This is a genomic window from Microbacterium sp. 5K110 (assembly GCF_005774735.1).
Lineage (GTDB): Bacteria > Actinomycetota > Actinomycetes > Actinomycetales > Microbacteriaceae > Microbacterium.
The window spans coordinates 1-55,301 of sequence record NZ_VBUM01000004.1 but is presented as its reverse complement, the minus strand read 5'-3'; the positions used below and the strand labels follow the sequence as shown (position 1 = coordinate 55,301).

The window sequence follows — 55,301 nt, the reverse complement described above, 5'->3', positions numbered from 1 at the left end:
TGCCCGGCGCGTACACCCCGACCGTCAGACCCGATGCCGGCGCGGCCTCTGCGGGATCTCGCTCGGTCTTGAACGTGGCCGGGTTCTCCTCCGGCTTCGCGTGCTCGACGACCGCGGCGCGAGTCGTCGCGAACGCGGCGAGCTTGCTCTGCCACTCGGGCGGGTCAGCCAGCGGCCAGGGGCTCGACAGGGTGCCCACGTTCACCACCTGCACGAACGCGGTGAAGATCGACAGGACAGCGGTCGTCACCGTTGCGATCTGCGCGGCCGTGTCGTCGCCCCACGCCGTGAAGGCCACCCCGACCGCGCCGACGGCGAGCGCGAGCGCGTACACCGCGCCCCGGCCGTGCTCGTTCAGCCACGTGTACGCGTCCGACCGGCGCAGCAGCGACAGGCCGATGACGCCCTGCACGAGCAGCAGAGCCGACGCGGACAGGTCGAGCAGCGCCGACGACTGCGCCTGTGTCGTGACACCCAGCATCGTGAACAGCGCCACGAGCGACGCAATCGACGCCTGCACCGCCTGACGACGCGAATCCGTGAACCAGCGCGCAACGCGCGCCCAGAACTCTTTCATCCGAACCCCCTTCGGGTCGTAGTCGTGAATCACCGCGGGAGCCCCTCGGGCCAATCCGGCAGTGGGATACCGTGCTGCGCCATGTGGTCGCGCTGCACGCCGATGAACGCGCGGTAACCGCGGTTCTCCGCCTCGAGACGATCCAGACGCGCGTCTGTCGCCTTTCGGTAACGAGCCAGCTCCTCTTGAAGCTGGTCGATCATTCGGTCAGCCGCAGTCGACTGCGCCGCGTCATGGGCGACGCGGGTCGCCTCCTGCTGCGCCGCGGCCGTCTGCGCCGCCGTGTCGGCCTGGAGGCGCGCCGTGCGACGCGCCGTGGACGCACCGAGGAGGTGGCCCAGGATCGCGGCGAGCGCCGTCGCGAACACACCAGCGAACGCGATCCAGGCGAGCATCACCGGATCAGCCATGAGACACCCCCCTCGTTTCTACGTTGATCAGTCAGGAAGGCGCGCCGATGATGCACAGCGCCGCGACGCCGCCCAGCACGAGCCCGCAGGCCACGCCGAGAAGGCACGCGACACGATGAACCTCGCGGCGCGCCGCGTGCCGGGTTGAACCCCGTGCCACCAGTTGCTCGAACGTCGGCGTCTTCACGATCGCCGGCCCAGGACACCCTTGAGCCACTCGAATATCTCCTGGAGCTTCGAGCGGGGCACCTCGACGACGTCACCCTTGCCCGGCTCAGGAGCGGCCGGGGTGTAGCGCCCGAGGAGAATCTGACGCGCTCGCACGAGCAGCGCGTCAACCCGGGACTGCCACCACTCGCCCGGGCATTCGGTGCCCGGGAGCATCTCGCGGTGCGTGATCGTGGTGTTTTCCCGCTGCCGCAGGTTGTACATCACCAGCACCCCGTCGAGCGTCTTGCCCTCGTAGGACGCGAGCCAGGCCATGACGTCGGCGACACGCTCGAACTGCTCGGCGGTGCCGTCGCCGTCGCCCTGGATCTCGACACCGTAGCCGCGCCAATTCCAGTCGGGACCGGTGAGCGCCGGCTTCATGCTCGGACGGATAAACTCCCGGGTTCGCCCGTTCCCGAGAACGTGAAGGTGCGGGCAGGAGCTGCGGTCGTTGTCCTTGCTGAACCACGCGCCGTCATCCCCCGACGAGCCGGTGCGGTGAATGTGGAACTGGTCGATGATGACCGGCGCCGGGACGGCCGGCTTTCCCTTCGTGCCGCGGGGCGAGTTGCCGAGCGGGGCGTCTAGGCCGATCACGGCATCCGGGTAGAACGGCGTATGCGTCGGCAGGCCGAGCGGGTTGTCCCCGGTCGGCGTGGCCGTGGGCGGCGGGGCGGTGGGCGTAGCGATCTGCTCGAGCCCGTCGGTGCTCTGCGACGTAAAGCCGCCCGACCAGAACCAGTTGCCCGCGAGCGCGCCCCGGAACCAGACATCGATGCCCTCGACCGTCTCACCGCGCGTCCAGCCGTTGAACGTGCCGACCGTGCCTGCCGGAAGGCTCTGCGCCACGGTGTAGTTGCGACCGGGGCCGGTGCGGCCGTTCGCGCCTCCCGCGCCGACGACACGCTCGTTGCTCGCCGAAGGCGTCGGAGCGGCCGGGTTCAGGTCAGCGAGGTTGTCGACGTTGCTCGGCTCGAGGTAGGCGAGCGAGAACCAGTCCCCCGAGTGTGCGCCGCGAACCCACCGGTTCTCCGTACCGACGGCGTCGCCGTACTTCCAGCCGTCGAAGTCGCCGACGGCGCCGGCCGGGAGCGTCTGCTTCAGCGTCGCGTTCACGCGGGCGTCCGCGCGGCCGTTCAGCTCGGTCGTCGTGCGACGCTGCTGCCCACCGAGCGACGCCGCGGGGGTCAGGTCCGGAAGGTTCGCGGTGTTCGCGCCACCCTCGAACGCACCAGACCAGAACCAGCGGCCCGACGTGCCCTTGAACCAGACATCGTTGCCCTCGACGCTTTCACCGCGGGCGAAGCCGACGAAGTCGCCCACCGTCGCGTCCTGGAGCGGGTCGCCGACGAGCGCGGACTGCGACGACGCCTCGGCGCGGCCGTTCGCGACGGCACGCGTGCGACGCTGCTGACCGCCGACGGATGCCGTCGACCCGCCGCGGCTGAGACGCGCCGCGATGAACGCGAGAGGGTCGACCTGACCGTAGTTGCCGAAGTGCAGCTCGCCGGGCGTGATCTCGAGGTGCTGGTGCACGCCCTGCGCGCTACCGGACTGCCCCATGATCCCGATGCCGACCGGGTCGCCTTCGTTGACCCACTGACCGTCCGAGACGAGCGAACGTGCCTGGTGGAGACTCTTCGAGAAGAATCCGTCGTGCTGAATCCAGACCTGATCGCCGCCGTTCTCCCAGCCGCGCGGTGCGCTGCCCGAGCACTTGACGACACCCGCGGCGACCGCCCGGATGATTGAGAAACCGATGAGGTCAGCGCCGCGGTGGTAACTGGACGCACCGCCCGACGCCTGGCGCGGACCGAACCCGCTCGTGACGGTGGGGCGCTCCGTAGAACCGTTCGGGTAAAGCATCATGCTCTCCTCTCGCGTTCGAGCGGAGCGGGGCGGAGGCATACGCCCACCGCCCCGCTCCTCCGGTCATCACGCCGGGTCCGCGCCGCGCATTGTCAGAGCATCCGCGGTTGCTCCCCCGCACCATGCGGGACATGGCACACCGAACCGTCCGCGCCCCCATGCGGCGCCCGCATGAATGCGCGGCGGCTCGACGACAAAGGGGGGAGGCGAAACGGTGCGGTGCGCCGATCTCGAGCCGGGGCACCAGCCGAGAGACGATGCGCGTTTAACGACGAGAGCCCCCGCCGCGGGGCGAGGGCTCTCGGTTACAAGACTTGCGCAAGCTCAGCTTACGAGGGGGTGCGGCCATTACGGTGGGCCGCCAAACTGGACCCAGCTAATCAGCCGACGAGACACCCGAGGTACGAATGAGTTTCTTGACATCCATGCGCCGACTCGGCGGCACCAAGAAGGTCGCGATTACCCCCGGCCCGGAGAAGCCGGGCCGGGCACCGTTCGAGGCGGAAGCATTGGTGCAACCCGAATCGATATTCTTCGAGGTCGACGTACCTATCTACAACGGCGACCGCATGGAATGGGACGACCCCCGAGGCGGTCGCGAATCGGCATACGCGAGTCAGGTCGACGTGCGCGATCAGGGATCAAGCCGCATACGCCATATCGAGGTCAAGTATTCGGCGGCCCCGCCCGCGCCTGAGCCACCCGCGCCCCAGGGAGGGCACGTCATCGTCGTGAACGGGAGCCACGTCAATATCGCCGTGGATGGAAGCACCGTGACCCAGCAGCTCCCAGTGGCAGCAGGCTACGAGCACCTGGCGGATGCTGTCGGACGTGCGCTAGCGCTGATCGAAAAAACAATGGGGATCGACCCTGAGGAGGTCGATGTCGCCAGGGAGTACGCGACGTTGATCGTCGCCGAGACTGCCAAGCCGAACCCGGATCAGAAGGTGCTCAAGCGGCTGATCCCGGCACTAAAGGGCGTGCTCGCGTCAGCCGCGAACGCAGGAGCGGGAGCGGCAGCCTCGGGGCTCATCGGGCAACTGTTCGTCGGCTCCTGAACAGGGTTCCGCACGCATTCTCCTCACTCGACACCTGCATTCATGCATCTTGACGATGTATGATTAAGCTACAACAACAGAGAGGAGGTGAGATGTCCGAGATAGTGGACAACGTGGTCAAGCTCATCACCGCCACCGCAGCCCTCATCACAGCCCTAGCACTGTGGAGGAAGGCCGGAGAACGGAAGAAGGACTAGACCACGAGGGGCCGGAGGTAGAGAAAGTACCTCCGGCCCCGCCGTCCATCATCGGACCCCCACCATGACGAAAGCAATCGAATACGCCGCGATCGTCGTCGCGCTCATCGCCGCGACGCTCGCGTTCATCGCCGAAGCCGTGTGGGCCGGCTCTCTCGCCGTGCTCGCCGCCGCCCTTACCGGGTACGCGACGATCAGCCGAGAGAGCACCCGCAAATGATCCGGTATCTATCGCGTAGCGAGGTCGCCAACCGAATCGGCGTCGCAGCGAGCACTCTCAGCCGGTACAAGATGCCCGAGCCCGACGCGCAGATCGGCGACGTGCGCGGCTGGACGCCCGACACGATCGACGAATGGAACGCGGCCCGCCCCGGAAAGGGAGCCGGAGCGGGCCGCAAACCTCGCACCGTGACCGACCGAGCTACCGATCGGTCGGAACCCGAGCGTTCCAACCCTCGGACGCAGGCCTCCCCTCGTTCACCGACCCGAAACCCCACAGCCGCCGAGCGGCCCTAGCCTGCCGGCATGAACGCGGGCCACTTGCTCATGCTCCTCGGCATCGGAGTCATCTTCGCGGGCGTGGCGATTTTCATTTACCGCATCACGCGCATTCCGGAGCAGATCATCGAACACGCTCAAGCGCAGCACGAGCAGGCCGAATCACAAGCCGCCGCCACGCAGGACCGGGGATCTGCGCTCCGCGAGGTCGCGCTCCATCGCATGAAGACCGGCTACATCCCCGATCCCGACACCGCCTTCGAGCGACAGATCGCAATCGACGGCATGGCGATCGCCCTTCAAGCCGCCGGCCTCACGATGCCCGATTCGCTCCGCCAGCTACTCGACTACCTCACGCTCGACGAACTCCGAGATGCCCTAGCGGACTAAGCCACACGACCGGGCGCACCGCTTGGACCGGCTCGCCCACGAGGCCGTCGGCTGCTACGCGGTCGAGCCGGTCGTGTCGGATGCCTTCAGGTCTTCCTCGATCGCCTGCAACCGCACGACCCCGTCCATAACGCGTTCAGTGTCGTCCTCGCTCCACACCTCGAATCGGCCCGACTGCTCGGCCCACGCGATCATCGCGTACGACCAATCGCTGTTCAGCTCGATTTCCGCGGCTTCCTCATTCAGGTAGAAGACGAGATCGCAGCCCGGCCCCGCGACAGTGGTCGTGAGACGCATCGACCCATCGGGCAGCGAGCCCTTCCCCGTCACAGCAAACCGCCTCCCATCAATCAGCAGGTCGATGAGCGCCTCTCGCACATGGAGAGCGGTCCGATCATCTTCGATCTCGATCTGCACGCCATTCACGGTCACAAGATTCACTGCGTCGCCCCCTCGGTGAGTGTGTCCTAGTACCATATGCCGCGGCCCCATCTCCCTGGGACGCAAACCGCCCACTCTCGTCCCTCTGCCCGGCGCCCCTGTTGGCGCCGATCCGATCCCGCACCGCGAGCACTGTCGATCGACGGAACATCGGTCGCCGCGCACCGTCGATCACGGCGTACGTCTCCGGTCGCAGCTCGCCCTTCGCGACCCATCGCCGCAGCGTGCGATCCGAGCCCGCCTCTTGCGCGGCCTGCTGCCGCGTCAGGAGCCCGTCCCCACCGTTTCCCCATTCCGCGATCGGCGCCGACAGCTCCCGGCCGTTTGCCGCGAGCAGCAGCAGCGGCTCCGGCCTGAGCGCGCGCGACGGCTCAAGCGCCAGCTCGAGGAACTCTCGACGTTCTGCCCCCCACCGCGACAGGGCATCCGCGGCCGACCACCCCGACCTCAGCCCGTCCTCGTCCGCGACGTGGCGAGTCCACAGCACGTCGTGCAGCGTCGACATGCGGAACTCGTCCGCGAGGTGCCAGGACTCGAGAGCGCGGAGGATCACCTTCGCGTGCACCTTCGCGTCCTCAGCTGCGCCCTCGGAGTCCGACCGGGGTCGGTGCCCCTGTGCGCCCGCGAGACGCCAGAGGCCCATCTGAACGGCCGTGCACGCATCCGCCAGGTCCGAGGGCAGCGGAGCCCGTGTCGCGCCGCGGCCCGACCCGCCGCCCCGCTGCACGAGATCCTCGTAGCACGTCGCCGACGTCGGGTCCGCGACCGACCGCAACCGGCCCACCAGATCCGACACCTCGTGCAGCATCCACCGGAACCGACGGCGACACCGGTCGCACACCACCATGCCGGCGAGCGCCTCCGTCGGCATGCACCCCCTGCACGGGTTGACGTGATCGACCCCGTCGTAAACGGAACAGTCGGCGAAGTGACGACCCGTCTCCGTACAACCCAGAGCACACGGCGTCATCGACCTACCCCCAACCCTCGAATGAACCGACGTCGCATGTCCGTCTCCTCGTCGTACCGACGCTCACGCTGTAGCGCCGCGTCCCACGGTGTCGGCCGCGCCTCAGCGAGCACCGCGACCCGACGTCGACCAGCACGGGACACCGACCTCAGGAACTCGTCGAACGCGTCGTCGGCGGCCGTGCGGCGCTCCGCGAGCGGAACGCACGCGTCACCACGGCTTCGCATCGTCTGCATCGCTCTCCTCCTCCCACCGCGTGAGCTGCTCCGTGTACCGCTGCTGCGCCACCCACCGGTCGTGCTGACGGCGAGCCGTGCCGCAGGGTCCGCAGTCCGCCCGCCGACCGTTCGGGTGATCCACGCAGCCGATCGGCGGGGCGTCCAGCAGCAGCGGCCGACGCGGCGGCGCGGAGCGCTCGCCCCGCTCCCGCCACGCTGCCCACTCGCCCTCCCGCTCGGCCTGCTCGGCACGCACCCGCGCCTCCGCCCGCTCCCGCGCGCTCACCCGCTCCCCCTCCATAGCCACGGGATTCCGAGGAACCCCCCGCGGAGGCGGCGGCGGGTAGTCCGACACCGCCCCGCGCTTGTCGGCCCGCAGCGGATGCAGCAGCGCTAGCAGCTCGTCGCCCTCGTGCTCGTACCGCAGGAGAAACCCCGACTCCTCGAGCATCAACACGTGCCGTACCACCAACGCCGCGGCGGCCTCGCCCGGGTAGATCGCCGCGGCGATCAGCTCCGGCACCAGCAGGCACCGGCCCGCTACGTCCGTCGCTTTCGTCCACAGCCCGATCGCCGTCGGCTTCGCCTCGTGCGGCGCCCGTAGATACCCGACGAAGTCGAGATCGGCCGCGCTGATCCTCCGCTGAACGCTCCTCGTTGACACCCGTCTCGTTCCCTCTCGCAAAGCCCTCGAAACACAGATCCACCGCCAACGGCAGGTAGTCCTCGGGGACGGTGAAACACTCGGTCCAGCCGCGGCCGTACGGCATGAGCGACCACGCGTCCAGCTCGGATCGGAACGCGCCTGGGAACCACCGGGCCAGCACCCGCAGCGCCTCCCGCTCCCACGTGGCATCCGTCCCCCGAGCCAGCACCAGCACGTGCCCCCCGGTCGACGTCATCGCCTCGATACGGGACCACTGCGACGTGCGCCCCACCTTCAGCACTGCCCGCTCGGGCCAGTAGATGACATAGGTCATCGCGAACCGCGGCATCATTCGGCACGTCCCGAGAACGCGGCGCGCGCCAGCGCTGCGGCATCCCGAGCTTGGGTGTGCATCACGGCGCGCACGAGCGCGGCGGTGTGCATCATGTCGAGCGGCTCGGGCTTCAGCCGCGGCGCGCGCACCACAGTGCGCAACGACTTGCCGTGCTTCACCATCAGCCCCCACCCGTCGGGTAGTTCGCCGTCGCGCACGATCGCCGCATCCGACACGACCAGATACCAGCCGTGGCAGTAGCGCTTCCACGCTTCTGCCTTCTCCGGATCGCGTAGCTCAGCCAGCCAGTCCGACCGTGACACCTTGACCTCGTGCCCGATCAGGGTCGGCGTCTTGTCTCGCCAGTACTGGACCCCCTCGCGTGCCAGCCTCGAGCGCTCGGCCGTCGATAGGTGCTCGTATCCGTGGCTCAGGAACATGCGCACGGCGAGGAAGTCCGCGATGCGCGAGCGCTCGAACCCGAGTCCGACCGGCACGTGCTCGGCGCGCGCGAACTCGCGGCCGACGTACTCGCCGTTCTTGTACGTGCGGCCGTACCGGACGCACAGGCGATCGAGCATTGTCCGCTCAGTCTCAGCAGTCATGCGGCACGTCCCGAGAACACGGCCCATGCTCGGGCGACGCCGCCCGAGCCGGCGAACAGGTCGGTGAAGTCGTCCTGCGGTTCCGCGCCGAGGAGATCGAATACCCACCGGCAGAACGCGGCCGGCTTGGCGCCGACCACGCGGGCGGGCTCGGTGGTGCGGGCACCCGGACGATAGGCGAGCACGTCGACACGTCGCGCGGATCCGAGCGACGCGTCGACCGCGGCCACCAGCGAACCGCTCGCGGCCGCGCGGCGCGACGCGTCGTGACCGCCGGCCGGCGCGACGGGTCGCGGCGCGCCGGTGTCACGCGACGCGTCGGGCAGGTCCTCCGCGACGCGTCCACCTGGTGGGCGCGACGCCTTCTCGCCCGCCATGGTGGAACGCGACGCGTCCCGCCTGCCACCCCAATAGATGACCGGTTCCCATGCGTTCAGCGGGCCCGCGCTACGGGTCGGCCGCTCGCCCCGGACCCACACGGCGACACGCGACCCAGCCGGGCACATCGCGAGCACCGACTGCAACGCCTCCGCTGACGTCGACAACGCCCACCCGTCGTATCCGTCGCTGAGCTGCTCGATGAGACGCGTGTGATCCACCTCGCCCGCGTAGTCGGGGTGGCTGCCGTAGTAGCGGCGTGACTTCCCCGGGTAGGGCGGGTCGGCGTATGCCAGGCGCAAGACGTCGTCGCCGACGTCGGTCGCGACGCCTACCCCGGAATTGAACCGGTGCCGAGCCTGCCGGCACCGCACGGAGCAGCACACGGCGTCTCGGCGCGCGGCGGCGGGGATCAGCCCACGGCACCAGGCGCACGTGCGATCGCTCATCGCCGACCCCCTCGACCCGCGGGGACCGGAGACAACCCCAGCCGCGCCCGGTACGTGCGGTGCGATTCGGTCACCTTCGAGCACAGCCCGGCCGCGTCGAGCGCGAGCGCCGACTGACCGCATCCCTTGCACTTCGGGTAGTCGGCCTGCATCCGGTCGATGCGCGCGGACGTCGCCGCCCACTCCCGCCGCAGGTGCTCCGCCCGGCGATCGTCGATCACCCACCCCTTGTCGGTGTTCTTCCACCCGCCGTCGGGGAGCGCCGCGACCTCCGCCGTGCAGCACCCGTACTGGCATCCGCTCACGATGCCCACCGCTCCGCCTCCCGCGCCGCAACCCACTGCCGCTCGAACTCGGCGTACGTCACCCGAGGGTGCTCCTCCCAATGCTCGAGCAGCTCCGGCGACGCGTACGCGAGCGCCCGCACCTGCGGCCCGTAGAAGATCGACCGAGGCTTCACCCGTGCTTCGCGCCCTCGCGCGTTCAGCAGCGCGCCGTTCGTCGCCTCCTCCGCGCGCGAATACGCCGCCTCGAGCACCTCGTCGAACGCCGCTCGACACTCCCGCCACTCGGCGAACGCCTCCCCAATAAGCCGGCTCACGCACGCCTCACCCGCCGAATGTTGCGCCGAGCCACCGCGAACAGCACGTCGAACGCCCACGAAGCCGCGACGAGCATCGCCAGCCTGTTACCCTCGAACGCCGCCAGAGTCGACGCCGACGCCAGGCAGAGATAGATGACAACTCCGTCAACCTCAACCAGCCGAGCACGAGCGCTTTTTGAGCTGACCGCGGCCGTAAGCTCACCGCCGTGATCGAAGCCGCCACCCCCAACGGGGACACCATCCGCAGCCAGCCCGTCGACCCCGCCCGAGATCTTGCCGGGCTCGAGTACCACCTGAGCGTCGCCAGCAGCTACGGCGACACCACGGCCGCCGCCGACCTCGCGTCGCGCATCGCCCGCCTGAGGGTTGAACACCCCCACCTCGCCTGAGCCGTTCACGCGGCAAGCTCCCTCGCGTCAGGCTCCTCGACAGGCGAGAACCCGCCGTCGTTGTCCAGGAGCACCCACCCGTGCAGGTAGTGCCGGATAGGGACGTCCACCGGGCGGCGGATACCGATCCGCGAGACGGTGAACCCGTAATGAGCGGGCACCTTCTCGCGGGTCACGTCTCCGTGGCATCCGGTCGTTCCCGAGCCGCACAGCGCGACACCGTTCGCCGCGAGAGCGAGGTAGGCGCGAGGCTGTACCCGCCCGTGCCGGGCGCGCTTCACGCCGCCCATACCCCGATCCTCACGGTGATGCGCCGACCACAGGTCGCCCCGCAGCAGGTAGTGGAGCCCCACGCCGCAGAGCGCGCACCGCCCTTCGTCGCGCTCCCAGATCAGCTCCACCGTCGCCGGTTTGAACTCCCCCGGGCCGGTCACGGGAGCGCCGCCAGACGCTCAGCTAAGTCGCGCAGCGAACGCTCTGCGTAGCTTCGGCGGTTCGCGTCCCGCTGCGCCATGTCCGCGCAGCGGCGCTCGTGCCTCAGCAGCGCGCTGCGCGTGCACACGTCAATCCGTTCCCGCACACGCCGCTCGGCCAGGGCGAACAGGTTCTCGAGCGTGTGCTGCATCGGCACCCGCTCGCCGTCGGACTCCTCGTCCTCCTCGTCGGACCAGACCGTGTGTTCGTAGCAGAAGTCGCCGAGATCACCCGAGTACCCGTCGTGGTCGGTCCACTCGTCGACCGCCGAGCCGATGTCGCCCCAGAACCCGTAGTCGCCGAGGTCGCGAGTCTGGACCGAGCAGCCCGGGAAGTCACACGCGAGGGCGTACCCCATCTGCTCCTTCACGCTCATGACGTAATGACCTCTCGGGTGAGTGCGATGACGAGCAGCGACGCGAATGCGAACGCTGTGAGGAAGATGACGACGCCAGACCATGCTCCGCGGGCGAGCGCGTGAGCGAACCCGTAGGCCGCGGCCGCGGTCAGCAGCAGCGCCGCGATGAGGAGGACGATCACGAGCCCGCCCCCTTCGGTCGCTTCGGCCGCGGTTTCGCGGGCGGTCGGGGCGGGGCCGGGTGACGCGTCACCACGAGCCACAGGACTTCCGTCATCGCGAGGATGAGCCACGGCGCCAGACCGTTCGTCACCGCACCACCCCAGAGGGGAACGGATGCCAGGTCTGCCCCGGCGATGGTGTGAGCGACGTTCGCGGCCGACGAGAACACGGTCAGCGCGACGATCCCGGCGAGCATCCCGCGAGCACGGATGCCACGCTTCGCAAGCGCCCCACGCGCCGCCGTCAGCACCACGAGCGGGACATCCACCATCACGGGCGTCAGCCACCGCATCGGCTCAGGGAGCCCCTGCCATTCCGCGATCAGCGACAGACCGTGCCACGACGTCATCACCGCCGCGAGCAGGGTGACCGCGACGCCGACCACGATCGCCCGGTGCATCACGACGTGGTCGGGGTTGATCGCCGCACCCGCACCCGTACGGTGCTTCACTGCGCGGGCCACGACAGCTCACCCCCAGAGGACTCCTGCACGAGCGCCTCGGCTTCGCGCTGCGTCAGACCGACGTAGGCGTGACCCGCGTCCTGCCAGACCGGATGCTCACGGCGAGGAACGCCGCAGCGACGGCACACCGTCAGGATGTCGCCGAGCGCGAGCACCGGAGCCATTGCCTCCTCCGAGGCGCGCACCGTCACCACCGGCCACCCCCGCGCCGACCGCTGTCCCGATCGCCGCGAGACTTCGCCTTCCGCGACACCGGCTTGACGTTCTCCAGGTGCGGAACGTTCGGCGCCGGAGGTCGAGGCACGACGGCAGGACGCGACGCCGACGACGTGGGGCCAGGACGGGACTCGACGCGAGTCGTCGGCATCACGGCCGCCTCCTGCGGGTACGCCGCGATCGACGCGATAGGCGATTCTGCTGCCTCGTATCGGGCGAGGATCTCGTCCGCCAGCCGCTCGAACTCGGGGATGGGCGGGTCTGCCATGAACTCTTCCGACTTGCGCTCGACGGGCCGTGCAACCGGCTTGCCCGGTTCGGGCCGGTCGCCGATGACGTCAGCGAACGCGCGCGCGAGCGCTGCGCGGAGCACGTAGGACTCGAGACGCTCGGTCGGGTTCGCCTCCCAGATGTCGCGCCACAGACGACCGTCGGTCGTCGTAACCAGCGGGCCGGGTAGCGCCTCCGCCCATCGCCGGTAGACCACCGTCGGGATGCCGTCGCGTCGGACCGTGGCGCGCGCCGCCTCCGGGTGCTCGGCGCGGAGCCACAGCGGCACCCACACCTCACCGTCGGCGGTGAACTCCACCGGATCGATCTCGAGGCGAGCGCCGGTCGACAGGGCGTAGCGCGTGTACTCGGCGAGCGTCTGCGCGACGTCGTCGACCGGGAGCGGCACCGGGGCCGCGGCGGGCCTATGGATGCGCGACGGCTTCTCGTCGGTAGGCAGCAGAACGTCGGTCATCGTTCGGCCTCCGTGGCGTCGATGTGGTCGTGGACGGCCCACTGCGGCGGGCGCGCGATCTGGATCTGGGACGGGTAGCCGGGCCACACGCCCGAATCCCGGGATGCCGCGAACAGCTCGCGGGCGCGCTTGGCGCGGGCGGCGCCGATCTCGCGGTAGTCGTCGTCGAGGACGAACACGGCGACGAGATACGGGGGGTCTTTCTCGACGACGATGAACGCGAACGCGTCGATCTGCTCGCCGATGAAGGACAGGGTGTCCTCGTAGTGCGCGCTCTGCACGTGGTATCCGTGGTCGGCGACGGTCTTCGCGAACTTGACCGGCGTCGCCGCCCCGTAGAACGTCTTGAGGTCGACGCCGACCCGGCCGAGGAAGTCGAACCGGGCGCGGCACTCGACGCCCGTCGCCGGGTCGGTGCCGAACACGGACACCTCGGGATGCCCCGCCTGCTCGAGCAGGACACGCGCGGTCGGGTGCGACAGCACCGCCTCCGCCATAGCGTTGACCTCGTCGGCCTCGGCGCGCTTGAGCGGCACCAACCCTTGCGTGCGTGCCCACACCTCGAACGACTTCGCGAGCTTCGTCGATGCAGCCCCGTTCGACGCGAGCACGTTGTCGAACTCCTCCCCCGTTTCCGGGTCAGCGAACACGTGGTCGCCGGCACCGTCCGGGTAGACGGCCACGCCCGCGCCGACACCGAGCACCTTCGAATGCGCCAGCGTGCCGACGTCGAACGCCTTCCGCGGCGCGCGCGGCTGCGACTGAGCGTGCTCGAACCGGGCGGGTGCCTCGAGCAACTGCCGGGCGCCGGTCGACGACAGCGCCGGGTGTGCGTGATACGTCTCCTCGTCGAGCCCGAGGACAGCACCCTGATACTCGGTCACCGTCCCCACCAGCCCCGCCACATGCCGATCACGACAACCCACAGCACGGCGGCCAGCGGGAGGCCCACCTGCCACGGGATGTAGTCCTCAGGGGTCATGCCGTCGCTCCCCTCGCGCCGACGAGCGGCGGCCACGTCTTCCCGCACACGCAGCGGTGATCGCCCTCGTGGCCGACCTCGACCTTGCACGCGTGCGTCAGCGTGGAATGCGGCGCGTGAGGACGGTCCTCCGTCGCGGTCGTCGGGCACCGGTTCGCCGGGTGCGGGACAGGCGTCTGCTCGCGGTCGCCATACGTGCGGCCCGTCGGCGGCGTGCTCATGCGTCCCTCTCATCGCTCGCGTACTCGCAGACGAGGCATCCGAACAGGCGCGACTCGAGATCGAACGTCCGAACCCCGGTATCGCACGCGGGGCAGGGGGTGCTCACCAGCAGCGGGAGCGGGTCATGCTGCGCGTAGAGCGCGAACAGCGAGGCGGGCAGGCTGACGGCGATCTCGAGCACACCGAACGCTCGCGCGACGTCGGCGGTGCTGAGCGACTCCGCGGCAACCAGCGTCGTGCTCATCGCTTCCCACCCCGCTTCGACCTGCGACGGCGGGCCACAGCCGCGCGATGCAATTGCTCCTGACGGGCGGCGCGAGCGGCTCTCGCTTCCGCCATTCGTCGGGTGATGTACTCCATGACGATCGGATCGGGGTTCACGGTCGACTCCTCAAGTCGATAGGTGGGCAGCGCAGGACACCGGCCATGTGCCGGGAGGATGCGCCTCGGGGATTTGGTCAGCCGACCTCGACGGCCAGGAAGCTGTCGACGACGTCGGCGGGGCGGCGAAGCTCACGCCGCTCGGTGTACCGCTCAGCGCGCTCGAGTCGCTTCGCGTCACGGCCAGCGCGGGCGACCCGCTCCAGCCGCTCGACCCGGACTCGCGCGTTCTCCCGGGCGTAGTGGATGGGCTTGCCAGGTACGGCGACCGTGCGCATGGTGTCGCTCATGACACCGCCCTCGCGGGCTCGGGCTGACGCCAGGACTTTCGCCCGACAGCGCGCGGGTAGACCCGCTTCGCGATCGCCAGACGTAGCGCGTCCTCCGCCTCGGCGGAGACCAGCGCATAGTCGTACGCGGGGCCAGGATCACGGCCAGCGAGCGAGTGCACCGTCAGACGCGCCATGGTCTGCTGCACCTCCCGCAGCTCCGCCTCGCCCCCGTTGCGGGATGCCAGCTCGATCCGCTCGCGGGCGTCAGTGATCACCTGCCGCGGGGACGGCGGCGGCGACGGCCGACGCCGGTCCTCGGCAGTCACGCCGCGTCCCCCGAACCACTGAACTCCTGCGCGAACCGCACACGCGAGAGCAAGGCGCGGGCGAGGTCGACCGCCTCGTGCGGGAAGAGATCGATGTCGCCGAGGCCGGGCACCTCGAGGTTGACGACGCGGTGTGACGTGCCCGCCGCGCCGTTCGTCGTCGTATCGACGACGAACGGGCCGCCCGCGAACCGCGCGGGGACCACGATCGCCTCCGCGCGAGGCTTCCCGCCCTCGTCGAGGAAGACAGCGCCGCGATCGACGGCGCCCGTCACTGCCGCGTCGGCGTCGAAGATGGAACGAACAGGGTTGGAATGCTGAACCGTCATGATGTGCCCTTCAGTCGGGTGTCGATCGAAGTGACCTCGGAGCCGCCTGTACGCTCCGGGGTTATGGATGAGTGGTCAGGGGTCGAAGCGATCGCCGCTGCCGTTGGCGCTGCCACCGGTATCGGCGGTCTGGTCGTTGCGAGCGTCGCGAATCGCCGCACGAAGCAGGCCAACAAGTTCGCGAAGGCCGCGAACGACCTCGCCGCGGAGGCGCTCGGGAAGGCCCGCGAAGCAAACGACATTGCCGAGCACGCGAACAAACTCAGTGAGGAAGCGAACTCGATCGCCGTCCACGAGGCCGCGAAGCAGCGCGACCCATCGCACGTCGAATGGCGCGCGAAGTGGGATCAGGAGACGTCCATCGTCACCGTCACCAACCACGGCCGCGATGTCGCAGTGAACACGACCGTCCTCGTCAAACGAGACGAAGTCGAGGAGGTGGTAACCCCGAACGGACGCATAGCCCGTCTGGAGAGCTTTGTCATCGTGTTCCCGGAGCTGCCGCAACAGCGGCAGGATCACGCGCTCATTGAAGACCTCGCGATCCGACAAGCCCGAGCCGACCGGATGTTCCGCCCTCCCACCCAGTTCGGCATCTCGGTAGCCTTCGACATCCGCTGGTTCAGCGAGATCGGGAACCCACGCCAACAGACGCTCAAGATATTCATCAGCTAGACGAAGCTCGAACTCCCGCACGGCAGTAGGGTCGGCCTCGTGAGTGCCCACGAGGATGTCTCCCGAGACGATTGGGAATCGCGCGTCGAGCGAGCTGGTGCGGCTCTCGCTGCCGCCGTTGAACGCATCGCGCTCAGCGCGCCAGGCGTCACGGACTGACGCCGCCTGACAGCATCCCGCGTCGCGATCGGTCATGATGCCACCCGGCCCGCAATGGGCGTGACGTTCGATCGCTTGCCCCGCGCCTTGTGCTCACAGGGGCGCCCCTCAATGAACGCCTCGAGACAGTCCTCGCGGATCGTCCATCGACCTCCCACGCTTCGCTGCGAGCCGTGCAGCTCACCGCTCTCGAGCGCTTTGCGGACCGTGACGGGGTGCTTCCGTGCTGTCTTCGCGGCCTCCGCCGTCGTGAGGTAGGTAGCCATCAGGCCGCTACCTTCGCTGCGGCCGCCGGGGCGAAGAGGTACTCAAGCGTGACGCCGAGGGCAGTGGCGATGGCGTTCAACTCCGCAAGCGTGAACTGGTCCGGCGCGTTGAGGCGCCGCCGCAGAGTCTTGTCCGCGATGCCCGTGGCCTCGGATAGCCATGCAACGCTCCGGTGTGCTGCGAGCCGCGCCTGCTCGATCCGCTCGACAATCGCGTGGGGGTTGGTCATGCGTCCACCGTAGTGGGTCGTATGACCAAACTCAACACACACGATTGGGCAATACGGCCCTTCCGTCTGGTCGATTTGCCAATATGATGGGCCGCATGACCGAATCTGACGACGCGCTACAAGCCGCGATCATCGACGAGCTGAACGGCGAACTGGGCGCGACCGGCATCACGATGCGGGAGCTTTCCGTTCGAGTCGGCCGCCCCTACGACTCGACCCGTAACTACCTTCGCAAGGAGCGCCCGATGCCCCTCTGGGCCTTCATCGAGTTCACGACCGCCCTCGGCGTCACCCCAGAGACTCTGATCGGTCGCGCTCGCGAACGGCTTCAGCGATGAACTCCTCCAGCGAAAGTCCCCGCTCGCGTGCCTCGCATATTGCGTCGAGCAGCGTGAACTCTTCCCCGATGGCCATTGCCCTGAACATGGTGCCCCAACCTTGTTTCGCTCTAGCGTCGATCGACGCTCCCGCACAGACGAACACGGCTCGGTGAACACTCGTGGCATGGACTGAAAAGCTCCCGTCGGGCCGGTATCGCGCCCGCTACCGTCTACCCAACGGTGACGCGATCAGCCTCCCCGGCACGTTCTCCCACAAGAAGGCTGCGCGGGACGCCGCGATCGAGGCTGAGGGGAAGGTCAAGCGACCAGACTGGCGTGACCCGCGCGCGGGCCTCATCACCTGGCGCGAGTGGCACGATATCTGGTGGCCGTCTCGCGCAATCGAGCCCGAAACGCGCAGGACCGAAGCCGGTGTGGTCGCTATGCACCTGATGCCCCGTTGGGGTGATAAGCCGCTCGCGCTCATTACGCGGCAGGACGTCAAGGCGTGGGCCACTGCGCTGATCGCAGAGAACATAGGCTCCGAGGACGCTCCTCGTCATCGGAAGCCCGCGACCGCGCGACGCTACCTCAACCTGTTCGGCTCGTCCCTCATGGCGGCGCTCGACGCCGAGCTGATTTCCGAGAACCCCGCCGTCAGAATCAAGCTGCCACCGAACCCACCAACTGATCCCGTATTCCTCTCGCGCGAGCAATACGCCGCGCTCGTCGCCAAGGTCGCTGACCGGCAGGACCGCGCCGTGCTCGACTTCCTCGTCGGCACCGGCATCCGTTGGGGTGAACTGGCCGGCCTGCACATCCACAACCTCGATCTGCGACGCGGGTTCGTGACCGTGGCCGACGTGACGGATGGACGCGAGATCAAGCCCTACCCGAAAGGTCGGCGGATCAGGCGCGTGCCGGTCCTGCAATGGGCCGTGGATGAACTTGACGTGCCCGAGCCCACCGGGTGCGGCCTCCCGCACCGACACGGCAAGTGCCCCTCAGGCCTGCTGTTCCCGGCAGTACAGGGAGGCGCACGTGACGACCGGAACTTCTCACAACGCATCCTCATCCCAGCACTGAAAGCGGCCGGCCTCGGCGATCTCGGGATCAGCCTGCACGACCTCCGACACACCTACGCAAGTTGGCTCGCACAAGACGGTGTGCCGCTCGGCCGGATCGCCGATCTGCTCGGGCACGCAAGCATCACCACCACCGAGATCTACGCGCACTTCCTCCAGCCCGAGGCGAGCGACATCGAACACGCGATGCGGTCCCCGCATGGGGCGAACGTGGAGCAGGCCGCGACTATTCGCGGCTATACCGGCCTTCGCGTCGTTACGTGAGATTAAACCGCTGACCTGGGATAAGCTGCGTGTCGCTACATGCTGCTTCTCGGCGTTATATGCGCTTGGATAGATTCACACGGAAGAGGTCATCAGTTCGAGTCTGGTATTGCCCACCGCATAAGCCCCCGGTTCGCCGGGGGCTTCGTCGTCTCCTGCCGAGGGCCTTATGGTCTCGACGCCCGTCTTCCTAGACTCGACCCGTGACCCAGACCGAGACGCGTCCGATGCCCGGCACGCGCCTTGGCGGCTTCTCCTCCGGCGTCATCCTTGTGGTGGGCGTCCTGGTCGTGCCGTTCGCGCTCGGAATAGCTTTCACCAGATCGTCCAGTCCCGATGCCCACGACTACGTGCGTATGGCGTTCGCGCAGGTTGCCGGAGCCACTATCGCGATGGCGACACCGGTCGCCCTCGTCGTGCAGCGGATCATCCGTCGCAGCCCCCTCGTCGACACGCTGTGGTTCGTTGCGATCGCAGGGGCTGTGATCTGGTTCCAACTTGCGAACCTGTCGCTCGCGGCCGACACGTTGGTCCGCGTGCTGCCCACGGTCTCGTGATGCCGGGCACGCACGCCGAGACTGCACCCGCCTGACATCTCCATTGCAGGCTGCTGTGGTTTTGTCAGCGGCGTGCAGTTTTGCGGCCCGCGCCGCGGCGCCGAGCCGGGGGTCAGCCCAGGCGCCACCCGTACCGCTGCGCGAGAGCGGATGCCACGGCGTCGAAACGGCGTCGGTCCAGGGCCGCGGCCTCGCGGCGCATGCCGGCGTCGTGCACGAGGTACACCTGCTCGATGTCGACCCACGAGGGGCGACCCTGGGGGTCCCACTCCCCCGTGCCCAGGGCGAGGTAGTCGCGGTCGCCGGCGTGCGGCTTGCTGGTCAGGCGCACGGCGTAGGAGCGGGTGGCATCCGCTCGTCCGATGACGAGCACCGGTCGGTCCTTGCCGCGGCCGTCGCGCTCTTCGTAGGGCACCCACGTCCAGATGATCTCGCCGCCGTCGGGGGCGCCATCGCGCGTGGGAGCATACGTCAGGGTCAGCCGGCGCGGAGGTGCCACCTCGACGGTCGCCGTCTCACCGGCCGCCTGGCCCGGCCGGACGGCGTCGGCCCTTCGTCCGGTCTCCTGCGGCCGAGGAGCGGGGGCGGAGCGCCGCACGGGGCTGGAGGGGCGGAAGGCCCTCAGGAGGGCGGAGACGAGGCGCGACGCGGTTCCCATTCCCTCACCCTAGACAGACTGCCGCGCGCCGCCGGACGCACGACGAACGGGGCGCCACGGACGAATCCGTGACGCCCCGTCGAGCGGGTGCGGGTGTCAGCCGCGGGTGTCGCTGAGGACGTAGCCCTCTTCGCCGTGCACGACGGTGTCGATGCCGGCGATCTCGTCCTCGTTCTTGACGCGGAAGCCCATCGTCTTCTCGATCGCGAAGCCGATGATGTAGGCCAGCACGAAGGAGTAGACCAGGACGGCCAGCGCGGCGATGGCCTGGACGAGCAGCTGGTTGAAGGAACCGCTCTCGATGAGGCCCGTGTTCCGGGCGAAGACGCCCAGGTACAGCGTGCCGAGCAGACCGCCGACGAGGTGGATGCCGACCACGTCGAGCGAGTCGTCGAAGCCGAGCTTGAACTTCAGCTCGATCGCCAGCGCGCAGACGGCACCGGCCAGCAGGCCGAGCACGATCGCCCAGATCGGGTCGAGCGCGGCACACGCGGGGGTGATCGCGACCAGACCCGCGACCGCGCCGGAAGCGGCGCCGACGGAGGTCGGCTTGCCGTCCTTGAACTTCTCGACGATCAGCCAGGCCAGCAGAGCGGCGGCGGGAGCGGCGATCGTGTTGACGAAGGCGAGAGCGGCGGTGCCGTCGGCGGCGAGTTCCGAACCGGCGTTGAAGCCGAACCAGCCGAACCACAGCAGGCCCGCGCCGAGGAGCACGAACGGCGGGTTGTGGGGGACGTGGGCGCCCTTCTGGAAGCCGACGCGCTTGCCGAGCACCAGGGCGAGGGCGAGAGCTGCGGCACCGGCGTTGATGTGGACAGCGGTACCACCGGCGAAGTCGATCGCACCGACGCCGAAGACGTCCTGCATGCCCTTCGTGATCCAGCCACCGTACGAGAACGAGCCGTCCTCGGCGAGACCGAAGTTGAAGACCCAGCTGGCGACCGGGAAGTAGACGACCGTCGACCAGATGAGGGCGAAGACCATCCACGAACCGAACTTGGCGCGGTCGGCGATGGCACCCGAGACCAGCGCGACGGTGATGATGGCGAACGTGGCCTGGAAGGCGACGAAGGCCAGCGGCGGGTAGGCGGCGCCTTCCGGCGTCTCGAGCACGCCCGAGAGGCCGAGCTCGTTGAAGTCGATGGCCCACGGGGCCTGCGTGGTGCCCGCCTCAGTGGCGGGGAAGGCGATCGCGTAGCCGTAGAGGACCCACAGGACTCCGATGAGTCCCATGGCGCCGAAGCTCATCATCATCATGCTGATGACGCTCTTGGCCTTGACAAGTCCGCCGTAGAAGAACGCGAGTCCTGGCGTCATGAGCAGCACGAGTGCCGCTGCTATCAGGATGAATGCGGTGTTGCCTTGATCCATCTCGAAGAGAACCTCTCTGCAGGGACGCAGGTGTAGCGTCGGGTCCCCTCAGTGTCCACAGCCCCGGTTTCCACCGGCGTGGGATTCGTGTTTCGAGTGCGTTACAGCGGACGGTCGCGTGTAAACATCAGATTTCCCCGTGCCGCGAAGCCGCGATGAAAGGGTCGTTCAGGAGTGCGTCAACGCCACCAGGCGTGACACGGCCCGCAGGTACTTCTTGCGGTATCCGCCGGACAACATCTCGTCCGCGAAGACGGTGTTCAGCGGCACCCCCGTGGCACGGATCGGGATCTGCGCGTCGTAGGCACGGTCGATGAAGGCGACCAGTCGCAGGGCGGCGGACTGATCGTGCAGGACCTGCACGTCGCGCAGCCCGATGGTGTCGACGCCGTCGATGAGGCGGATGAACCGTGACGGGTGCACGCGGGCGAGGTGCGCCACGACGGCGCCGAACTCATCGTCGGTGGCGACGCCACGGGCGGCGGCATCCCGGATCGCGTCGGCGTAGTCGGCATCCGAGAGGACGCGGGCCTCGCCGTCGATCGCGCGCTGCCGGAAGTCGGTGCCGTCGATACGGATCGTGCGGAAACTGTCGGCCATCGACTGGATTTCGCGCAAGAAGTCCTGGGCGGCGAAGCGTCCCTCGCCGAGCGCGTTCGGCGGGGTGTTCGAGGTGGCCGCCAGACGGGTTCCGGATGCCACGAGCTCGCCGAGCAGCCGGGTCATGACCATCGTGTCGCCGGGGTCGTCGAGTTCGAACTCGTCGATGCACAGCAGGTCGGAGCCGCGGAACAGCTCGACGGCCTTGGCGTACCCGAGGACCCCGACCAGGGCGGTGTACTCGATGAAGGACCCGAAGTACTTCCGCCGCGCGGGCATCGCGTGGTAGATCGCGGCGAGCAGGTGGGTCTTGCCCACGCCGAATCCGCCGTCGAGGTAGACGCCCGGTTTGATCGGCGGGGTCTTCTCGGCGCGGCGGAAGAACCCGCCCTTCTTCGCCGGCGCGTTCGTGCGTCCGGCGAACGCCTCGAGCAGCTCCTTCGCCTCTTGCTGCGACGGGTAAGCGGCATCCGCCCGGTACGACTCGAAGGTCGCGCCGTCGAACTGCGGCGGCGGCACGAGGGCGCTCACCATCTCGGCGCCCGAGATGGCCGGCTCACGATCGATGAGGTGCACGACGCCGGTCGTCGCAGGCGTAGAGGTCATGGCCGTCCTGTGTCGCAGTCTTACGGAGAGGTGCCTGCTTCGACGCGGCGGTCCTAGGGTCGAAGGTGCGGTGTCCACCCTACGCCGCCCGCTCCCCCACCCCGACCGAGGAGACACCGTGACCGTCGAGTTCGACACCACCTCCCCCAAGTTCGCCGCGTACGCCGAACCCGGCCGCCTCGTCACGGGCGAGTGGCTGCAGGAACGCCTCGGGCAGCCGGGCCTCGTGGTCGTGGAATCCGACGAGGACGTCCTGCTGTACGAGACCGGGCACATCCCCGGAGCGGTCAAGGTCGACTGGCACACCGAGCTGAACGACCCCGTGGTGCGCGACTACGTCGACGGCGAGGGATTTGCCGCACTGCTCAGCCGCAAGGGCATCTCCCGTGACGACACGGTTGTCATCTACGGCGACAAGAACAACTGGTGGGCCGCCTACGCGCTGTGGGTGTTCTCCCTGTTCGGCCACGAAGACGTGCGTCTGCTCGACGGCGGGCGCGACAAGTGGATCGCGGAGGGGCGGCCGGTCACCACCGACAAGACGGTCGTCGAGCCCGCCGACTACCCCGTCGTGGAGCGCGACGATTCGCTCATCCGCGCGTACAAGGACGACGTCCTCGCGCACCTCGGCAACCCGCTCATCGACGTCCGCTCCCCCGAGGAGTACTCGGGCGAACGGACGACCGCCCCGGCCTACCCCGACGAGGGGGCGCTGCGTGCCGGTCACATCCCGAGCGCGCAGAGCGTCCCCTGGGCCAAGGCCGTGGCCGAGGACGGGGGCTTCAAGTCGCGCGAAGAACTGGATGCCGTGTACCGCGACGGCGCGGGACTGCAGGACGGCGACAAGATCGTGGCGTACTGCCGCATCGGGGAGCGCTCCAGCCACACGTGGTTCGTGTTGAAGCACCTGCTCGGCTTCGAGGACGTCCGCAACTACGACGGGTCGTGGACCGAGTGGGGCAGCGCCGTGCGCGTGCCGATCGTCTCGGGTGCGGAACCCGGCGAGGTCCCCGGACGCTGAGCCCGGACCCCGGCGAGGTCCCCGGACGCTGAGCCCGGACCCGGTGGGCGTGGGAGGATGACGGTGATGTCCGAGACCACTCTCCCCGCCCGCCTCGCCGAGATCCGCGACGAGTTCCTCGAGCTCGACGAGCCCGACCGTCTGCAGTTGCTGCTCGAGTTCTCGCAGGAGCTGCCCGCTGTGCCGGCGCAGTACGCCGATCACCCCGAGATGTGCGAGCGTGTCGCGGAGTGCCAGTCGCCGGTCTACATCGTGGTCGACGTCGACGAGGCCGGACTCGTGGCGATGCACGCCACCGCGCCCGCGGAGGCTCCCACGACCCGGGGGTTCGCCAGCATCCTGGCCCAGGGTCTCACCGGCCTCTCGGTCGACGAGGTCCTGGCCGTCCCCGACGACTTCCCGCAGAGCATCGGCCTGACCCGCGCGGTCAGCCCTCTGCGCATCGCAGGGATGACGGGCATGCTCATGCGCGCGAAGCGTCAGGTGCGCGCCAAGAGCGGCGCCTGACGCGCGGCATCCGCCTCACTCCCCGGTCGCGAGTCCTCGCGCCCGCACCCACTCCGTGATCGCGCGCGTCCACCGGTCTTGGTCGTAGTTCCACAGCTTCGTGTGCCGGGCGACCGAGAACGTCTCCATCGCGACGAGGTCGGGGCGCGCCTCGGCGAGGGCATGCGAGGCGTCGCTCGGCACGAATCCGTCGTCGTCGCTGTGGAGGATCAGCACCGGATGCCGCAGTTCGTCCGCGCGCGCGACGGCGTCGAGCCGGTCGAGAGGGATGGCGGAGCCGCTCCGAGTGAGGACGGCTCCCCACTCGGATCCCAGGATCTGCTGCGCGAAGCCGAGCACGGGGGCGGGCAGTCGCAGCTCCCGGCTCTGGTAGCGCAGCACGGTGCGCCAGTCGGCGACCGGCGACTCGAGGACGAGCCCGACCAGGACGTCGCGGTGGGGTGACGAGAACTCGGTCTGGAGGCAGATCGCTCCGCCCATCGACCAGCCCATCAGCAGGATGCGACGCGCACCCTGCCGTCGGGCGTAGCCGATGGCGGCATCGACGTCGCGCCACTCGGTGGCGCCGAGGGCATACGTGCCCGTGCGACTGCGCGGCGCCTCGCCATCGTTGCGATACGACACGACGAGGCTCGTGATGCCGAGGTCGTGGAACACCGGCACTGCCCGCAGCGCCTCGGCGCGGGTCGTGCCCCGACCGTGCACCTGAATGACCCACACGTCGGTGTCGATGGCCGCGGGGAACTCCCACGCCGGGCAGGGGCCGACCGGGGTGCCGATGAGGGCGTTGCGGTACGGGATCTGCAGGTCGTCGGGCTTGTCGTAGTACCAGCCGCTGAAGGCGGCCGCGGGGGCGAGCTGCGCGTCCGCGGGTACGTGGGTGAGGAGCTTGCGGGTGACCGTCGCGGCATCCTCTTTCACGACGGATCCGAGCCGCAGGTAGTCGGCGGTGCCCGTGGTGAACAGGCCGTACCTGCCGGGCAGGACCGTGTCGGGTGTGCGCGAAAGAGTCACCGTCTGGGCGGCGACGTCGAGGCTCACCACCTCGATGTCGGGGATGCGGCCCGCGGGAGTCACGACGGTGCGCGCCATCCGCAACGAGACGGCTCCGAGCGCGGTGGCGCTGAGGCCCAGGGCGGCCGTCAGTGCCGTGAGGGCGATCCGCAGCGGTCCGGCCGCCGGGTGCGGGGCACGGCGCCTCGCGGCGCGCCTGGGAGCGTTCATCGAGGCCTCACTCTAGTCTGTGGCCGTGACAGACCCCCGCTCACCCGAGGCGGCGACCCCCTTCGCCCGGGCGGCCGACGAGTTGCGCGCGACGACGTTCCGCGACGACTTCGTGGTGCGCGAGATCCCCTCCCCGGCGGGTCTGGCGCCGCAGGCGCTCGCTCTCGCCGGCGATGTGCGTCCCGATGCACACGCGACGGACTCGCCGTTCGGCACCGGGCGTTTCATTCTCCTGCACGACCCCGACGAGCCTGAGGCGTGGGGTGGCGCGTGGCGCGTCGTCTGCTTCGCCCAGGCCCCCCTCGAGCCCGAGATCGGCATCGATCCTCTCTTGGCGGAGGTCGCGTGGTCGTGGCTGATCGATGCCCTCGATTCTCGCGGTGCCGAGCGTCACTCCGAATCCGGGACGGCGACAAAGACGCTGTCGACCGGTTTCGGTGCGCTCGCGGCGCAGGGCGAGGGGTCGCAGATCGAACTTCGCGCGTCATGGTCGCCGCGCGGTCCCTTCCGCCCTCACCTCGAAGCGTGGGCGGAGCTTGTCTGCATGCTCGCCGGTCTCCCACCGGGATCGGAGGGCGTTGCGGTTCTCGGAGCCCGGAGGCCCCCGCGTGAGTGAGTACACCGTCATCGAGGATGCCGCCGGTCTCGGCGCAGCGTCGCAATCCCTGGCATCCGGGGTCGGACCGGTCGCGGTCGACGTCGAGAGGGCGTCGGGATTCCGCTATTCGCAGCGGGCGTACCTCATCCAGGTGTTCCGCCGGGAGGCGGGGGTCTTTCTGTTCGACCCGTCCACGATCGAGGACTTCTCGCCGCTGCAGGAAGCCATCGGCGACGTCGAGTGGGTCTTCCACGCCGCGAGCCAGGACCTTCCGTCGCTGCGCGAACGGGGACTCGAGCCGCGGGAGATCTTCGACACCGAGCTGGGTGCGCGCCTGCTGGGTCACGAGCGGGTCGGCCTCGGCGCGGTCGTCGAGCAGACCCTCGGCATCGTCCTCGCCAAGGCCCACTCCGCGGCGGACTGGTCCACGCGTCCGCTGCCGGCGTCATGGCTCGAGTACGCGGCGCTCGACGTCGAGCATCTCATCGACGTGCGCGACAAACTCGTCGCCGAGCTCGAGGAGCAGGGCAAGACGGAGTTCGCCCGGCAGGAGTTCGAGGCCGTGCTCTCGCGTCTGCCGAAGCCGCCACGCGACGACCCCTGGCGCCGACTGAGCGGATTGCACACCGTGCGCGGCCGGCGGTCGCTGGCAGTGGCGCGTGCGCTCTGGCAGGCCCGCGAGGACTACGCGCGCGAGCAGGACGTCGCCCCCGGCCGTCTCGTGCCCGACCGTGCCCTCGTCGCCGCCGTGCTCGCCGACCCGCAGAGCAAGCAGGCGCTCGCGGGCATCAAGGAGTTCAATGGGCGCGCGAGCCGCACACAGCTGGACCGCTGGTGGAACGCGATCGTCGCCGGTCGCGAGTCGACCGAGCTGCCGCCCGACCGCGTGCCCAGCGACACGCTCCCGCCGCCGCGCGCATGGGGCGATCGCAACCCCGACGCCGACCGCCGACTCAAGGCGGCCCGCCCGGCCGTCGAGGCCCGGGCCGAAGACCTGGGGATGCCGACCGAGAACCTCCTCACTCCCGAGACGCTGCGCCGCGTGGCGTGGACTCCGCCCACCGAGATCACCGCGGCGTCGGTCTCGACCGTTCTGGCGGAGTTGGGTGCTCGCCCGTGGCAGATTGACCAGACCGCACAGGTGATCGCCGATAGCTTTGTAGCTTCCCTCAACGAGGATCCCGAGGCGGGGGAACCGACTTCGTAGGTTCGGACAACCGATTCTTCGGGTCGCGGGGCGTTTCCTAGGCTGGTTGCATCCCAATGTATGGAGGCAGAGTGGCCGAGATGTCTGACGTCTTCTTCGTCGATGGTGTGCGAACCCCGTTCGGGCGCGCCGGCGAGAAGGGCATGTACTGGAACACCCGCGCGGACGACCTGGTCGTCAAAGCGATCATCGGGTTGATGGAGCGCAACGGCACGGTGCCGAAGGATCGGATCGACGACGTGGCGATCGCCGCGACGTCGCAGACGGGAGACCAGGGGCTGACCCTCGGTCGCACCGCCGCGATCCTCGCTGGGCTGCCGATGACGGTCCCCGGACTCGCGATCGAGCGCATGTGCGCCGGTGCGATGACGAGCGTCACCACGATGGGCGCCTCGATCGGCGTCGGCATGTACGACCTCGCCCTCGCGGGCGGCGTCGAGCACATGGGGCACCACCCCATCGGCGGGAACGCCGACCCCAATCCCCGGTTCGTCGCCGAGAAGCTCGTCGACCCGGGCGCGCTCAACATGGGCGTGACCGCCGAGCGCATCCACGACCGGTTCCCGCACCTGACCAAGGAGCGCGCCGACCGGTTCGGCATGGCGAGCCAGCACAAGGTGCAGGCGGCCTACGAGGCGGGCAAGATCCAGCCCGACCTCGTGCCCGTCGCGGTGAAGGATGCCGACGGTGCCTGGGGCCTCGCCACGGAGGACGAGGGGCGCCGCCCCGAGACGACCCTCGAGGGCCTGGCATCCCTCAAGACCCCGTTCCGCCCGCACGGGCGCGTGACCGCCGGTACCTCTTCGCCCCTGACCGACGGCGCGACGATCAGCTTGCTCGCCGGGGCGGACGCGGTGAAAGAACTGGGCCTCCAGCCCAAGATGCGCATGGTCTCGTTCGCGTTCGCCGGCGTCCAGCCCGAGATCATGGGCATCGGTCCGATCCCGTCGACCGAGAAGGCGCTGAAGAAGGCCGGACTCACGATCGACGACATCGGTCTGTTCGAGCTCAACGAGGCCTTCGCGATCCAGGTCATCTCACTGTTGGATCACTTCGGCATCGCCGACGACGATCCGCGTGTGAACCCGTGGGGCGGCGCGATCGCCCTCGGCCACCCGCTCGCGGCATCCGGTGTCCGTCTCATGATCCAGCTCGCCGCGCACTTCGCCGAGCGTCCCGACGTGCGGTACGGCCTGACGGCCATGTGCGTCGGTCTCGGCCAGGGCGGCTCGGTGATCTGGGAGAACCCGTTCTTCGACGGAAAGAAGAAGCGCAAGTGACCGACTACGACGCCATCGACTTCTCGCCCCTCGACGCCCTCACCGGCGACGAGGTCGTCACCCACTCCCCCGTGCGCGACGTGCGCCTGCCCTCGGGCAACGTGCTCGCGCTCGTGACGCTCGACAACGGTCGCGACCACACGCGTCCGAACACCCTCGGGCCCGCGACTCTCGCCGAGCTCGGCGAGACGCTCGCGACGCTGAAGCAGCGCGCAGCGGCGGGAGAGATCCACGCGGTCGCGATCACCGGCAAGCAGTACATCCTCGCGGCCGGGGCCGACCTGTCCGAGGTCGCCAACCTCCCCTCCAAGGACATCGCGCGCCTCATCGCCCAGCGCGGGCACCAGGTGCTCGGCTCGCTCTCCGAACTCGGCGTGCCGTCCTTCGCGTTCGTCAACGGCCTCGCCCTCGGCGGCGGTCTCGAGATCGCGCTGAACTCCATGTACCGGACCGTCGACGCCTCGGCCGCGGCGGTCGCGCTGCCCGAGGTGTTTCTCGGCATCATCCCCGGCTGGGGTGGCGCCTACCTGCTGCCGAACCTCATCGGCATCGAGAACGCGCTCGAGGTTGTGGTGTCCAACCCGCTCAAGCAGAACCGGATGCTCAAGCCCCAGCAGGCCTTCGACCTCGGAATCATGGATGCCATCTTCCCGGCGGCCTCCTACCTCGAGGACTCGCTGCGGTGGGCCGACGGCGTGCTGACCGGTCGTGTGAAGGTCGAGCGCAAGAACGAGCCCGGCAAGCTCGAGCGCCTCACCAAGTGGCCCATCGCCATCAAGATGGCCCGCGGCATGCTGGAGAGCAAGATCGGGACGGTCCCCCGCTCCCCCTACGTCGCGCTCGATCTGCTCGACAAAGCCAAGAGCGGCACGAAGGCCGAGGGCTTCGCCCGCGAGGACGAGGCACTGGCCGATCTGATCACGGGCGACCAGTTCGCGGCATCCATGTACGCGTTCGACCTCGTGCAGAAGCGCGCGAAGCGGCCGGTCGGTGCTCCCGACAAGGCGCTCGCGAAGAAGGTCACGAAGGTCGGCGTGATCGGCGCGGGCCTCATGGCCTCCCAGTTCGCGCTGCTGTTCGTGCGGAAGCTGCGGGTCCCCGTCGTCATCACGGACCTCGACCAGGGCCGCGTCGACAAGGGCGTGGCATCCATCCGCGACGAGATCGGGAAGCTCGAGGCCAAGGGCCGGCTCGACGCCGACACCGCCAACCAGCTGCGGGCGCTCGTGCACGGCACGACCGATCGCGGTGAGTTCGCCGACTGCGATTTCGTCATCGAGGCCGTGTTCGAAGAGGTCGGCGTCAAGCAGGAGGTGTTCTCGGCGATCGAGAAGATCGTCTCCGACGACACGATTCTGGCGACCAACACCTCGTCGCTGTCGGTCGCCGAGATCGGTTCGGCGCTGGCGAACCCCGAGCGCCTCGTCGGCTTCCACTTCTTCAACCCCGTCGCGGTGATGCCCCTCATCGAGATCGTGAAGACGGATGCCACGAGCGAGGCCGCGCTGTCGACGGCGTTCGTCGTCGCGAAGGGGCTCGGCAAGAACGCCGTGCTCACCGCCGACGCCCCGGGCTTCGTCGTGAACCGGCTGCTCGCCAAGGTCATGGGCGAGGCCGCGCGCGCGGTGTACGAGGGCACCCCGATCACGGTCGTCGAGAAGGCGTTCGCGCCGCTCGGGCTGCCGATGGGGCCGTTCCAGCTCATCGACCTGGTCGGGTGGAAGGTCGCCGCGCACGTGCAGGACACGATGGCCGGGGCCTTCCCCGACCGGTTCTTCGCGTCCGAGAACTTCCACGAGCTCGCGGCCCTGCCCGAGGTCGTCGAGAAGGACAAGGGCGGCCGGGTGACAGGCTGGACCAAGGCCGCGCAGAAGGTGCTCGTCACCGGCAAAACCCCGGTCGCCGCCGAGACGATCCTCGCCCGCGTGCAGGACGGCCTCGCGCAGGAGATCAAGATCATGCTCGACGAAGGTGTGGTCCCCGAGGTCCAAGACATCGACCTGTGCCTCATCCTCGGCGCCGGCTGGCCCTTCATCGACGGCGGCGCCTCGCCGTACCTCGACCGTGAGGGGGCGTCCGAGCGCGCCTTCGGCGACACGTTCCACCACCCACCCATCCGCGGCATCGGCGGCTGAACCGACGAGAACGGTGCCGTCCCCGCGGGGGCGGCACCGTTCTCGTGCGTGCGGGCCTGCGCTGAGAATAGGCTCCGCACCGAGAACAGGCCGGATCGGTGGATATCAGCCTGTTCTCGGCGCGTCCCCTGTTCTGGGAACCTGTGTCAGCGTTCGGCGTCGTCGCGCACGCGGGCGTCCGGCAGCCAGACGGGTTCGGTCTGGCGCGCCATCGGGATGCGGGTACCGAGTACTTGTGCGACCACGTCGTGGGCGATCTTCGCGGCCGTGAGTCCGGCGTCCTCGAGGATCTGCTCGCGCGTGGCGTGGTCGATGAACTCGTCGGGGATGCCGAGCTCGTCCACTGCCGTGTCGACACCGGCCTCGCGCAGCACCTGACGCACGCGGGTACCGACGCCGCCGACCCGGATGCCGTCCTCGATCGTGATGACGAGGCGGTGGGAGCCCGCGAGCTCGACGATCGAGGGCTGTACGGGGATCGCCCAGCGGGGGTCGACGACCGTCGCTCCGATTCCCTGGGCCCTCAAGCGCTCCGCGACCTCCATCGCCAAATGCACCATGGGGCCGATGCCGACCAGCAGCACGTCGTCCGACGACCCGCGCGCGAGCACGTCGACGCCGTCGGGCAGGCGCTCGATCGCGTCGAGGTCCGCGGGGACGCCGCCCTTCGGATAGCGCACGACGGTGGGGGCGTCGGCTACGGCGACCGCCTCGCGGAACTCCTCGCGCAGGCGGGTCGCGTCGCGCGGCGCGGCGATTCGGATGCCGGGTACCAACTGCAGCATCGCCAGGTCCCAGATGCCGTGGTGGCTCGGGCCGTCCGGCCCGGTCACTCCCGCGCGATCCAGGACGAACGTGACGCCGGCCTTGTGCAGGGCGACGTCCATCATGACCTGGTCGAAGGCGCGGTTCATGAACGTGGCGTAGAGCGCCACGACGGGGTGGAGACCGCCGAAGGCCAAACCGGCTGCGGAGGCCACGGCGTGCTGCTCGGCGATACCGACGTCGTACACGCGCTCGGGGAAGCGATCGGCGAACGGCTGCAGCCCGGTGGGCCGCAGCATCGCGGCCGTCATCGCGATGACGTCTTCGCGTTCGGCGCCCACCGCGGCGAGCTCGTCGGCGAACACGTCGGTCCACTGCGGGCCGCTGCCCGAGCCGAGGGCCTCGCCCGTGATCGGGTCGATCTTGCCGACGGCGTGGAACTGATCGGCGGCGTCGCTCATCGCCGGGGCGTAGCCGCTGCCCTTGTCGGTGATCGCGTGCACGATGACGGGCGCACCGTAGGACTTCGCCAGTTCGAGGGTCTCGAGCAGCGACTCGAAATCGTGGCCGTCGATGGGCCCCAGGTACTTGATGTCGAGGTTGCTGTACAGCGCCTCGTTGTTCGTGAAGCGCGAGAGGAAGCCGTGCGTTCCGCCGCGAACCCCGCGGTACACGGCGCGGGCGGCCGGTCCGAGGCGTCGGAAGAGCGTGGCCGAACTCTGGTGCAGGTGACGGTAGGCCTCGTTCGTGCGCACACGGTTGAGGTAGCGCGCCATGCCGCCGATCGTGGGGGCGTACGAGCGGCCGTTGTCGTTGACGATGATGACCAGGTTGCGGTCGTTGTCGTCGCTGATGTTGTTCAGCGCCTCCCACGTCATGCCGCCCGTGAGGGCACCGTCGCCGACCACGGCGATGACGTGGCGGTCCTTGCGACCCGTACGCGAGAAGGCGCGGGAGATGCCGTCCGCCCAGCTCAACGAGCTCGACGCGTGCGAGGACTCGACGATGTCGTGCTCGCTCTCGGAGCGTTGCGGGTAGCCCGCGAGCCCACCGCGAGAGCGCAGGTCGGCGAAGTTCTGACGGCCCGTCAGGATCTTGTGCACGTACGACTGGTGTCCGGTGTCGAAGATGATCGGATCGGCTGGGGAGTCGAAGACGCGGTGGAGGGCGATCGTCAGCTCGACGACGCCGAGGTTGGGTCCGAGGTGCCCACCGGTGCGGGCGACGTTCTCGACCAGGAAGGAGCGGATCTCGGCGGCGAGCTGTCGCAGTTGGTCGGGAGTGAGGTCGTCGAGGTCACGGGGACCGTGGATGCCGGGTAGGAGAGCCATGTGACTCCTCTCGTGCGGTGCGCGCAGAGGTCTGCGCGTCTGTCGATTCTAGTCTCGGGGGGTGCGACGGGCTCGGCGACGGCTTGCGCCCCCATGCGTGAGTCGCCAGGATTTGTCGCCCCCGCCCTCGGCGAGGCGACAAGTCCTGGCGACTCATGCGGAGAAACGCGACCGCGCCCCGGGGGCCGAAGCTCCCGGGGCGCGGTGCGGTGGCGTCAGACGAGCGAACGCAGCACGTACTGCAGGATGCCGCCGTTGCGGTAGTAGTCGGCCTCACCGGGGGTGTCGATGCGGACCACGGCGTCGAACGTCACGGTCTGCTTGCCCTCGGGCGAGAACTCGCTCGGCTCGGCGGTGACCTTCACGGTCTTGGGCGTGACGCCCTCGTTGAGCTGCTCGAGGCCTTCGATCGAGACGATCTCGGTGCCGTCGAGGCCCAGCGACTTCCAGCTCTCGCCCGCGGGGAACTGCAGCGGGACGACGCCCATGCCGATGAGGTTCGAGCGGTGGATGCGCTCGAAGCTCTCGGTGATGACCGCCTTGACGCCGAGCAGGTTCGTGCCCTTCGCCGCCCAGTCGCGCGACGAGCCGGAGCCGTACTCCTTGCCGCCGAAGATGACCAGCGGGGTGCCCTGCGCCTGGTAGTTCTGGCTCGCGTCGAAGATGAACGACTGCGGACCACCAGGCTGCGTGAAGTCACGGGTGTACCCGCCCTCGACGACCTTGCCGTCGTTGACCGCGGCGGTCAGCTCGTTCTTCAGGCGGATGTTCGCGAACGTGCCGCGGATCATGACCTCGTGATTGCCGCGGCGCGAGCCGTAGGAGTTGAAGTCCTTCTGCGCGACGCCGTGCTCGGTGAGGTACTGCGCGGCGGGCGTGCCCGCCTTGATGTTGCCGGCCGGGCTGATGTGGTCGGTCGTGACCGAGTCGCCGAGGGCCGCCATGACGCGCGCGCCGCTGATGTCGCTGACCGGGGACGGCTCCATCGACATGCCGTCGAAGTAGGGCGCCTTCCGGACGTAGGTCGAATCGGCATCCCACTCGAAGATCGGGCCGGTCGGGGTGGGCAGGTTCTTCCAGCGCTCGTCGCCCTCGAAGACGGTGGCGTACTGCTGGATGAACTGCTCGCGTGAGATCGACGCGTCGATGATGGTCTGGACCTGGTCGGGCGCCGGCCAGATGTCCTTGAGGAAGACGTCCTCGCCGTTCTGGTCCTTGCCGAGGGGGTCGGTCTCGAAGTCGAAGTTCATCGAGCCGGCCAGGGCGTAGGCGACCACCAGCGGCGGGGATGCCAGGTAGTTCATCTTCACGTCGGGGCTGATGCGACCCTCGAAGTTGCGGTTGCCGGAGAGGACGGCCGTGACGGCGAGGTCGTTCTCGTTGATCGCCTCGGAGACCTCCTCGATGAGGGGGCCGGAGTTTCCGATGCAGATGGTGCAGCCGTAGCCGACGGTGTAGAAGTCCAGACCCTCGAGCGCCTTGTCGAGACCCGACTTCTCGTAGTAGTCGGTGACGACCTTCGAGCCGGGGCCGAGCGTCGTCTTGACCCACGGCTTGCGCTTCAGGCCCTTGTCGACGGCGTTCTTGGCGAGAAGACCCGCCGCGATCATGACGGAGGGGTTCGACGTGTTCGTGCAGGACGTGATGGCGGCCAGGGTGACCGCGCCGTTGTCGAGCAGGTACGACTGGCCCTCGGGCGTGGTGATCTTGACGGGCTTCGACGCGTTGGCGGGGTGTCCGGAGGAGATGAGAACCTCACCGGTGTGGGTGTGCTCGTCGCCCGGCACGGGGCCCGGGTCGGAGGCGGGGAACGACTGGTCGCTCTCGAGGTCGACGATCGAGTCCGAGGTGGACGCGGCGGCGTAGTTGAGGATGTCCTTCTCGAACTGCGACTTCGCCTCGGACAGCAGGATGCGGTCCTGGGGACGCTTCGGGCCGGCGATCGAGGGGACGACGGTGGAGAGGTCGAGCTCCATGTACTCGCTGAAGACGAGCTCGCGCGCCGCGTCGTGCCAGAGCTTCTGCTCCTTGGCGTAGGACTCGACCAGCGCGACGGTCTGCTCGTCGCGGCCGGTGAGGCGCAGGTAGTCGAGCGTGACGTCGTCGATGGGGAACATCGCCGCGGTTGAACCGAACTCGGGGCTCATGTTGCCGATGGTCGCGCGGTTGGCGAGCGGCACGGATGCCACGCCCTCGCCGTAGAACTCGACGAACTTGCCCACGACGCCGTGCTTGCGCAGCATGTCGGTGATCGTGAGGACGACGTCGGTCGCGGTGACGCCGGCGGGGATCTCGCCGCTGAGCTTGAAGCCCACCACGCGCGGGATGAGCATCGACACGGGCTGACCGAGCATCGCGGCCTCGGCCTCGATGCCGCCGACGCCCCAGCCCAGGACGCCGAGGCCGTTGACCATCGTGGTGTGCGAGTCGGTGCCGACGCAGGTGTCGGGGTAGGCGCGCAGGACGCCGTCGACGGAGCGGTCGTAGACGACCTTGGCCAGGTGCTCGATGTTCACCTGGTGGACGATGCCGGTGCCCGGGGGCACGACCTTGAAGTCGTCGAACGCGGTCTGGCCCCAGCGGAGGAACTGGTAGCGCTCACCGTTGCGCTCGTACTCGATCTCGACGTTGCGCTCGAGGGCGTTCTCGCTGCCGAAGAGGTCGGCGATGACCGAGTGGTCGATGACCATCTCGGCCGGCGAGAGCGGGTTGATGCGGTTGGGGTCGCCGCCGAGGGCCGTGACGGCCTCGCGCATCGTGGCGAGGTCGACGATGCAGGGGACGCCGGTGAAGTCCTGCATCACGACGCGCGCGGGCGTGAACTGGATCTCGGTGTCGGGCTCGGCATCCGGGTTCCAGGATCCGAGGGCGCGGATCTGTTCCGCGGTGACGTTCGCGCCGTCCTCGGTGCGGAGGAGGTTCTCGAGCAGCACCTTGAGGCTGAACGGGAGCTTCTCGAACCCGGGGACGGTGTCGATGCGGAAGATCTCGTAGTCGGTGCTGCCGACCGTCAGGGTGCTCTTGGCACCGAAGCTGTCAACCGTGGACACGATCGTCTCCTTCGTCGGCGTATGCGCAGGCGTCGGCCCGCCCTCTCCCATCTTCCCCGGGGTGTGCGGACGATGCCAGGAAGGCCGACCTAACCGCGGAGCAAGGGAGATTTATCTTGATATCAAGATAAATATATCAGGCCTCGCGACGTGGGGAGAGAGCCCGCACGGCGAGCCACGTGACCGCGAGCATGGGAGCGAACAGGGGCAGGCCCATGATGATCTTCAGGGTTCCGAGTGCGGTGACGTCGCCGGCGAAGTACAGCGGGAGCTGAACGATCAATCGCGCGGCGAACAGGGCCGCCCACCCGAGCGACAGCCAGGAGAACACGCGGCGCTGGCGCTTGTCGGCGCGCCATGAGGTGCCCTCTCCCAGCAGGTAGCCGGCCGCCAGACCGATGAGGGGCCAGCCGACGAGCACCGACACGAGGAACGCGGTGCCGTAGGCGCCGTTCGTGAAGAACCCGAAGACGAAGTTGTCCTGCCCGCGACCGGTGAACAGTGCCAGAACGGCGGCTGCGACGGTGGCGAACAGGCCGCCGATGGCGGCGCTCGGCGGCGACTTGGCGACCAGGCGGGCGATCGTGAAGACCAGGGCCAGCCCGACCGAGACGCCGAGGCTCAGCAGCAGATCGCCCTGGCGCGTCTCGGGATCGATCGTGACGGTGAACAGCACGACGAAGGCCAGCGACGGCAGGACGGATTCCAGGATGCCGCGCCACCCGCCCATCGCCGACCACACGGCGGCGCCGGTCGAGGAGTGCTTCGACGGGTCCAGTCCCGCCCGGCGCGCGGCGCTGCCCAGTGCCGCCGACACGCTGTCGGCCGCCGACGGGGGCTCGAGCGGGACGCGGTCGGCGTCGTCGGGGCGCGGAGCGTCGCTCATGCCGTGCCGGGGGCGGACGGCATCCGCAGGGGGATCAGATCGCGGGGCGGCATGGGCGATCCGCCGCGGACGACGACGATCGAACGGAAGAGGTCTTCGACCGCCGCGGCCGCCTCGACGTCGGATGTCGCGGCTCCCCCGATGACGCCGCGCAGGAACCAGCGCGGTCCGTCGACGCCGACGAAGCGGGCGAGGCGCTTGGCCGAGCCGTCCGCACCGGCCACGACCGGGACCTCGGCGAGGAGCTCGGGGCCCAGCGGGCCCTCGCGCTCCTCGACCCGGCCGCCCTGCTGCTTGACCTGCTGGCGGATCTGATCCCGCGTCTCGGCCCACAGTCCGCTCGTGCGGGGCGCCGCGAACGGCTGCACCTGCAGAGTGGAATCGGCGTAGTCGAGACCGACGGCCACGATCCGCTTGGTCTGCTCCTCGACCTCGAGGCGAAGGTTGAGTCCCTCGCGCGGCAGGATCTTGATACCGCCGAGGTCGATGTAGGGGCGGACGGCGTTCGCCTCGGCCTCGTCGAAGGGGCCCGCGGTCTCGCGGTCCACGGGACCGCTCTTGGCGGGCGGCGCGGCCTCGATCTGCTGGTCGGATTCGTCGGTCATCGGGTGCTCCCTGAAGGGGTCTGGTAGCCGCTGGATCCGAAGCCGCCCTGCCCGCGCACGCTGGCGGGGAGGTCGTCGACCGGGATGAAGCGCACGGGTGGGACGGGCATGACGATCAGCTGCGCGATGCGGTCGCCGACCGCGATCTCGTACGCGTCGTCGAGGTCGGTGTTCAGAAGGGCGACCTTGATCTCACCGCGGTAGCCCGCGTCGATCGTGCCCGGCGAGTTGACGATCGTGATCCCGTGCTTGGCGGCCAGGCCGCTTCGCGGGACGACGAACGCGGCGTACCCGTCGGGCAGGGCGATCCGCACGCCGGTGGAGACGAGCGCGCGGCGACCGGGCTGCAGCGTCACCGCCTCGGCGGCGACGAGGTCGGCTCCGGCATCGCCGGGGTGGGCGAAGACCGGGGGCTCGGATGCGACAATGAGGACGTCCACCGTTTCGGTCACCCCACGAGGGTAATGCAGAAGAGGGGGTGCGGCATCCGCACCGGAATCGAGTACCGCGAACGCCTGAGCCCATCGCTGTGGGCTCTCGGCGCGGCAGCCGTCTGCGGCCCGATGGCGGCGCTGGTCTTCTCGCCCATCGACACCACGCTCGCCCTGGTGGTCGGACTCGTGGTGGGCGTCGGGATCGTCGCGGCGCTCGTCGCGCTCTCCCCCCTCGTCGAGGTACGCGACGGCGAACTGCACGCCGGTCGGGCGCACATCCCCGTGGAGCTCCTCGGGGTTCCCGCGGGTGTCGTGGCCGAAGAGGCGCGAACGGCCCGCGGGAGTGGTCTCGACCGACGGGCCTGGCACGTCATCCGGGGCGGGATCGACGGGATCGTCACGGTACCCGTGACCGACCCCGATGATCCGACTCCGATGTGGGTGGTGTCCACCCGGACGCCGGATCGCCTCGTCGCGGCGATCCAGCGCGCTCAGGTCAGGCTGCGCACTCCAGGCAGATGAAGCCGGAGCCGCTCTCCTCGGCGATCTGGGAGCGGTGCTTCACCAGGAAGCAGTTCATACAGGTGAACTCGTCTTCCTGAGCGGGAAGCACGACGACGTCGAGCTCGATGTCCGACAGGTCGGCCCCGGGCAGTTCGAAGCCCGAAGGGTTGTCGGCATCCTCGTTGTCGATCGACCCCGACGTCTTGTCGGGCACGCGCTCCTTGAGGGCCTCGATCGACTCGCTGTCGTCCTCGGTCTTGCGCGGTGCGTCGTAATCGGTGGCCATGCGTGAAGGTCTCTACTTCCGGTTTTCTGTGGTGCATCGCCCGAACGGGCGGCCATAGTTTGCATGACCCGACCCCGATAAGCAAATGCGCTCGGCGGGGTGAGTGCGGGCTGCGAGGCGTCAAACTCGCGGCGCGCCCGCGATATTCCCGGCTCCGGCGGCGGGGCCATGACAGCATGGGCGTCGACCGCAGATCGGAGGGGTGTTTCGCATGGAACAGCTCAAAGTCATCGGAACCGAGGATGACGTCCTCGTCGTCGCGACCGAGACGGGCGAACGATTCGCCCTGCCGCTCGATGAGGTGCTGCGCGCCGAGGCGCGCCGTGCGCGCCGTGGGCGCGAGCACGACGACGAGCGCGCGCCCCGCCCGAGCCCGCGCGAGATTCAGGCGCACATTCGCGCGGGGCTCTCCGCGCGCGAGGTCGCGGCGCTGCTGAACGCCCGCGTCGAAGACGTCGAGAGGTTCGAAGGCCCGGTGCTCGCCGAGCGCGAGCACGTCGTCGCCCAGGCCCTCTCGGTGCCCGTGCTGCTCGGAGGGGCCCTCGAGCACGACGCCCCGGTCACCTTCGGAGCCGCCGTCCGCGCGAAGCTCGGCGAAGCCGGCGCATCGGCGGAACGGTGGACGAGCTGGAAGGACCCGTCGGGGTGGATGGTGAAGCTCGAGTTCACCGCCAACGGCATCGACCATGACGCCCGCTGGGGCTTCGACCCCCGCCGCAGCAGCCTGTCGCCGCAGAACTCCGACGCGATCCAGCTCTCCCGCCAGGGTTCGCTGCCCGAAGGGTTGATCCCCCGGTTGCGTGCCCTGGACACTCCGCTCCCCAAGGACGACACGCGCTTCGACAGCGGCGCTTTCGGACCGCGGCGTCTCGACATCGAGGATGAGCCCGGCGTCGAGGCCACTGGTCCGGTGAGCACCGCGGTTCAGGCTGCGGCGATCAAGCGGGCTCCCGACGCACCGGTGACCTCGTCCGAGACGGCCGACCTCCTCGAGGCGCTGCGTCGCCGACGCGGACAGCGCGAACCCCTGCCGGGGACGCCCGAGGTCCGCGAACCCGAACCCCGCACGCCCAGTGCCCCCGTCGCGCTCTTCGACGCTCTCGAGCCGGGCTACCGCGCGGAGGAGCCCGAGACGACCGAGACCGAACCGGATCGGACCCCCGGTCCCTCGGCATCCTCGGACTCCGGGCGGCGCACGAAGGGGCGACCGTCCATGCCCTCGTGGGACGAGATCGTCTTCGGGGCGCGCAGCGACGAGAGCTGAGTCAGCGCAGCTCTCAGGCGAACGCGCCGAGGCGCAGGAGCGGAACCGTCCGTTCCTCGTCGGTCAGCGACCCGTGCTGGCCCACCATGCGCTGAGGGCGTTTGTCGCTCTCGCGGTCGTCGTAGTAGGCGAAGCGTCCGCGCGCGGCCACGAGCACGTCGCCGATGCGCTCGCTCACCTCGGGGGCGACCGAGCCGAACAACCCGGCCGCGATCGCCTCGTCGCGCGTGAGGACCCACGCCCGCGACTGCTCTCGCTCCCGCCACCGTGACGCCACGGCATCCGCGCGCCCCGGGGTGACGTAGAGGTGGAGCATCCGGGGCTCGCCGCCGACGATCTCGACGTCCTCGAGCAGAGGGTCGCCGTCCGACAGCAGCACGTGCTTGTGGGCGGGAACGTCGACCATGCCGTGGTCGGCGGTGACGAGCACGCCCGTGCCGGGGTCGATCGCGCCGTCGAGGTCGCGCGCGGCGGCGTCGACGCGTTCGAGGGCGTCGGTCCAGCGGTCGGACTCCCAGCCGTCGCGGTGGCCGGCCGTGTCGAGATCGGGCGCGTAGAGGTAGACCAGGGCTCCGGGATGCCGCGCGGCCAGGTCGGCGGCGATCGCCGCGCGCTCGCGCACATCGGCGGACGAGACGAACTCCGCGCCGCGCAGTGTCGCCGCGGTGAATCCGGTGCCGGTGTAGTCGGGGCGGGACACGACGAAGCACGGTCGTCCGCGCTCGGCTTCGATCTCGAGCAGCGGACGGCTGCGCTGCCACGTGCAGGGATCCAGGCCGTCGGTCTCCCACCCGTGCAGCTGATTCGCCGCGATCGATGTGCCCGGGATCCGCGTGCGGTAGCCGACGATGCCGTGCTCCCCCGGCTCGGTGCCGGTGAGCAGGCTCGTCAACGCCGCCGCCGTGGTCGAGGGGAAGACCGTTCGCGCGACGTCGCGGCGCGAGCCGGCAGAGCCGAGGAAACGCGCGTGGCCACGGCGCTCGGCCAGGTTGTGCGAGCCGAGCCCGTCGACGACGAACACCACGGCGCTGCGGGCGGGGGCGAACCACTCCGACCGACCCTCGAGGGCGGCGATCGCCTGAGTCACCACACCGGTGAGGCTCCGGGCACGCGGCGGACCCGCCGGTAGGCTGAGAGACATCGGGGCCAGTCTTCCATACGACTCCTCGCCCCCGTCGAGAACGACGCCCGCCCGACCCGAGGCCGTACCTATGCCCGATTCCCGTTCCTCCGCCGCTTCCCCCGTCGCCGAGCGCATCGAAGACGTCGATGTCTCGACCGAGATGCAGGGGTCCTTCCTCGAATACGCCTACTCGGTCATCTACTCGCGGGCGCTCCCCGACGCCCGCGACGGTCTGAAGCCCGTACAGCGCCGCATCCTCTACCAGATGGCCGAGATGGGTCTGCGGCCCGACCGCGGTCACGTCAAGAGCGCGCGAGTCGTCGGCGAGGTCATGGGGAAGCTGCACCCCCACGGCGACGCCCCGATCTACGACGCCCTGGTGCGTCTGGCCCAGCACTTCTCGCTGCGGGTGCCTCTGATCGACGGGCACGGCAACTTCGGCTCGCTCGACGACGGCCCCGCCGCTCCCCGGTACACCGAGGCGCGACTGGCGCCGCCCGCGCTCGCGCTCACCGAGAACCTCGACGAGGACGTCGTCGACTTCATCCCGAACTACGACGGGCAGTTCCAGCAGCCCGACGTGCTGCCGGCCGCTTTCCCCAACCTCCTCGTCAACGGCGCCACCGGTATCGCGGTCGGTATGGCCACGAACATGGCCCCGCACAACCTCATCGAGGTCGTCGGGGCGGCGACGCACCTCCTCCAGAACCCGGATGCCACGGTAGAGGAGCTCATGGAGTTCGTGCCCGGCCCCGACCTGCCTTCGGGCGGCATCATCGTCGGGCTCGACGGCATCAAGGACGCGTACACGCACGGCCGCGGGTCCTTCCGCACGCGAGCGAAGGCATCGATCGAGTCGCTCGGCCCGCGCCGCACGGGCATCGTGATCACCGAGCTGCCCTATCTCGTCGGACCCGAGCGTGTGATCGAGAAGATCAAAGACGCCGTGCAGTCCAAGAAGCTCACCGGGATCGCCGATGTCACCGACCTCAGCGACCGGCAGCACGGGCTGCAGCTCGTCATCGGCATCAAGACCGGTTTCGACCCGCGGGCGGTGCTCGAGCACCTCTATCGACTCACGCCGCTCGAGGACTCTTTCGGCATCAACAACGTCGCACTGGTCGACGGCCAGCCCCAGACCCTGGGACTGCGGGAGATGCTGCGGGTCTACCTCGACCACCGTCTGCGCGTCATCACGCGCCGCAGCGAGTACCGCCTGGCCCGCAAGCGCGAGCGCCTGCACCTGGTGGAGGGTCTGCTCATCGCGATCCTCGACATCGACGAGGTCATCCAGGTCATCCGCTCTTCGGATGACGGCGAAGAGGCCCGCACGCGTCTGCAGGAGGTCTTCGACCTCTCGCATCCCCAGGCCGAGTACATCCTCGAGCTCCGCTTGCGGCGTCTGACGAAGTTCTCGCGCATCGAGCTCGAAGCCGAGCGTGATCAACTGCAGGCCGAGATCGACCAGCTCGTCGAGCTGCTCGGCAGCGAGACCCTCTTGCGCGCGCAAGTCGCGACCGAGCTCGAGGCGGCGGCCGAGGCGTACGGCACGCCCCGCCGCACGATGCTGCTCAACGGCGGTCCGGTGCAGCCCCGGTCGGCCAAGGCTGCGGCAGCCGCCGACCTGCAGATCGCCGATGCTCCGTGCCGGGTGTTCCTCTCGGCCACCGGGCGGATGGTGCGCGCCGAGCTCACCGCGGATGCCCCCGGCGGCGGCGTCGTGCCGCCCACGCGCCGGGCCAAGCACGATGCGATCCGCTCCTCGGTCGACACCACGACCCGGGGCGACATCGGCGCGGTGACCTCGACCGGACGTCTCGTGCGCTTCTCCCCCGTCGACCTCCCCTCGGTGCCGGGCAACGCCGTCCAGGTGGCCGCGGGCACGAAGGTCGAGCAGTACCTGACGCTCGGCAGGGGCGAGCAGGTCGTCGCCCTCGTGCCGTTGATCGACGGTCCGCCGATCGCTCTCGGTACGGCCCAGGGCATCGTGAAGCGCGTCGCGGCCAGCGAACTCGGCACGAAGCCCGAGATCGAGATCATCGCTCTGCGCGACGGCGACCGGGTCGTCGGTGCCGCCCCGGCATCGGACGCCGCAGAACTGGTCTTCGTGGCCAGCGACGCGCAGCTCCTGCGGTTCGACGCCTCGTCCGTGCGGCCGCAAGGGCGTTCGGCCGGCGGGATGTCCGGCATCCGGTTGTCCGACGGCGCGCACGTCATCGCATTCGCGGTCGTCGGGGGTTCGGCGTTCGACGCGGTCGTCGTGACGGTGGCCGGTTCGTCGGCCGTTCTCACCGGTGCGGATGCCGGAAGCGCCAAGGTCTCGGCCTTCACGGAGTTCCCTGCGAAAGGGCGCGCGACCGGCGGCGTGCGGGCACAGCGTCTGCTGCGCGGCGAGGATGCGCTCGTCCTGGCATGGGTCGGGTCCGACCCCCGCGCGGTCGGCGCCGACGGTGCCGTACGGACGCTGCCCGAACCCGGAGCCAAGCGCGACGCCTCGGGAACGCCTCTCGACGCGGTCGTCGGCGCGATCGGCACCGCGATCCGCTGAGTCGCCCCTCGTAGGGGCACCCGCTCGGGCCGTGCCTTGACTCGGCGTGGTCCCCCGCCGCGGCGGGCGGTCGCACCGGGTTCGGGCCGTCACACCGAGTCGGGCCGGCACGAACGGCCTCGGCCGGAAGCCGCGGGTCAGACGTCGATGCGTTCGCGCGCCAGGCGGTCGCTGGAGTCCACGATGAATTCGCGGCGCGGGGCCACGTCGCTGCCCATCAGCAGGTCGAAGACCTTGGCGGCTTCCTCGATGTCGCGGACCTGTACGCGGCGCAGCGTGCGGCCGGCGCGGTCCATCGTGGTGGTCGCGAGCTGATCGGCATCCATCTCGCCCAGGCCCTTGTACCGCTGGATCGGCTCCTGCCAGCGCTTGTTGGACTTCTTGAGCTTCGCCAGCAGCGCGTGCAGCTCTTGCTCGCTGTAGGTGTAGATCGTCTCGTTGGGCTTGGAGCCCGGGTTCATCACGATCACCCGATGCAGCGGCGGGACCGCGGCGAAGACGCGCCCGGCCTCGACGAGCGGCCGCATGTACCGGAAGAACAGCGTCAGCAGCAGCGTGCGGATGTGGGCGCCGTCGACGTCGGCGTCGCTCATCAGGATGATCTTGCCGTAGCGGGCCGCGTCGAGGTCGAACGAACGACCCGAGCCGGCCCCGATCACCTGGATGATCGACGCGCATTCGGCGTTGGACAGCATGTCGCTGATCGACGCCTTCTGCGTGTTGAGGATCTTGCCGCGGATGGGGAGGAGCGCTTGGTAGGCGCTGTTGCGCGCGTCGCGCGCCGTCCCGAGCGCCGAGTTGCCCTCGACGATGAAGAGTTCGGAGTCGGCGACGTCGTTCGAGCGGCAGTCGACGAGCTTCGACGGGAGCGACGAGGACTCGAGGGCGTTCTTGCGACGCTGGGTTTCTTTGTGGGTGCGCGCGGAGATGCGCGCCTTCATCTCGGAGACGACCTTCTCGAGCAGCAGCGCCGTCTGCGCCTTGTCATCGCGTTTGGGCGAGGCGAAGCGGGCAGCGAGTTCTTTCGTGACCACCTGTGCGACGATCTGGCGCACGGCCGGGGTGCCGAGCACCTCTTTGGTCTGTCCCTCGAACTGCGGCTCGGGGAGGCGCACCGTCAACACGGCGGTGAGGCCGGCGAGGAGGTCGTCTTTCTCGATCTTGTCGTTGCCGACCTTGAGCTTGCGGGCGTTCTGCTCGACCTGCGTCCGGAGGATCTTCATGAGCCCCTGCTCGAAGCCCTGCTGGTGCGTGCCGCCCTTGGGCGTGGCGATGATGTTGACGAACGACCGTGTCGTGGTCTCGTAGCCCGTGCCCCAGCGCACGGCGATGTCGACCTCGCAGGCGCGCTCGACGTCGGTCGGCACCATCGACCCGCCCGGCTGGAGTACCGGGACGGTCTCGGTGAAGGTGCCCGTGCCGGTCAAGCGCCACGTGTCGGTGATCGCGCTGTCGGGGGCCAGGAAATCGGCGAACTCCGAGATGCCGCCGTCGAAGCGGTAGCTCGTCTCTACGGGCTCTTCGCCCCGTTGGTCGGCGATGACGATCTCGAGCCCGGGAACGAGGAACGCCGTCTGACGCGCGCGCTGCACGAGCTCGTCGAAACCGAACGCGGCATCCTTCGTGAAGATCTGGCGGTCGGCCCAGTACCGGATGCGGGTGCCGGTCACGCCGCGCGGGGCCTTGCCGACGACGCGGAGCTCGCTGCTGCGCTCGAACGGGGTGAAGGTCGAGTCGGGGCCGTCGCCGGAGAACACACCCGGCTCACCCCGGTGGAACGACATCGCGTAGGTCTTGCCGCTGCGGTCGACTTCGACGTCGAGACGCTCGGACAGCGCGTTGACCACCGACGCACCGACGCCGTGAAGGCCGCCGGAGGCCGCGTAGGAGCCGCCGCCGAACTTGCCGCCGGCGTGGAGCTTCGTGAAGACGACCTCGACGCCGGTGAGTCCGGTGCGCGGTTCGACGTCGACCGGGATGCCGCGGGCGCGGTCACGCACCTCGACGCTGCCGTCGCCGTGGAGGACGATCTCGATCCGCGAGCCGTGCCCGCCGAGCGCCTCGTCAACGGAGTTGTCGATGATCTCCCACAGGCAGTGCATGAGGCCACGGGAATCGGTGGAACCGATGTACATGCCCGGGCGCTTGCGTACCGCTTCGAGGCCCTCGAGGACCTGGAGATGATGGGCGGAATACTCGGACGTCACGATCTCCCAGCGTAATCGGGGGCCCCGACATCGGCTTGCAGACACACGGCCCCGCGGGGCCGACGTACGCGCACAGCGAAATGTCAGGCCCACGCGGCATAAGGGAAACGTCCCCGTGGTTCTATTGACAGACTCGCCCAACGACCACGAGGAGGGCACCCGAGATGACCACTACGACCGCACCCGAAGCGTCCGTCGTTCTCGACCACCGCCTGACGGCGGCGGATCGCTGCGACTCCTGTGGGGCGCAGGCCTATATCGCCGCCGAGGTCAACGGCAGCGAACTCCTCTTCTGCGCCCACCACGGACGCAAGTACGAAGAGAAGCTCCGCAGCATCGCGACGTCGTGGCACGACGAGACCGCTCGTCTCAACGCCGCCGACTGACCAGACTCATCCGAACGGGCCTCGCGCCGCTCCTCACCGAGCGGAACGGGGCCCGTTCGACGTGTAGCGGCGGGTGATGGCGGGCGAGACCCGCAGAGCGATCTCCTCGCCGATCGTGTCGATCAGCTCCGCCAGATCGGTCGCGGATGCCACTCCCCCGCGCCCGAACACCGTCACCTCGTCGCCGATCGCGGCATCCTGCCATCCTGCGACCACCGCAGAGGTGGCGTCGATGGAGAGCATCAGGCGCGGGCCCGCGGGCGTGTGGACGGAGAATCGCCCCGACAGCGAAGAGGGAATACCCAGAAGAGAGCCGACGTCCACGCGCACCGTGTCGTCCATGACGCCGGTCACGGTGCCGACGAGGGCAGAGATCGGCTCGATCCCCAACTCCGACTCCCCCGGTCCGCCTGCGGGGCGGATGCCGTACGAGAACGCCCCCACCCGCACGAGGTCTTCACGGAACGGCGCTCGGGCGAACCCCGCGGCGCTGGCGGCCAGGTGCGAGTAGCGCGGCGTGAGCCCCGCGGCGACGGCGGATTCCCGCGCAGCCAGGAAGATCGCGCGCGCGTCGTCGTCGTCGGCATCCGAGGCCTCGGCGATGTGCGACCACAGGCCCTCGAACCGGGCGCGGCCGGCATCCACAAGCCCGGAGAGGCGCTCCAACGCCGCGTCCCAGCGTTCGGGACGGATGCCGTTGCGGTGCAGGCCCGTGTCGATCTTGAGGTGCACGCGGGCCGGTGCAGTCGGCACGGGGAGGGCTGCGAGGTCGTCGAGCAGGGACTCGTCGCCGATGCCGAGGTCGAGACCCGCCGCGATGCCGTCCGCGAGGTCGTCGGCACCGCCCAGCAGCCAGACGAAGATCCGGGCCTCCGGTCCGGCGACGGCGCGGACCGCTCGGCCGGTCACCACGTCGAAGGCGCCGAACCACCGGACCCCCTCGTCGGTCGCCCGCTGCACGATCGCCTCGAGTCCGTGCGCGTAGGCGTCGTCCTTCACGACGAGCATGTGCTCGGCGGGCGCGATGGCTTCTCGGACCCGGGTGAGATTGCGCGCGAAGGCGTCGAGGTCGACCCGGTACTCGGCGGTCATGCGCCCACCGTCCGCTCCGCACGCGCACCGATGGCCGCGACGATCTCGCCCGCGCCCCAGCCGGTGGCATCCATCCACTCCCGGAGCGACGGCTGACCCGACTCGGGGTCGCCGAAGAAGACCACGTCGGCACCGCGGACGGGTCGCGCGGTGCCGACGTCGACGACGCAGACGTCCATCGCGACACGGCCGACGATCCGATGACGCCGCCCGTCGATCGCGACGTCGACGGCGTTGCCGAGGGACCGGACGACGCCCTGCGCGTAGCCGCCCGTGACGAGCGCGACCGTCGTGTCCCGTGGGGCGCGGTGCGTGTAGCCGTAGGACACGCCCTCGCCCGCCCGCAGCGGCTTCGTGCCGAGCACGCGGCCGTGCAGCGACAGCACGGGCCGTGCCCGCGGATCGCCGCCGGGCAGCCCGAACAGGGTCGCCGCGTCGAGGGCACCGGCGTCGACGTCCAGCGTGGAGAGGACGGATGCCACCCACTCCGCGCCGTGGCCCCACGCGTCGACGGCGAGGACGTCGTCGACGGGCCCGACGGGAGCGAGAAGAGCGTTCGCGCGCAACGCCGACTCCGACAGGCGGGCCACCGGAGCCACTCCTCGGCCGGCGTCGGCACGGACGGAAGGCGCGGAGGTCACGGCATCTAGACTATCCGGGTCCCCCGTTCCCGACCCCGGAGCCTCAATGCCTCAGCAGGGTTTCTCCCCCGTCACCCGTCTGCGCTACCTCGCCGGACGCGCCCGCCGCATCGACGTCGGGTCGGTGGTCGAGCGAGCGAAAGAGGCCTCCGCGCAGCACGGCAAAGCCCTGCCCCTCGTGGTCGCCGACATGCTGTACCAGGCGGGCGTGAAGAACGTCGGCTTCCAGGACTACATCGACTACGACTTCGCGATCCTCAGCCCGGCCGAGCGCGCGACGTACATGACGCACCCGGTGTCGAACCAGATCTCGCAGAAGTTCGACCACCCCGACTATCGCTACATCTTCCAGGACAAGGTCGAGTTCGATCGCCGGTTCAGCGAGTTCCTCCGCCGCGACTGGATGATCGTGGAGCAAGGCAACGTCGACGAGCTCCGCGCTTTCACCGAGCGTCTCGGCACGATCGTCACCAAGGAGCCCGTGGGCCAGGCCGGAACCGGCGTGCACCGCTACCACGCGGCCGAGATCGAGGACTGGGCGGAGTTCCACCGCGGATTGCTCGAGCGCGGCGAGATCCTCGTCGAAGAGGTCATCCGCCAGCACGACGACCTCGCCGCCGTCTGCCCCGGCACCGTCAACACCACGCGTGTCACGGCGTTCTTCGACGGGGAGAAGACGCACATCCTGGCCATGGCGCAGAAGTTCGGTCGCGGAGCGGTGAGCGACCAGATGACCTTCGGCGGCTTCTACACGATGCTCGACGAGAACGGCCACGCCCTCGGCGCCGGCTACGACTCGCACGGGCACGTGCACGAGAACCACCCCGACTCCGGGGCCCGCATCGGCGACTTCCAGCTGCCGATGATCGACGAGGTGAAGGCGTTCGTCGACAAGGTCGCCCGCGTCGTCCCGCAGGTGCAGTACGTCGGCTGGGACATCGTCGTCGGCCCCGAGGGACCCGTGCTCGTCGAGGGCAACTGGGGTGCCGGCGTCTATGAGAACAAGCCCAGCGTCACCGGCATCCGCACCGGCCACAAGCCCCGTTACCAAGCCGCGATCGGCTTCTGACGACCGGATGCCATGAGGCCCGCCGTCGCGCGGGTCGCACAACTCCTGCATACCCGCGCCTGAACGCCGATCGGCGTGGTCGCGACGGTTTTCTGCAGGAGTTGTGCGGTTCCGGGGTCGTTCGGCGATGGCAGCCGCGCGGGAGTGCCTCGCCCTCGTCTTCGCGCTCGGTCGTGTCGGGCGCTCCGGCCGCGCGCAGGCACAACTCCTGCGTACCCGCGCCAGCGCGCTACTCCGAGCGGCGGCAGACTGATCCTGCCGGAGTTGTGCGCTCCCGGATGCCGAGAAGGCCCGCCCCTCGATGAGAGAGCGGGCCTTCCGTGTGTTCGGTGTCAGGCGGGGCGGACGATGCCGAGCGGCGTCGACTCGTGGCCCTGGCCGAGCGGGTTGTCCTTCAGGATCGCGACGAGGCGCTTCTCGCCGGCCTTGTCCATGGTGGACCCGAGGATGTTGCCGCCCAGGTCGTTGATGTCGACGACCGCGACCTGCAGGTCGACGCCGAGCAGCGACTTCAGGTGCGCGGCGACCTCACGAGGGCGCTCCGGACCCAGGACGACCGCCTGGTTGTACGGCGGGATCGTGCCCTTGGTGGGGCCGTCGATCGCGCGGGCCTTGTCGCCCGCGATGCGGTAGAAGTCTCCCTTGCGACCGAATGCCTTGGTCACGGCCGAAACGGCCGCGGCGAACAGGATGCGAGGGGTGCCGCACTCGCGCAGCGCCATCTCCATCGTCTCGGGCATGCCGAGACCGATGCCGTAGGGCGTGCGGGTGACGTACTTCGACAGGAAGAGCGCCAGCTTGCGGGGCTTGATCGTGTCGAGCTTGAACGAGCGGCCCTGCGTGATCGCCACGATCTTCTCGGTGACGAACAGCAGGTCGCCCGGCTGCACGGCATCCTTCGCGTACTCGAGGATGAAGGCGTCGAGGTCGTCGCCCGGCATGACGACCCGGGTGCGGATCGGGATGCGGGCGTACGACGTGCCCTCGACGGTGACGGTGAGCGCCTTGCCGGCGTTGGCCTGCCCGCTCACTCGAGGTAGTCCCGGAGCGACTGCGAACGGCTGGGGTGCCGCAGCTTGGCCATCGTCTTCGACTCGATCTGGCGGATGCGCTCGCGCGTCACGCCGAACGTGTCGCCGATCTGGTCGAGGGTCTTGGGTTGGCCGTCCCCCAGGCCGAAGCGCATGCGGATGACACCCGCCTCGCGCTCGCTGAGCGAGTCCAGGAGCGACTCGAGCTGACGCTGCAGCATCGTGAAGCCCACGGCGTCGGCCGGCACGACCGCCTCGGTGTCCTCGATGAGGTCACCGAACTCGCTGTCGCCGTCCTCGCCGAGCGGCGTGTGCAGCGAGATGGGCTCGCGCCCGTACTTCTGCACCTCGATGACCTTCTCGGGGGTCATGTCGAGTTCGCGGCTCAATTCTTCGGGCGTGGGTTCGCGACCGAGGTCCTGCAGCATCTGACGCTGGACACGGGCGAGCTTGTTGATGACTTCGACCATGTGCACCGGAATGCGGATGGTGCGGGCCTGGTCGGCCATGGCGCGCGTGATCGCCTGACGGATCCACCACGTGGCGTACGTGGAGAACTTGAAGCCCTTCGTGTAGTCGAACTTCTCGACCGCACGGATCAGACCGAGGTTGCCCTCCTGGATCAGGTCGAGGAACTGCATGCCGCGGCCGGTGTAGCGCTTGGCGAGCGAGACCACCAGACGCAGGTTCGCGCCGAGGAGGTGGCTCTTGGCGCGCTGACCGTCGCGGGCGACCCACTGCAGGTCGAGACCGAGCTGGCTCGTCTTCTCTGCCGCGGACATGTTCGACAGCTTCTCTTCGGCGAAGAGGCCTGCCTCGATGCGCATGGCGAGCTCGACCTCTTCGGCCGCGTTCAGCAGCGGGACTTTACCGATCTGCTTGAGGTAGTCCTTGACCGGGTCGGCGGTGGCGCCGGTGATCTGCGCCGAGTAGACGGGGACGTCGTCCTCGTCGCTCGAGGAGATGACGATCGCACCGGTCGGGAGGGCCTCGGTGGGCGTCGCCGGGGTCTCGTCGTCGTCGTCGCTGTCGTCGTCGGACTTCTTGGCCGCGGGCTTCGCCGAGTCCTCGGACTCGTCGTCGGAGTCGTCGGCGACCTCGATCTCTTCGTCGATGTCCTCCTCGACGTCGTCCTCATCGAGGTCGTCGTCGGCGCCGGCCTTGGTCTTCGCCTTGGCGGGAGCGGCCTTGGCCTTGGCGGGGGCCTTCTTGGCCGCGGTCTTCTTCGACGCGGTCGTGGGCTCCTCCGCGGTGTCGAGGTCTGTGTCCTTCGCACTGCGGGAGCGGGTCTTGGTGTTCGTGCCTGCCACGTTTCGCCTTTCACCGGGAACGCGCGTTGCACGGCCGCCGGTCGTTCTCGGACACTAGTAAGACCCTTGTCAAGTCCCATCCTGTGGAGCGGGCTCCGGGATCGGCCGACAACGGGTCAGGTTCTTCATTGTCTCACATTCCCGGTGCGGGACTTGACGTGCACCGGGCATCTGTGCGTAGACAACCACCGCGCGCCGCGACGTATTCCTCCGGTGGAGGCGGAAAGCTCCGGATGCGGCCCGTGGACGAACTGCGGGATTCGGTCCGGCTCAGCCGAGCCGACCGCGCCGGTCGTCGTCGCCGGGCCGCGTGGCGAGGAATCGCTCGAGTTCCGCGGCGAGTTCGTCGGCGCTGGGCAGATCCCCGGTATGGATGATCGGGGTCGCCGAGGTCGAGCCGGCCATGTAGGCGTCGTACCGCTCTTCCAGGCCCTGCAGCATGCGGGTCAGTTCGTCGCTGCCCTCGACCTGCTCGGTGACCTTGGTGAGGAACTCACGGTTCTCTTCGCGCAGCACCTCTCCCGAGAACACCAGGCCCGTCGCCACCGTGAGACTGTCGAGTCCGGCCAATGCGGCCGCCGGGTATTCGGTGTCTCCGAGGTAGTGGGGAACGAGAAGGGCGAATCCGGACACCTTGGCGCCCGCTTCCGCGAACCGGTATTCCATGAGGTGCCCCACGGTGGACGGAACGTGCGTGTGAGGCCGCCACACCGAGTGCGCCTCGGCGAGGTCGCTGCGAGTCCCGCTGACGGTCGTTCCGATCGGACGCGTGTGCGGCACCGGCATGGGGATCGCGTGAACCCACGTCACGGACGACACTTGCAGCCCCGCGCTGATCTCGAGGACGCTCTCGACGAAGGCGTCCCAGAGGAAATCGGGCTCGTAGCCGGCCAGCAGGAGGAACGGGTGACCGAGGGAGTCGTGGGCCAGCGAGAGCTCGAGCTTCGGCGGCCGGTAGTCGGTCAGGTGGTCTTCGACGAAGGTGATGAGAGGCCGGCGCGCGCGGTAGTCGAGAAGCATGTCGTTCTCGAACACGACCACGGGGTGAGGCTCGAGGTCGTCGCGGAAGTACTCCACCAGACGTGTCACGGCACCGCCCGCGTCGGTGAAGCCGGTCAAAGCGATCACTAGCGGCAGCCCCGACGGCACGGGCGGCGCGGCGGGAGCGCGGTCGTACAACGGTGCGGGATACGGCATGTCCCCACTCTACGAGCCGCCCCGGACACGGCGGCGGTGGAGCGTCCCGCTTCTAGCGAACAGCCACCGCGCGGGGTGTCCCGCTTCGCCCGCAAGTCGCGAACCTAGGATGGAACCCATGCCCTTCCCCTCCGTGACGCACACCGACAGCTCCGTCCTCGAGTCCGACGCCGATGCGATCCTCCTCGTGGTCGCGAAGTCCGACGGAGCGACCTCCGATCCGCAGGGATGGGATGGTCTGGGCGCGTCGCTGAAGTCCGTCGGGTTCACCGGCGCGTCCGGGTCGTTCCAGCGCGTGCACGTCCCCGGTGTCTCTCTGCCCGTCGCCGTCGTCGGCGCCGGTGCGAGTCCGGATGCCGCTGCCCTCCGCGACGCCGTCGGAACGGGACTTCGTCAGCTCACCGGTTTCGACCACGTCGCGGTGCAGTCGCTCGTCGAGGCCGGGTGGAGCACGCTCGCCGAGGGCGCCGCCCTGGGCGGATACCGCTTCGCCGGGTACAAGAGCGAGGCGCCGAAGGCCCGCGCGACCCGCGTGACGGTCCACACGGCCACATCGCCCTCCGAGGCCGATCAGACCGCCGTGGCGGCGGTCGCCGGCGCCGTTGCGCTCGTGAAGGACCTCGTGACGACCCCCGCCGAGTGGCTCGGACCGGCTGACTTCGCCGACGCCGCCGTCGAGGCCGTGAAGGGTCTCCCCGTAGAGGTGGAGGTGCTCGACGAGCAGGCTCTCCGTGACGGCGGCTACGGAGGCATCCTGGGCGTCGGCCAGGGATCCGACCGCCCGCCCCGCGTCGTGCACCTGCAGTACTCCCCCACCGGTGCGGAGCGCCACGTCGCTCTCGTGGGCAAGGGCATCACTTTCGACACCGGCGGGCTGTCGCTCAAGCCCGCCGCCTCGATGGTGGGGATGAAGTACGACATGTGCGGCGCCGCGACGGTGCTCGCGGTGCTCCGGGCGGCCGCCGAGATGCAGCTTCCGGTCCGCGTCAGCGCGTGGCTGTGCATCGCGGACAACATGCCGTCGGGCCGCGCGACCCGTCCCGGTGACGTGCTGCGCATGCTCGACGGCAGCACCGTCGAAGTGCTCAACACCGACGCCGAAGGCCGCTTGGTGCTTGCCGACGGCCTCGTCGCCGCGAGCCGTGAGAACCCCGACCTCATCGTCGACGTGGCCACTCTCACCGGCGCCATCACCGTCGCTCTCGGGAACCGGCACACGGGTGTGATGGGCGAGGACGAAGCGGTCGCCGAGTACCTCGCTGCCGCGGGACGCGTGTCCGAGCTGGCCTGGCAGTTGCCGCTGCCCGCCCACATGGTCGATGAGCTGGACTCCCCCATCGCCGACTTGCAGAACGCGAAGATCGGCGACCCCGCGGGCGGCTCGCTCTTCGCCGGCCTGTTCCTTCGACACTTCGTCGGACGCGTGTCCGACGAGGCCGATGCTCCTCGCATCCCCTGGGTGCACCTCGATATCGCGGGTGTCGGCATGAACAAGGGCGCGCCGTATGGCTTCACCGACAAGGGCGTGACCGGCGCCACCGTGCGCTCGCTCGTGGAGTTGATCTCGGCGGGGAGCATCCGGTGACCGAGTACCGCGCCGACGTGGTCGTGCTGGGCGGGGGCAGCGGCGGGTATGCCGCCGCCCTCCGTCTGGCGGAATTGGGCAAGGACGTCGTTCTCGTAGAGAAGGACAAGCTCGGCGGGACGTGCTTGCACCGCGGGTGCATCCCCACGAAGGCGCTTCTCCACGCCGCCGAGGTCGCCGATGCCGCGCGTGGGGCCGCGGAGATCGGGGTACGGGCGTCGTTCGACGGTATCGACCCCGCTCGCGTGCGCTCCTACCGTGAGGGCATCGTCGCGAAGAAGTTCAAGGGCCTCGAGGGGCTCATCTCGGCGCGCGGCATCCGTGTGGTCCGCGGTGAGGGGACGCTCGAAGCGGGTCCGGCCGTGCGCGTGGGAGACGACGTGTACCGCGGGACCGATGTGATCCTCGCGACCGGATCGTACAGCCGCAGCCTCCCGGGTCTCGAGATCGGGGGTCGGATCCTGACGAGTGAGCAGGCTCTCGACCTCGAGGTCGTTCCCGACCGTGTCGTGGTGCTGGGCGGCGGTGTCATCGGTGTCGAGTTCGCGAGCGTGTGGCGCTCGTTCGGCGTCGAGGTCACGATCGTCGAGGCGCTCCCCCATCTGCTCCCCGCCGAGGACGTCTCGTCGAGCAAGGCGCTCGAGCGGGCTTTCCGCAAGCGCGGCATCGCCTTTCAGCTCGGGCGACGGTTCTCGTCGGTCGCCGAGCGCGCGGACGGTGTGACCGTCTCGCTCGACGACGGCACCACCCTGGAGGCCGACTACGTGCTCGTCGCCGTCGGACGTGGTCCCGCCACCTCGGGCATGGGCTTCGAGGAGGCCGGTATCCGTTTGGAGCGCGGCTTCGTCTCGACCGACGAACGACTCCGGACCACCGCCGCGCACGTGTGGGCGGTCGGCGATATCGTCGTGGGTCTGCAACTCGCCCATCGCGGATTCCAGCAGGGCATCTTCGTGGCGGAGGAGATCGGCGGTCTCGCACCGGTTCTGGTGCCCGACGTCGATGTCCCCCGGGTGGCCTATTCGCACCCCGAAGTCGCCTCCGTGGGACTCACCGAGGCCCAGGCCCAGGAACGTTTCGGTTCCGACTCCGTCCAGGCGTACGAGTACAACCTCGCGGGCAACGGGCGCAGCGAGATCATCGGTACCTCCGGCATCGTGAAGATCGTCCGGCGGGTCGATGGGCCCATCGTCGGAGCGCACCTCGTCGGCGATCGCGTCGGCGAGTTGATCACCGAGGCGCAACTCGCCGTCGGATGGGAGGCGCACCCGGAAGACATCGCGCCCTTCGTCCATGCCCACCCCACCCAGAGCGAAGCGTTGGGTGAAGCGTTCCTCGCGCTCGCCGGCAAACCGCTGCACGCACTCTGATCCCCCAGCCGTCACTAAGCTAGACACCGCATCCGGTACGAAGGAGACATATCCATGAGCACTTCCGTCGTCCTCCCCGCTCTCGGCGAGAGCGTGACCGAGGGAACGGTCACCCGCTGGCTCAAGCAGGTCGGTGACACCGTCCAGGAGGACGAAGGTCTGTTGGAGATCTCGACCGACAAGGTCGACACCGAGATCCCCTCGCCCGTCTCGGGCGTGATCGAAGAGATCCTCGTCCAGGAGGACGAGACCGTCGAGGTCGGCGCGATCCTCGCGAAGATCGGTGATGGCTCCGGTAGCTCGTCGTCCGACGACGCGCCCGAAGCGGCTCCTGCCGAAGAGGCTCCCGCCGCCGAAGAGCAGACCCCCGCCCAGCCCGCCGCGGAGTCCGCTCCCGCCGAAGCCGCTCCGGCCGAGCAGCCCGCACCGGAGACGTCCGGTTCGGACGACTCGACCGAGGTGAAGCTGCCCGAGCTCGGTGAGAGCGTCACCGAGGGCACGATCACCCGCTGGCTCAAGGCCGTCGGCGACGACGTCGCCGTGGACGAGCCGCTGTTGGAGATCTCGACCGACAAGGTCGACACCGAGATCCCCTCGCCCGTCGCCGGCACGCTGCAGGAG

Annotated in this window: 63 protein-coding genes (1 of these 63 running past the window's edge); 22 read left to right on the top strand and 41 right to left on the bottom strand. The window is 69.3% G+C overall.

Annotated features, from left to right (window positions below; all coding sequences use genetic code 11):
- The 4 genes in view from FE256_RS02235 to FE256_RS02225 are tightly spaced (at most 31 nt apart) and all read right to left on the bottom strand, a layout consistent with a single transcriptional unit that may run on beyond the window.
- Positions 1-577, bottom strand: the 5' portion of a protein-coding gene (locus FE256_RS02235) for a hypothetical protein (RefSeq protein WP_138172599.1). It extends 215 nt beyond the left edge of the window; the window shows 577 of its 792 coding nt (coding positions 1-577); its start codon is at positions 575-577; its stop codon lies beyond the left edge, outside the window.
- A 29-nt stretch (positions 578-606) separates the two neighbouring features.
- A complete protein-coding gene (locus FE256_RS18340) occupies positions 607-987 on the bottom strand; it encodes a hypothetical protein (protein ID WP_212743460.1) in 381 nt (126 codons plus the stop codon).
- A 31-nt stretch (positions 988-1,018) separates the two neighbouring features.
- Positions 1,019-1,174, bottom strand: coding sequence for a hypothetical protein (locus FE256_RS18000; RefSeq protein WP_171024151.1), 156 nt, complete (start codon positions 1,172-1,174; stop codon positions 1,019-1,021).
- Positions 1,171-3,066: a peptidoglycan DD-metalloendopeptidase family protein gene (locus tag FE256_RS02225; RefSeq protein ID WP_171024150.1), complete on the bottom strand. Its 1,896-nt coding sequence runs from the start codon at positions 3,064-3,066 to the stop codon at positions 1,171-1,173. The genes FE256_RS18000 and FE256_RS02225 overlap by 4 nt, the downstream gene beginning before the upstream one ends.
- Positions 3,067-3,482: 416 nt before the next feature.
- Between FE256_RS02225 and FE256_RS02220 the strand changes: the two genes are divergently transcribed.
- The 3 genes from FE256_RS02220 (at position 3,483) to FE256_RS02210 (ending at position 5,209) form a co-directional block, all read left to right on the top strand.
- Positions 3,483-4,124 (top strand): hypothetical protein, encoded by a 642-nt coding sequence (locus FE256_RS02220; protein ID WP_138172597.1) that lies wholly within the window; start codon positions 3,483-3,485, stop codon positions 4,122-4,124.
- Between the two features lie 261 nt (positions 4,125-4,385).
- The gene (locus tag FE256_RS17995) at positions 4,386-4,541 is read left to right on the top strand and encodes a hypothetical protein (protein WP_171024149.1); all 156 of its coding nucleotides are present in this window, start codon (positions 4,386-4,388) and stop codon (positions 4,539-4,541) included.
- A gap of 305 nt (positions 4,542-4,846) precedes the next feature.
- Positions 4,847-5,209: a hypothetical protein gene (locus tag FE256_RS02210; RefSeq protein ID WP_138172596.1), complete on the top strand. Its 363-nt coding sequence runs from the start codon at positions 4,847-4,849 to the stop codon at positions 5,207-5,209.
- 54 nt (positions 5,210-5,263) lie between these two features.
- On the opposite strand, the gene FE256_RS02205 is transcribed toward FE256_RS02210, so the two are convergent.
- The 7 genes from FE256_RS02205 to FE256_RS02175 all read right to left on the bottom strand — a co-directional run bounded on the left by FE256_RS02205 (position 5,264) and on the right by FE256_RS02175 (position 9,851).
- Positions 5,264-5,626 (bottom strand): hypothetical protein, encoded by a 363-nt coding sequence (locus tag FE256_RS02205; RefSeq protein WP_138172595.1) that lies wholly within the window; start codon positions 5,624-5,626, stop codon positions 5,264-5,266.
- The gene (locus tag FE256_RS02200) at positions 5,604-6,521 is read right to left on the bottom strand and encodes a hypothetical protein (RefSeq protein WP_138172594.1); all 918 of its coding nucleotides are present in this window, start codon (positions 6,519-6,521) and stop codon (positions 5,604-5,606) included. Before FE256_RS02200 ends, FE256_RS02205 begins: the two co-directional genes overlap by 23 nt.
- A gap of 309 nt (positions 6,522-6,830) precedes the next feature.
- Positions 6,831-7,502, bottom strand: a complete 672-nt coding sequence (locus FE256_RS02195; RefSeq protein WP_212743459.1) for a hypothetical protein — start codon at positions 7,500-7,502, stop codon at positions 6,831-6,833.
- A gap of 330 nt (positions 7,503-7,832) precedes the next feature.
- Positions 7,833-8,423, bottom strand: coding sequence for a hypothetical protein (locus FE256_RS02190; protein WP_138172593.1), 591 nt, complete (start codon positions 8,421-8,423; stop codon positions 7,833-7,835).
- Complete coding sequence (locus FE256_RS02185; protein ID WP_138172592.1) at positions 8,420-9,250, bottom strand: hypothetical protein; 831 nt, start codon at positions 9,248-9,250, stop codon at positions 8,420-8,422. Before FE256_RS02185 ends, FE256_RS02190 begins: the two co-directional genes overlap by 4 nt.
- A complete protein-coding gene (locus FE256_RS02180; protein WP_212743458.1) occupies positions 9,247-9,564 on the bottom strand; it encodes a hypothetical protein in 318 nt (105 codons plus the stop codon). Before FE256_RS02180 ends, FE256_RS02185 begins: the two co-directional genes overlap by 4 nt.
- Positions 9,552-9,851 (bottom strand): hypothetical protein, encoded by a 300-nt coding sequence (locus FE256_RS02175; protein WP_138172591.1) that lies wholly within the window; start codon positions 9,849-9,851, stop codon positions 9,552-9,554. The genes FE256_RS02180 and FE256_RS02175 overlap by 13 nt, the downstream gene beginning before the upstream one ends.
- Positions 9,852-10,060: 209 nt before the next feature.
- Here FE256_RS02175 and FE256_RS02170 point away from each other — a divergent pair, with 209 nt between their 5' ends.
- Complete coding sequence (locus tag FE256_RS02170; protein WP_138172590.1) at positions 10,061-10,243, top strand: hypothetical protein; 183 nt, start codon at positions 10,061-10,063, stop codon at positions 10,241-10,243.
- A 5-nt stretch (positions 10,244-10,248) separates the two neighbouring features.
- Here FE256_RS02170 and FE256_RS02165 read toward each other — a convergent pair whose 3' ends face one another.
- From FE256_RS02165 to FE256_RS02120, 11 genes are all read right to left on the bottom strand, one after another.
- On the bottom strand, positions 10,249-10,677 hold the full coding sequence (locus FE256_RS02165; protein ID WP_138172589.1) for a hypothetical protein: 429 nt from the start codon (positions 10,675-10,677) through the stop codon (positions 10,249-10,251).
- Positions 10,674-11,093: a hypothetical protein gene (locus FE256_RS02160; RefSeq protein WP_138172588.1), complete on the bottom strand. Its 420-nt coding sequence runs from the start codon at positions 11,091-11,093 to the stop codon at positions 10,674-10,676. The genes FE256_RS02165 and FE256_RS02160 overlap by 4 nt, the downstream gene beginning before the upstream one ends.
- Entirely contained in the window at positions 11,090-11,257 is a 168-nt protein-coding gene (locus FE256_RS17990) for a hypothetical protein (RefSeq protein WP_171024148.1), read from the bottom strand. Before FE256_RS17990 ends, FE256_RS02160 begins: the two co-directional genes overlap by 4 nt.
- Positions 11,254-11,760 carry a DUF2637 domain-containing protein gene (locus tag FE256_RS02155; RefSeq protein ID WP_138172587.1) on the bottom strand — a complete coding sequence of 169 codons (507 nt, stop codon included), beginning with the start codon at positions 11,758-11,760 and terminating at the stop codon, positions 11,254-11,256. The genes FE256_RS17990 and FE256_RS02155 overlap by 4 nt, the downstream gene beginning before the upstream one ends.
- A complete protein-coding gene (locus FE256_RS02150) occupies positions 11,745-11,924 on the bottom strand; it encodes a hypothetical protein (RefSeq protein ID WP_171024147.1) in 180 nt (59 codons plus the stop codon). Before FE256_RS02150 ends, FE256_RS02155 begins: the two co-directional genes overlap by 16 nt.
- Before the next feature lie 23 nt (positions 11,925-11,947).
- Positions 11,948-12,721 (bottom strand): hypothetical protein, encoded by a 774-nt coding sequence (locus FE256_RS02145; protein WP_138172585.1) that lies wholly within the window; start codon positions 12,719-12,721, stop codon positions 11,948-11,950.
- Complete coding sequence (locus FE256_RS02140; protein WP_171024146.1) at positions 12,718-13,605, bottom strand: PD-(D/E)XK nuclease-like domain-containing protein; 888 nt, start codon at positions 13,603-13,605, stop codon at positions 12,718-12,720. The genes FE256_RS02145 and FE256_RS02140 overlap by 4 nt, the downstream gene beginning before the upstream one ends.
- Positions 13,606-13,920: 315 nt before the next feature.
- Positions 13,921-14,169: a hypothetical protein gene (locus tag FE256_RS02135; protein WP_138172583.1), complete on the bottom strand. Its 249-nt coding sequence runs from the start codon at positions 14,167-14,169 to the stop codon at positions 13,921-13,923.
- Between the two features lie 214 nt (positions 14,170-14,383).
- Positions 14,384-14,596 (bottom strand): hypothetical protein, encoded by a 213-nt coding sequence (locus FE256_RS02130; protein WP_138172582.1) that lies wholly within the window; start codon positions 14,594-14,596, stop codon positions 14,384-14,386.
- Positions 14,593-14,853: a hypothetical protein gene (locus tag FE256_RS02125; RefSeq protein ID WP_171024145.1), complete on the bottom strand. Its 261-nt coding sequence runs from the start codon at positions 14,851-14,853 to the stop codon at positions 14,593-14,595. The genes FE256_RS02130 and FE256_RS02125 overlap by 4 nt, the downstream gene beginning before the upstream one ends.
- Positions 14,854-14,900: 47 nt before the next feature.
- Positions 14,901-15,233 carry a hypothetical protein gene (locus FE256_RS02120; RefSeq protein WP_138172580.1) on the bottom strand — a complete coding sequence of 111 codons (333 nt, stop codon included), beginning with the start codon at positions 15,231-15,233 and terminating at the stop codon, positions 14,901-14,903.
- Positions 15,234-15,296: 63 nt separating this feature from the next.
- On the opposite strand from FE256_RS02120, the gene FE256_RS02115 reads away from it, so the two are divergent.
- Positions 15,297-15,908, top strand: coding sequence for a hypothetical protein (locus tag FE256_RS02115; RefSeq protein ID WP_171024144.1), 612 nt, complete (start codon positions 15,297-15,299; stop codon positions 15,906-15,908).
- Between the two features lie 191 nt (positions 15,909-16,099).
- Here FE256_RS02115 and FE256_RS18615 read toward each other — a convergent pair whose 3' ends face one another.
- Positions 16,100-16,333, bottom strand: coding sequence for a helix-turn-helix domain-containing protein (locus FE256_RS18615; protein ID WP_138172578.1), 234 nt, complete (start codon positions 16,331-16,333; stop codon positions 16,100-16,102).
- Entirely contained in the window at positions 16,333-16,563 is a 231-nt protein-coding gene (locus FE256_RS02105) for a helix-turn-helix domain-containing protein (RefSeq protein WP_138172577.1), read from the bottom strand. Before FE256_RS02105 ends, FE256_RS18615 begins: the two co-directional genes overlap by 1 nt.
- A 95-nt stretch (positions 16,564-16,658) precedes the next feature.
- Here FE256_RS02105 and FE256_RS02100 point away from each other — a divergent pair, with 95 nt between their 5' ends.
- The 3 genes from FE256_RS02100 (at position 16,659) to FE256_RS02090 (ending at position 18,789) form a co-directional block, all read left to right on the top strand.
- A complete protein-coding gene (locus tag FE256_RS02100) occupies positions 16,659-16,901 on the top strand; it encodes a hypothetical protein (protein ID WP_138172576.1) in 243 nt (80 codons plus the stop codon).
- A 161-nt stretch (positions 16,902-17,062) separates the two neighbouring features.
- Entirely contained in the window at positions 17,063-18,232 is a 1,170-nt protein-coding gene (locus FE256_RS02095) for a tyrosine-type recombinase/integrase (RefSeq protein WP_138172575.1), read from the top strand.
- Positions 18,233-18,435: 203 nt separating this feature from the next.
- Positions 18,436-18,789, top strand: coding sequence for a hypothetical protein (locus FE256_RS02090; protein WP_138172574.1), 354 nt, complete (start codon positions 18,436-18,438; stop codon positions 18,787-18,789).
- Between the two features lie 112 nt (positions 18,790-18,901).
- Here FE256_RS02090 and FE256_RS02085 read toward each other — a convergent pair whose 3' ends face one another.
- The 3 genes from FE256_RS02085 to zapE all read right to left on the bottom strand — a co-directional run bounded on the left by FE256_RS02085 (position 18,902) and on the right by zapE (position 22,024).
- Positions 18,902-19,447, bottom strand: coding sequence for a type II toxin-antitoxin system PemK/MazF family toxin (locus tag FE256_RS02085; RefSeq protein ID WP_138172573.1), 546 nt, complete (start codon positions 19,445-19,447; stop codon positions 18,902-18,904).
- Between the two features lie 96 nt (positions 19,448-19,543).
- Positions 19,544-20,818, bottom strand: coding sequence for an ammonium transporter (locus FE256_RS02080; protein ID WP_138172572.1), 1,275 nt, complete (start codon positions 20,816-20,818; stop codon positions 19,544-19,546).
- A gap of 168 nt (positions 20,819-20,986) precedes the next feature.
- The gene (gene zapE, locus FE256_RS02075; RefSeq protein ID WP_138172571.1) at positions 20,987-22,024 is read right to left on the bottom strand and encodes a cell division protein ZapE; all 1,038 of its coding nucleotides are present in this window, start codon (positions 22,022-22,024) and stop codon (positions 20,987-20,989) included.
- Between the two features lie 118 nt (positions 22,025-22,142).
- Between zapE and FE256_RS02070 the strand changes: the two genes are divergently transcribed.
- Complete coding sequence (locus FE256_RS02070; RefSeq protein ID WP_138172570.1) at positions 22,143-23,045, top strand: sulfurtransferase; 903 nt, start codon at positions 22,143-22,145, stop codon at positions 23,043-23,045.
- Positions 23,046-23,111: 66 nt separating this feature from the next.
- Positions 23,112-23,552, top strand: coding sequence for a SufE family protein (locus FE256_RS02065; RefSeq protein WP_138172569.1), 441 nt, complete (start codon positions 23,112-23,114; stop codon positions 23,550-23,552).
- 15 nt (positions 23,553-23,567) lie between these two features.
- Here the strand turns inward: FE256_RS02065 and FE256_RS02060 are convergent, their stop codons facing one another.
- Positions 23,568-24,776, bottom strand: coding sequence for an alpha/beta hydrolase family protein (locus FE256_RS02060; protein ID WP_138172568.1), 1,209 nt, complete (start codon positions 24,774-24,776; stop codon positions 23,568-23,570).
- Positions 24,777-24,801: 25 nt separating this feature from the next.
- Here FE256_RS02060 and FE256_RS02055 point away from each other — a divergent pair, with 25 nt between their 5' ends.
- The 4 genes from FE256_RS02055 (at position 24,802) to FE256_RS02040 (ending at position 29,996) form a co-directional block, all read left to right on the top strand.
- Positions 24,802-25,392, top strand: coding sequence for a DUF3000 domain-containing protein (locus FE256_RS02055; RefSeq protein ID WP_394529552.1), 591 nt, complete (start codon positions 24,802-24,804; stop codon positions 25,390-25,392).
- Positions 25,385-26,581 carry a ribonuclease D gene (locus FE256_RS02050; protein ID WP_138172566.1) on the top strand — a complete coding sequence of 399 codons (1,197 nt, stop codon included), beginning with the start codon at positions 25,385-25,387 and terminating at the stop codon, positions 26,579-26,581. The genes FE256_RS02055 and FE256_RS02050 overlap by 8 nt, the downstream gene beginning before the upstream one ends.
- Positions 26,582-26,652: 71 nt before the next feature.
- Positions 26,653-27,861: a thiolase family protein gene (locus tag FE256_RS02045; protein ID WP_138172565.1), complete on the top strand. Its 1,209-nt coding sequence runs from the start codon at positions 26,653-26,655 to the stop codon at positions 27,859-27,861.
- Positions 27,858-29,996: a 3-hydroxyacyl-CoA dehydrogenase NAD-binding domain-containing protein gene (locus FE256_RS02040; protein ID WP_138172564.1), complete on the top strand. Its 2,139-nt coding sequence runs from the start codon at positions 27,858-27,860 to the stop codon at positions 29,994-29,996. Before FE256_RS02045 ends, FE256_RS02040 begins: the two co-directional genes overlap by 4 nt.
- Before the next feature lie 146 nt (positions 29,997-30,142).
- Here FE256_RS02040 and dxs read toward each other — a convergent pair whose 3' ends face one another.
- From dxs to dut, 5 genes are all read right to left on the bottom strand, one after another.
- The gene (gene dxs, locus FE256_RS02035; protein WP_138172563.1) at positions 30,143-32,092 is read right to left on the bottom strand and encodes a 1-deoxy-D-xylulose-5-phosphate synthase; all 1,950 of its coding nucleotides are present in this window, start codon (positions 32,090-32,092) and stop codon (positions 30,143-30,145) included.
- A 215-nt stretch (positions 32,093-32,307) separates the two neighbouring features.
- Positions 32,308-35,142 (bottom strand): aconitate hydratase, encoded by a 2,835-nt coding sequence (locus tag FE256_RS02030; protein ID WP_138172562.1) that lies wholly within the window; start codon positions 35,140-35,142, stop codon positions 32,308-32,310.
- Between the two features lie 136 nt (positions 35,143-35,278).
- Entirely contained in the window at positions 35,279-36,028 is a 750-nt protein-coding gene (locus FE256_RS02025; RefSeq protein ID WP_138172561.1) for a DUF3159 domain-containing protein, read from the bottom strand.
- On the bottom strand, positions 36,025-36,633 hold the full coding sequence (locus FE256_RS02020; protein WP_138172560.1) for a DUF3710 domain-containing protein: 609 nt from the start codon (positions 36,631-36,633) through the stop codon (positions 36,025-36,027). Before FE256_RS02020 ends, FE256_RS02025 begins: the two co-directional genes overlap by 4 nt.
- Positions 36,630-37,085, bottom strand: coding sequence for a dUTP diphosphatase (gene dut, locus FE256_RS02015; protein WP_138172559.1), 456 nt, complete (start codon positions 37,083-37,085; stop codon positions 36,630-36,632). The genes FE256_RS02020 and dut overlap by 4 nt, the downstream gene beginning before the upstream one ends.
- Before the next feature lie 12 nt (positions 37,086-37,097).
- Between dut and FE256_RS02010 the strand changes: the two genes are divergently transcribed.
- Positions 37,098-37,589, top strand: coding sequence for a DUF3093 domain-containing protein (locus tag FE256_RS02010; protein WP_138172558.1), 492 nt, complete (start codon positions 37,098-37,100; stop codon positions 37,587-37,589).
- Here FE256_RS02010 and FE256_RS02005 read toward each other — a convergent pair.
- Positions 37,564-37,857, bottom strand: a complete 294-nt coding sequence (locus tag FE256_RS02005; RefSeq protein ID WP_138172557.1) for a DUF4193 domain-containing protein — start codon at positions 37,855-37,857, stop codon at positions 37,564-37,566. The two genes, FE256_RS02010 and FE256_RS02005, sit on opposite strands and share 26 nt — an antisense overlap.
- Positions 37,858-38,068: 211 nt before the next feature.
- Here FE256_RS02005 and sepH point away from each other — a divergent pair, with 211 nt between their 5' ends.
- On the top strand, positions 38,069-39,121 hold the full coding sequence (gene sepH / locus FE256_RS02000; protein ID WP_138172556.1) for a septation protein SepH: 1,053 nt from the start codon (positions 38,069-38,071) through the stop codon (positions 39,119-39,121).
- A 13-nt stretch (positions 39,122-39,134) separates the two neighbouring features.
- On the opposite strand, the gene FE256_RS01995 is transcribed toward sepH, so the two are convergent.
- On the bottom strand, positions 39,135-40,262 hold the full coding sequence (locus FE256_RS01995) for an alkaline phosphatase family protein (RefSeq protein WP_138172555.1): 1,128 nt from the start codon (positions 40,260-40,262) through the stop codon (positions 39,135-39,137).
- Between the two features lie 70 nt (positions 40,263-40,332).
- Between FE256_RS01995 and FE256_RS01990 the strand changes: the two genes are divergently transcribed.
- Positions 40,333-42,792: a DNA gyrase/topoisomerase IV subunit A gene (locus FE256_RS01990; protein ID WP_138172554.1), complete on the top strand. Its 2,460-nt coding sequence runs from the start codon at positions 40,333-40,335 to the stop codon at positions 42,790-42,792.
- Positions 42,793-42,929: 137 nt separating this feature from the next.
- On the opposite strand, the gene FE256_RS01985 is transcribed toward FE256_RS01990, so the two are convergent.
- Positions 42,930-45,002, bottom strand: coding sequence for a DNA gyrase/topoisomerase IV subunit B (locus FE256_RS01985; RefSeq protein WP_138172644.1), 2,073 nt, complete (start codon positions 45,000-45,002; stop codon positions 42,930-42,932).
- A 161-nt stretch (positions 45,003-45,163) separates the two neighbouring features.
- Here FE256_RS01985 and FE256_RS01980 point away from each other — a divergent pair, with 161 nt between their 5' ends.
- On the top strand, positions 45,164-45,385 hold the full coding sequence (locus FE256_RS01980) for a DUF7455 domain-containing protein (protein WP_138172553.1): 222 nt from the start codon (positions 45,164-45,166) through the stop codon (positions 45,383-45,385).
- A gap of 33 nt (positions 45,386-45,418) precedes the next feature.
- Here the strand turns inward: FE256_RS01980 and FE256_RS01975 are convergent, their stop codons facing one another.
- Both FE256_RS01975 and FE256_RS01970 read right to left on the bottom strand, forming a co-directional pair.
- A complete protein-coding gene (locus FE256_RS01975; protein WP_138172552.1) occupies positions 45,419-46,477 on the bottom strand; it encodes an alanine racemase in 1,059 nt (352 codons plus the stop codon).
- Complete coding sequence (locus FE256_RS01970) at positions 46,474-47,118, bottom strand: alanine racemase C-terminal domain-containing protein (RefSeq protein ID WP_212743457.1); 645 nt, start codon at positions 47,116-47,118, stop codon at positions 46,474-46,476. Before FE256_RS01970 ends, FE256_RS01975 begins: the two co-directional genes overlap by 4 nt.
- A 46-nt stretch (positions 47,119-47,164) precedes the next feature.
- Between FE256_RS01970 and FE256_RS01965 the strand changes: the two genes are divergently transcribed.
- On the top strand, positions 47,165-48,187 hold the full coding sequence (locus FE256_RS01965; protein ID WP_138172550.1) for a sugar-transfer associated ATP-grasp domain-containing protein: 1,023 nt from the start codon (positions 47,165-47,167) through the stop codon (positions 48,185-48,187).
- A gap of 332 nt (positions 48,188-48,519) precedes the next feature.
- Here the strand turns inward: FE256_RS01965 and FE256_RS01960 are convergent, their stop codons facing one another.
- The 3 genes from FE256_RS01960 to FE256_RS01950 form a co-directional block, all read right to left on the bottom strand.
- Positions 48,520-49,218, bottom strand: coding sequence for a coenzyme F420-0:L-glutamate ligase (locus FE256_RS01960; protein WP_138172549.1), 699 nt, complete (start codon positions 49,216-49,218; stop codon positions 48,520-48,522).
- Positions 49,215-50,528, bottom strand: coding sequence for an RNA polymerase sigma factor (locus tag FE256_RS01955; protein ID WP_138172548.1), 1,314 nt, complete (start codon positions 50,526-50,528; stop codon positions 49,215-49,217). The genes FE256_RS01960 and FE256_RS01955 overlap by 4 nt, the downstream gene beginning before the upstream one ends.
- Before the next feature lie 270 nt (positions 50,529-50,798).
- A complete protein-coding gene (locus FE256_RS01950) occupies positions 50,799-51,725 on the bottom strand; it encodes a proteasome assembly chaperone family protein (RefSeq protein WP_138172547.1) in 927 nt (308 codons plus the stop codon).
- A 118-nt stretch (positions 51,726-51,843) separates the two neighbouring features.
- On the opposite strand from FE256_RS01950, the gene FE256_RS01945 reads away from it, so the two are divergent.
- The 3 genes from FE256_RS01945 to FE256_RS01935 all read left to right on the top strand — a co-directional run.
- Entirely contained in the window at positions 51,844-53,310 is a 1,467-nt protein-coding gene (locus tag FE256_RS01945; protein WP_138172546.1) for a leucyl aminopeptidase, read from the top strand.
- Positions 53,307-54,680: a dihydrolipoyl dehydrogenase gene (gene lpdA / locus FE256_RS01940; protein WP_138172545.1), complete on the top strand. Its 1,374-nt coding sequence runs from the start codon at positions 53,307-53,309 to the stop codon at positions 54,678-54,680. Before FE256_RS01945 ends, lpdA begins: the two co-directional genes overlap by 4 nt.
- A gap of 54 nt (positions 54,681-54,734) precedes the next feature.
- The coding region (locus FE256_RS01935; protein ID WP_289508567.1) for a biotin/lipoyl-containing protein at positions 54,735-55,301 on the top strand (567 nt) is incomplete at its 3' end.

Coding starts and splice junctions, on each gene's coding strand:
- FE256_RS18340 (WP_212743460.1), bottom strand. CDS start 987: ATGGCTGATCCGGTGATGCTCGCCTGGATCGCGTTCGCTGGTGTGTTC.
- FE256_RS02225 (WP_171024150.1), bottom strand. CDS start 3,066: ATGATGCTTTACCCGAACGGTTCTACGGAGCGCCCCACCGTCACGAGC.
- FE256_RS17995 (WP_171024149.1), top strand. CDS start 4,386: ATGACGAAAGCAATCGAATACGCCGCGATCGTCGTCGCGCTCATCGCC.
- FE256_RS02210 (WP_138172596.1), top strand. CDS start 4,847: ATGAACGCGGGCCACTTGCTCATGCTCCTCGGCATCGGAGTCATCTTC.
- FE256_RS02200 (WP_138172594.1), bottom strand. CDS start 6,521: ATGCCGACGGAGGCGCTCGCCGGCATGGTGGTGTGCGACCGGTGTCGC.
- FE256_RS02190 (WP_138172593.1), bottom strand. CDS start 8,423: ATGACTGCTGAGACTGAGCGGACAATGCTCGATCGCCTGTGCGTCCGG.
- FE256_RS02185 (WP_138172592.1), bottom strand. CDS start 9,250: ATGAGCGATCGCACGTGCGCCTGGTGCCGTGGGCTGATCCCCGCCGCC.
- FE256_RS02160 (WP_138172588.1), bottom strand. CDS start 11,093: ATGAGCGTGAAGGAGCAGATGGGGTACGCCCTCGCGTGTGACTTCCCG.
- FE256_RS02150 (WP_171024147.1), bottom strand. CDS start 11,924: ATGGCTCCGGTGCTCGCGCTCGGCGACATCCTGACGGTGTGCCGTCGC.
- FE256_RS02145 (WP_138172585.1), bottom strand. CDS start 12,721: ATGACCGACGTTCTGCTGCCTACCGACGAGAAGCCGTCGCGCATCCAT.
- FE256_RS02135 (WP_138172583.1), bottom strand. CDS start 14,169: ATGAGCACGACGCTGGTTGCCGCGGAGTCGCTCAGCACCGCCGACGTC.
- FE256_RS02130 (WP_138172582.1), bottom strand. CDS start 14,596: ATGAGCGACACCATGCGCACGGTCGCCGTACCTGGCAAGCCCATCCAC.
- FE256_RS02120 (WP_138172580.1), bottom strand. CDS start 15,233: ATGACGGTTCAGCATTCCAACCCTGTTCGTTCCATCTTCGACGCCGAC.
- FE256_RS02115 (WP_171024144.1), top strand. CDS start 15,297: ATGGATGAGTGGTCAGGGGTCGAAGCGATCGCCGCTGCCGTTGGCGCT.
- FE256_RS18615 (WP_138172578.1), bottom strand. CDS start 16,333: ATGGCTACCTACCTCACGACGGCGGAGGCCGCGAAGACAGCACGGAAG.
- FE256_RS02105 (WP_138172577.1), bottom strand. CDS start 16,563: ATGACCAACCCCCACGCGATTGTCGAGCGGATCGAGCAGGCGCGGCTC.
- FE256_RS02100 (WP_138172576.1), top strand. CDS start 16,659: ATGACCGAATCTGACGACGCGCTACAAGCCGCGATCATCGACGAGCTG.
- FE256_RS02085 (WP_138172573.1), bottom strand. CDS start 19,447: ATGGGAACCGCGTCGCGCCTCGTCTCCGCCCTCCTGAGGGCCTTCCGC.
- FE256_RS02080 (WP_138172572.1), bottom strand. CDS start 20,818: ATGGATCAAGGCAACACCGCATTCATCCTGATAGCAGCGGCACTCGTG.
- zapE (WP_138172571.1), bottom strand. CDS start 22,024: ATGACCTCTACGCCTGCGACGACCGGCGTCGTGCACCTCATCGATCGT.
- FE256_RS02065 (WP_138172569.1), top strand. CDS start 23,112: ATGTCCGAGACCACTCTCCCCGCCCGCCTCGCCGAGATCCGCGACGAG.
- FE256_RS02060 (WP_138172568.1), bottom strand. CDS start 24,776: ATGAACGCTCCCAGGCGCGCCGCGAGGCGCCGTGCCCCGCACCCGGCG.
- dxs (WP_138172563.1), bottom strand. CDS start 32,092: ATGGCTCTCCTACCCGGCATCCACGGTCCCCGTGACCTCGACGACCTC.
- FE256_RS02025 (WP_138172561.1), bottom strand. CDS start 36,028: ATGAGCGACGCTCCGCGCCCCGACGACGCCGACCGCGTCCCGCTCGAG.
- FE256_RS02020 (WP_138172560.1), bottom strand. CDS start 36,633: ATGACCGACGAATCCGACCAGCAGATCGAGGCCGCGCCGCCCGCCAAG.
- FE256_RS02010 (WP_138172558.1), top strand. CDS start 37,098: ATGCAGAAGAGGGGGTGCGGCATCCGCACCGGAATCGAGTACCGCGAA.
- FE256_RS02005 (WP_138172557.1), bottom strand. CDS start 37,857: ATGGCCACCGATTACGACGCACCGCGCAAGACCGAGGACGACAGCGAG.
- sepH (WP_138172556.1), top strand. CDS start 38,069: ATGGAACAGCTCAAAGTCATCGGAACCGAGGATGACGTCCTCGTCGTC.
- FE256_RS01995 (WP_138172555.1), bottom strand. CDS start 40,262: ATGTCTCTCAGCCTACCGGCGGGTCCGCCGCGTGCCCGGAGCCTCACC.
- FE256_RS01990 (WP_138172554.1), top strand. CDS start 40,333: ATGCCCGATTCCCGTTCCTCCGCCGCTTCCCCCGTCGCCGAGCGCATC.
- FE256_RS01980 (WP_138172553.1), top strand. CDS start 45,164: ATGACCACTACGACCGCACCCGAAGCGTCCGTCGTTCTCGACCACCGC.
- FE256_RS01975 (WP_138172552.1), bottom strand. CDS start 46,477: ATGACCGCCGAGTACCGGGTCGACCTCGACGCCTTCGCGCGCAATCTC.
- FE256_RS01965 (WP_138172550.1), top strand. CDS start 47,165: ATGCCTCAGCAGGGTTTCTCCCCCGTCACCCGTCTGCGCTACCTCGCC.
- FE256_RS01950 (WP_138172547.1), bottom strand. CDS start 51,725: ATGCCGTATCCCGCACCGTTGTACGACCGCGCTCCCGCCGCGCCGCCC.
- FE256_RS01945 (WP_138172546.1), top strand. CDS start 51,844: ATGCCCTTCCCCTCCGTGACGCACACCGACAGCTCCGTCCTCGAGTCC.